This window comes from Rhizobium sophorae (genome assembly GCF_013087515.1).
In the GTDB taxonomy this organism is placed as follows: domain Bacteria; phylum Pseudomonadota; class Alphaproteobacteria; order Rhizobiales; family Rhizobiaceae; genus Rhizobium; species Rhizobium sophorae.
This window is the reverse complement of the sequence record NZ_JABFCN010000028.1, coordinates 167,461-221,725: the sequence shown is the minus strand read 5'-3', so window position 1 is coordinate 221,725 and position 54,265 is coordinate 167,461. Positions and strand designations below refer to the sequence as shown.

The following is a 54,265-nucleotide window of genomic DNA, read 5'->3' as shown; positions in this document are numbered from 1 at the left end:
TGCGGGCATCGATACGGCGGTCTTCTCAGGCAATTTCGCCAAATACTCCTTCGCGTTGAACAATGGCAGCCACATCCTGACGAGCGCCCTGGAGGGCAAGGATACGCTGACCGATGTTGAATTCGCCCGTTTTGCCGACGGCGTCTACGATTTCGCCAAGGGACAGTTCACGCCCGACGGCACCAACAGCGCGCCCACCAATATACAACTTTCGAAAACCTCCCTGTTGGAAAGTACCCCGATCTGGACCACGGTCGGCCTGCTCAGTGCAAGGGACGCCGAGGGCGATGCCCTCACCTATAAGCTGCTCGATGGCGCCAACGATCACTTCCGGATCAACGGCAACCGCATCGTCACCTCGAAGGCGCTGGACTACGAGACGGCGAAGTCGCACACGATCAAGGTGGCTGTCTCCGACGGTAAGGTCACGGTCGAAAAGGACATCACGATCAACGTCCTCGACGTCAACGAGACGCCGGTCAACAAGGCTCCGACCAACCTCGCCTTCTCGCGCAGCTCGGTCTCCGAGAATATCGCGATCGGCACCTCGGTCGGCCTGCTGACGGCCGTCGATCCGGAAGGCGGCGCCGTGAAATGGCGGCTGACGGACGATGCCGACGGCATCTTCAAACTCGTCGGCAACAAGATCCAGACCAAGGCCGCGATCGACTACGAAAGCACACATAGCCTGACCTTCACCGCGGAAGCCTATGACTCCGCCGGAAACGTCACCAGCCACGATTTCACGCTTGCCGTGAAGGACGTCTTCGAGCCGTCGTTTGCGCTGTCGCATGAGGCATTGATCTAGGCCATGGCTGGATTGCCTGCGACGCAGAGTTGCGTCGCCAATGGCTTTCAAAACGGGGGGCTCGCGGCCAGCAAGCCCCTGCGTCGATCAGGCGGAACAAGGTACCCCACCGAATCTCTTCTCCCCACTGGGTAGAAGAGGGAGTTCGGGCTGACCGCCCGGTCCAAATTGCCGCTCCACCTCAGCGCCCGATTCCGCTATGATTCACCGCTCATCGAGGAGAGCCCGCATGCGCCTGCCCACATTCATCCTCGCCCTCGCCGTGTCGGCAGTCGCAGCCTTGCCGGCATTGGCGCAGACCTACAAGACGCCGCAGGCGCTGCTCAAGGCGCTCTATAGCTACGACACCGACAACAGCGACGCCGAGGCGCCCTCGCCCTATTCGACTTTCTTCTCCGACCACCTGAATGAGCTCCTTCAGACCGATCTCGACAACACACCGGAGGGCGATGTCGGCGCGATCGACTTCGATCCCGTCATCGCGGGTCAGGACGGCGCGGCCAGCGACGTCAGGATCGGCCAACCGATCCTGCTGGATGACAAAGCCGAGGTGGAAGTGGAATTCGAAAACGGCGAAGAGGTGACACTCTTCTACACCCTGGTGCGCGAACACGGCGGCTGGAAGGTCGACGACATCGCGAACCAGAAGGGGGATAATCCGTGGAGTCTCGGCGCGTTGCTGGGTGATGCGCGGTAGGTAGGCGGCCCAGCCACCCGCCGTCGCGGTTCCCTGTGTTTGCCACCGATTTCACTGGATCAATTGCTCCGTTCCTCCCCCACCATGAAGACTGATCGGTGTGCCCTGCCGCCCGACCGGCCCCGAACAAATCCCTGCCCGACTATCGAATCCGCCTGTCATCCCGTTTCGGCACGGAATCCCGATATGGCACAGCCGTGCAAGAATCCGTTAACCCACCGTCAAGTATCTGAATCTTCGGCATTTCCCGGTATCGATGCGGGCGTGCCACAATAATCCCGCTTGCTTTTTGCCCGAAATGCTGGCACGAATTGACTTACTCGGGCATTTGCATGCCGGTGACTGGACTGATGTGGTAATCCCTTCCGTTTGGAAGGCGGCGCGGGACTACCCGCCTACGTAGACGTTCTTTCCCCGTACGTGACTTCTCCGACTGACCCTTCGTCCCAATCGATCGGGGCGAAAGCTAAAGCCGTCCGCTTCCTCTCGGGGGCGCGGATACTACACAGACTAAGGGAAAAGGACGATCCCAATGGCCACCAAGGGCACCGTAAAATTCTTCAACCAGGACAAGGGTTTTGGTTTCATCACGCCGGACGGCGGCGCAAAGGACGTTTTCGTCCATATCTCTGCGCTGCAGGCTTCTGGCATCCAGTCGCTGCGCGAAGGCCAGCAGGTTACCTTCGACACCGAGCCGGACCGCATGGGCAAGGGCCCGAAGGCCGTCAACATCTCGGCTTCGTAAGTCAGACGTCGCTTCGGCGGCATGAACGGCGCTCCGCAAGGGGCGCCGTTTCTGTTTGTGGTGATCGGCGGTCATTTGTCGATCGCATTGGCAAGTGTTATATGCGCGCTTTATGGATGCCCGCCCGATGCGGCGGTGACGGCGCCCGCGCTGCGGCCCCGGTAACAAGGAACAATGGAACGTCGATGACGCAGAAGAGGCCGATTTTTGCGGTCGCCCCTATGATCGACTGGACGGATCGGCATTGCCGCTATTTCCACCGGCAGATCAGCCGCGGGGCACTGCTCTATACCGAGATGGTGGTGGCCGATGCGATCATCCACGGCCCGCGCGACCGGCTGCTCGGTCATGACGCCGCCGAGCATCCCTTGGCGCTGCAGCTCGGCGGATCGGACCCGGCAAAACTTGTCGAGGCGGTAAAGATCGCCGAACCCTACCTCTATGACGAGTTCAACCTCAATGTCGGCTGCCCTTCCGACCGCGTGCAGTCAGGCACCTTCGGCGCTTGCCTGATGCTGACGCCGGAGACGGTGGCCGCATGCGTCGCGGCGATGAAGGCAGTCGCGACCGCGCCAGTGACGGTGAAATGCCGGATCGGCGTCGACGAGCAGGACCCGGAACAGGCACTGCCCGAGCTGATCACCCGCGTTCTCGATGCCGGCGCCGACGCGATCTGGATCCATGCCCGCAAGGCCTGGCTGAAGGGTCTGAGCCCCAAGGAGAACCGCGAGATCCCGCCGCTCGACTACGAGATCGTCTACCGGATGAAGCAGCGCTGGCCCGATGTCTTCATCGGGATCAATGGCGGCATCCGCACGCTCGACGAGGCAGCAACCCACCTCACCCATGTCGATGGCGTCATGCTTGGCCGGGCCGCCTATCAGAATGCCGCGATCCTTACTGACGTCGACCAGCGTTTCTTCGGCGCGCCTGCGAGCGAGCCGGACTGGGAGGCGCTGCGTGACCGGATGATGGCCTATGCCGAAAGCCACATCATGAGCGGCGGCCGGCTGCAGCACGTGGCCCGCCACATGGTCGGTCTCTTCACAGGCTTGCCCGGCGCAAGGCGCTACCGCCAGATCCTCTCCACCGATGCCGCGAAAAACGGCGCCGGGCCGGAGGTGCTGGCGGCAGCCTTTGCGGCGGTGGATTTTTCGGGGACCGAGCAGGAGGCCGTCAGCGCCTGACGTAAATGACGGCTTGTCATGACGCCGACGTGCGGCGTCAGGACCGGGCCATCGGCAGCAACATCTTCTTCTCGATCCGCCCCGCCACCGAGAACACCAGGATTTCCGTATCCCTGCCGATCCTGCTGCCATCCATCAATCGGACGATATCGTCGACGCCGCCGACCGGGCTGCCGTCGATGGCGAGGATATAATCGCCCTCCTGCAGCCCTCCCTTCGCCGCCGGCCCTTCCGGCTCGACGCGCCGGATGCGGACGGAGGTCGTCTGCACCGTGCCCGCCGCAAGCGCCACCCGGCGCGGCAGCACGATCGTATCGCCGGCGATACCGATGAAGGCGCGCCTGACCTGGCCATAGCGAAGAATCTCCGAAACCACGAAATTGGCCGTGTTCGACGCCACGGCAAAGGCGATGCTCTGCGCACCCTGAATGACGGCGGTATTGACGCCGATAACCTCGCCGCTGGAAGACACCAGCGGCCCGCCTGAATTGCCGGGATTGAGCGCCGCATCGGTCTGGATGACGTCCTCCATCAGCCGGCCGCTGGCAGCCCGCATCGACCGGCCGAGCGCCGAGACGATACCGGCGGTAACAGTCCATTCGAAGCCGAGCGGGTTTCCGATCGCGATGGCGATATGGCCCCTGCGCAAGCACTGGGAATCTCCGAGCTTCGCCCAGGCGCCAGTGCTGGTATTGGCGCGAATGAGGGCGATATCGGTATCCACATCCCGGCCGAGCACCCGACCCTCGGTGACGAAGCCATCAGGCGTGGTGATGCGAACGGCCTTGGCGTCGTCGACGACGTGGCTGTTGGTGATGATCAGGCCGTCAGGCGATATAGCGAAGCCCGAACCATGCCCCTGCCGGCCACCCACCCTCTCGATCCGGCTGACCGCCGGCCCGACGATATCGACTGCTGCTGCGATCGATTGCGAATAGGCATCGATCAGCGCCCCATCATTCTGAGGCGCTATGTCCTTATCCATGTAACCCATTATTTGATCCTCAGGCGGCAATAACGGCCGTCCCGCCGCCGGCGAAGCGGTCGCGATTGCGACGGTTCGCCATTGTGCTGTTGTGTGAGGATTAGATGGTTGGGCGTCGGCCCGCGTTCAAGTGAGCGCCAGCAGCAGTCTGCAATGCGCGCAACGCAGAGAATGCCAACACACCTAGCCGGACAGATATATTGAACTACCCGGACAGATATCTTGAACGAACGGCAGAAAATTGGCTCATTGCAGACATTCGCCCGTCAAATCAGCTGCCTTCGTTATGCCATGACGAACATGCCTGAGGTGTTCAACAGGCAGACATACCGGGGATCAAAAGATGTTCGCAGTACGAAGCAGCCAGATGAGGATCGCCAAATCCCCCGTCCCCATCATGCGAGATGGACCGGTGCTGCGGGCCCAACTCGCGAAACCATACAACCTTCTGTCATATCAATAGAATAGAAAGAGCCATTCAATAAGCGTATCAGCATAATTCGAGCCGGTTGATCCCATCAGGCGTGATCTTCTTGCCCCAAGCCTCCGGCGCAACCACGCTCGTGGCCCTTGCCAATTCTGCCGGCAACGGCGCAAACTTCTGATCGCATTGATCAACCAACCCCAACCAACGGAGCCAAAAGATGAGCACGGTTACCACCAAGGACGGCGTCGAGATCTTCTACAAGGATTGGGGGCCGAAGAACGCCCAGCCGATCATGTTCCATCACGGCTGGCCGCTATGCTCCGACGACTGGGACGCCCAGATGCTGTTCTTCCTTGAGAAGGGCTACCGCGTCGTCGCCCATGACCGGCGCGGTCACGGCCGCTCCACCCAGGTCGGCGACGGTCACGATATGGATCATTACGCCGCCGATGCCGCAGCCGTCGTCGAGCATCTCGATCTCAGGAACACCGTCCATATCGGCCACTCCACCGGCGGCGGCGAAGCGACCCATTATGTCGCCCGCCACGGCCAGCCGCAGGGCCGCGTCGCCAAGCTCGTCATCATCGGCGCCGTGCCGCCCATCATGGTCAAAACCGATGCCAATCCCGGCGGCCTGCCGATCGAAGTCTTCGACGATCTGCGCAAGCAGCTCGCCGCCAACCGCTCGCAATTCTATCGTGACCTGCCGGCCGGTCCGTTTTACAGCTTCAACCGGCCGGGCGCGAAAGTTTCGGAGCCGATCATCAACAATTGGTGGCGCCAGGGTATGATCGGCGGCGCCAAGGCGCATTACGACGGCATCAAGGCCTTTTCGGAAACCGACTTCACCGAAGACCTGAAGATCATCACCGTGCCGACCTTCGTCATGCACGGCGACGACGACCAGATCGTGCCGATCGCCGACTCCGCCCTGCTCTCGTCCAAGCTCCTGCAGAACGCTACGTTGAAGGTCTACGAGAAATTCCCCCACGGCATGTGCACCACCCATGCCGACATCATAAACCCCGATATCCTCGCCTTTATCAAAGGCTGATCCGTGATGTTGCCGGGCGCCGATCAGGCGCCCGGTTGCCACGATGGCTTGCCATCCTGCACGCCGGCGTTCTGGCCACGTCGATCGATTGACAGCCAGAGACTCATTTTCCCATGAAACCGTTTTCGCCGATTTGCGTTTAGCGGCCATGACAAGAGAACGTGAACCCTCATCAAAGGCTTACCGGCAGGATCGTTTCGAAAATACCGAGCGAGCCGCCAAGGAAACCATCGAGGCGGAGCAGCGGGCCCGCCGCGAAAAAACCAAGCGGCTGAAAGAGCTGCGCCTGGCGCAACAAAGCGCCAAGAACCCAGCACTCAAGTAGCACGCGCAAGCTATCCATCAGTCCGACAGGCCGATCGGTCTCATATCCACGCCCTGAAGCCTTGCCCGTCTTACCGTGCGAGGGCCGAATTGTTTTTGAATTTCGGACCTTCGCCCATCTTGCAGAGCAAAGATCGTGAAATTATCTTTTTTTCACGAAAGCGATTCACGGCATCCAAAAAGGGCAGATTGCGATGTCAGACAAGCTGTTCAGCACGCGTGACGAACCGCTCGCCTCCGAGGACCTCGATGTGTGCAGGCGTGTGCACGAGGCTCTGTGTAGCGGGCTAAAGATCGACCGATCCGGCAAAGAGGCCGACCGTCTGGGCGCCCTCATCATCGAGCTTTACCGCCAGGGTGTGCATGACGAAGGACAGCTCCGATTGCTGGCCGGCGGAAGGTGAGCCTGATAGCACGCCTTCAAGTTCAAAAGACCTTTCACCAAATCCCATTCGCTCGCCAATGCCTTAGCCATGGACGTGTCGCCGGCATACACGCAACGGCCGGCAACGACGCCGGGCCTGGAGCCGCGGGCAGTTGCACGGCGGCAGTGGGTCGACACAGCGCCATGTCGCCAACGACAAGCGGCATTGCCCCGTCGTCGGAGGGGCAATGAATTCGGCAAATCCCGAAGGTTCGTCAAGGAGGGTTACGGGTTCGTCGTCGTCTCGGTGCTTGTGGCAGAGGTCTCGGTTTCGTCAACACCTTGGGTGGCTTCAGTGGTGTCCGCTGTGCCTTCCATTCCGGTCCCAGAGGTTTCCTCAGCCGCGACCGGATCAGTTGTCGCGCTCCCCTCGGCCGTCTCGCCTGTCGCTGTCTCGGTCTCTGCTGCCGGGGTTTCCGGTGTCGGGGCGGCTGCCGCCAAGGCGTCTCTCATCTGGTCGATCGTCCCGATAGCTGTTCCAACACCGAGCGTCTCCTGTGCCCAGCCCAAAGCCTCCGGCGTGACCATGCCTGTCTTGGTTGCGGCGGCCAGCGCCGCAGTCAGGGCGGCATCGCCCAATACTGGATCGTCGGCCGGTGGCGCCACTCCGTTGGTGAGCTCATATTGAGCGTACGCCGTGCTGAACGCGGCAATTGCGGCCATCCGAGGATCGGACGTTTTCATGAGAGCATGGAAGTTGCGCTTCAGCGAATTGAGACCGGCAAGCTCTGCTGCTGGCTTTTTTGCAAGTTTTGTCGCAGGCGCTTTGGCGATGGTCGTCTTTTTGGACGTGCCCTTCGTACTGACAGTCTGCTTGGCCGATTTCGTCTTGGCCGCCTTGCCCGTGCTTCCGGTCCGGCCATTTTCTGTCTTCTCCCTCGAGCTGGCGCTGCCCTTTCCGCCGCCGCTGTTGCTGCTGCCGCCTCCATGACCTCCGCCGCTGTTTCCGCCGCCGTGGCCACCGCCACCGCCACCGCCGCCGTTGCCGCTGCCGTTGCCTCCACCATTGCCGCCGCCGTTGCCACCCTTGGCGAAAGCAGGCGATAAATCGGTGATGGTGATGTTGAGAGGTGCAATCGCCAAGCTCGTCGAGAGACAGAGAACGCCGAGAATTCTGGAGAGTCGCATGGTGATCCTTCCGACATGCATAAAAGTGCTGTTACATCTCGGTCATTGAAGCAGCCCATCCATAAAGATCTAATTGACTATCTACTTTCAATTCGAACTTGTTGTTGAATTTTCCAAAATGAAACCAATCCCCTTCCCCAGCGTTATGCCGTCGGTAGATCCGTTTACCCAAGGTGAGTGAAATGAACAGAGACACCGTAGGCTGTCACGCCGTCCAGCAAATCGCCTTGCCCCCTCTCGACCAGCTCTAATATTTTAGCAGATACGCACATACATCACTCCGCCCCATCCCAAAATGAAACTCAATCCCTTCCGCTGCGTTATCCCTTCGATACATCCGTTTACCCAAGGTGAGTGAAATGAACAGATTTGCCGTCATTGCGCTGTCGATAGCGACGGCCTTCTCCGGAATGCCGGCTTCGGCAGGCCCGATCTTCGTGCCGAGCCAGGCGCAATCGGCACAGCCGGCGCCTCAAAGCACCGATGCCCGGATCATGACTGTTGGCTGCAATAACTTCACCAACTGCCCGGGTCAGTTCCGCAATAATCGCAGGTGGTATCGCAACCGCCATCACTATCGCAACCGGGACTACTACCGCGACCGAGACTACTACCGAGACGACCGCTATGGCTGGGATCGTCGCTACGATCGCCGGTATCGCCGCCACGACAATACCGGTGCCATAATAGGCGGTCTGGCCGCCGGCGCCATCATCGGGGGCATCCTCGCTTCGCAGCCGCGCGCACGTGCCTATGGTTCGCATGCGGACTATTGCTACAGCCGATATCGGTCCTATCGCGCCTCCGACAATACCTACCAGCCCAACTACGGCCCACGCCGCCAGTGCCGTTAGCCGGTCCACCATTTAGCAGCAAGCCTCGCAACAAGATGCGGGGCTTTTTGATGCCTATGCCGAACCAACTCGCCCGCTTCCCACCGGCCATCAACCGTGCCTAACTTTCGGCTTCAGCCTCGCGAATCGACCCCTGAATTTCCTGCGGCCTGATACAGCATGGCTGATCGATGACATTTGCAGATACCGCAAAGCCCCCCGGGCCCGTCACGTTGCTGCCGCCGGATCTGGAAAACCTATCGGGCTTTGAAGCGGCACTCGCCGCTGGCTGGTCTCCCGATCCGCGCCGCGCAGGCGACGAAACCTATGTTCGCGGTGAGCTTCAGCGGCTGCGCCAGGACCGGGCGAACTTCCTCGACGATCTCATTCCTGATGGCAGACGGCACGCCGGGTCCGGATCGCCACTCACCACCCGTCTGTTCTGGATCTGGGACGGCGAATTCTGCGGCAGCATCAGCCTGCGCTTTCAGGCCGGCACCGAGGAGTTGCCGCCCGAGGTATCGGGCCATGTCGGATATTCCGTCGTGCCGTGGAAACAGCGCAACGGCCACGCGACCAATGCGTTGAGGCTGCTGTTGGCACTGGCGGCGAAGGAAGGCCTCGACCGCCTCGTCATCCTCTGTGACGAGGATAACGAGGCCTCGCGGCGGGTGATCGAGCGCAATGACGGCGAATTATTCATGCGCGGCCCGCATCCCTCCGACAGACCCGATCAGATCAAGCTGTACTTCTGGCTGCGGCCTGGCGTCGTCGTCTGACGTGAAGCGCGACGGATTTCCAGACGGACGGAGCACAAGCCTTGCCCGCCTTTGCTCCGTCCGTCCCGTCAGCCTGGGGCGGGCTGAGTGTTGATCGCGGCGGCTTGTCGGGCGCCGGCGCCGGTTTCTCTCAATAGGTCGCGGCCGGTTTTGGCTTCTTCTCGGTCCACTGCGGCGGCGCGCCGTATTTGGCGGCCACGGCGCCCATCAGTCCGGGCGGTCGGCCGAAGGCGTCGCAGGCGGCGTATTTCGGTTTGCCGCCGAGCCAGGATTTCATCCGCTGCCCGGACGGCAGCGAGATATCCAATCCCTTCGGCTCCTTGCCTTTGATCAGCATTCGGGAAAACTCGCTGCTGAATTTCGAAGCCAGGCTATAGGCATCGCCGACTTCGGAAACGCGGGGATTGTTCTGCAGCGAGTTTGCGCCGCGCGACCAGACGATCGCCGCCCGCTGCACGCCACCGCTGTCGACGGCTTCCGCCTCGACCGCCAGTCCGCCGAGGCCGGCCGGCAACCGCGGCACGCCGACGGGGAGCACGAAACCGGTGCCGACGGTCACGACGGTCGAAACACCAGCCATTGCCTTGTTGGTCGGCACGATGTCGGTGACGACGGAGCGGATCGTCAGGTCCGCCGGCTGACCGGCAGAGACCAGCTGGTATTTGTCGCTAAGCGAAATGCAGAGCGCCCGGTCCAGAGCATTCGCCACCATCACGCGGTCGGCGTCCGATTTGACGCGGGTCGCGGCGTTGAAGGCGAAGGTCGTCGGCACGATGCTGACCGTCTTAGCTGGGCTAAGGCGCGTCCCATCAACATAGACGCGCGATTTCGACAGCTTGCCCTTCGGCACGCCGAGATTGCCGTAGGAAGAAAGCGTGCCGGCCTCCTTCAGCGGTACCGAACTGCACCCGGCCACTGCCATGGCGAGCGCCACCCGCAGAGCGAGGGACAAACCTCTCGACGCCCATGGGAAGGAAAATGGGAATGGATTGCTGCGCACGCTGTCTGGCCTCCGTCGCCGATAGCGCATAACCCCAAAATCGAAATCGATTTTCAGAAAGGATTATGCGCAGGTTTAAAATGCTAGAGCGTCCTTGGCGCGTCCTGTCGGACGCGCGGCGCTCTAGTGTCGAGCGAAAGTGGCGGTCGAGAATTGCCGCAGCATTACATCGTTTTCGTGAACGGATGCCGCCGGAGCAGGCCGGCTTATCCGAGCTCAATCGTCACCCGCGTCCCGGTCGCACCGCTTTCGATGCCGACCTCGCCGCCGTGGTTTGCGGCGATCTGCTTGACGAGGCTGAGGCCGAGACCGGCGCCCTTGCTCTTCGGGGTGACGCGGTAGAACGGCTCGAAAACCAGCTCGCGATGCTCGGCCGGAATGCCCGGGCCTTCGTCGGCGACACTGATCCGGCCGCCGCCGAAAGGCGAACCCGACACCGAAACCGTGATCATGCCTCTGTTGCCGCCATGGTCGATGGCGTTGCGCACGAGGTTGCTCATAGCCCGCGGCAGGGCGGAAGGGCTGCCCTTGCGCTCCAGCCTCTCGATCTCGCTTTGAAACGAAATTTGGTAGCCGGCGCCGATTGCGAGTGGCGCGAGATCGGCCACTACGCCGCGGGCGATCTCGACGAGATCGACAGGTTCGTCGAGGTCAGCCGCCTGATCGTTGCGCTCGAAATCGAGCAACTGCTCGGCCGCCTGCCCAAGCCGCGCCACGTCGTCGAGCAGCCGCTGCCGCTCGCGCCCGTCGGGCATGCCGTCGATCCGCGTCTGCATGATGGCGATCGGCGTCCGCAGCTCATGCGCCGCATCGAGCAGGAAGCGCTGGCGTTTCTTAAACTCGTTCTCAAGCCGCTCAAGCGTTCCGTTAAAAGCAATCACCAACGGTGCGATTTCCGTGGGGATACCATCCACCGGCAATCGGGCTCCTTGCCGGCGGGGTTCGATTTCCGATGCCTTGCTCGCTATATCCTTCACGCCAGCCAAAGCGCGCGCTACGACGCGGGGGATCGTTAGAAAAACTCCGGGCAAAGCGATGGCCAAAAGTGGTGTGTAAATGAGGTAGGTTTTGCCGAGTATTGCCAGAAATGCGGAGCTTCTGCTGGCGTTTCCGCCGTACATCACTCTGTACTCGCCTTCTGCCGTGTCGACACGGTCGATAGAGGCGACCTCGGTCGTACCGGACGCCCCTCGTATGTCGGCGTCTTTGATGAGGTAGACGTACCGGGCTAGGTCCGCATAGGGCGCCGGTATTACGCCGTAGGAGGCCGTTTCTCCACTGGGTGTTGCGACGAAAAACCAGAGCCTGTTGTTCTCAGCCTTGAACGACTTGAGACGCGGGCTATCCGCTATGGCGATCCTGCCCTGCGAGTCACGCGTAAGAGCTTCCTCGAGGGCTGCAGTCAGCTGAACCTGCATTCCTTCATTGGGCGAGAGGATGCTAGTGGCGTAAATGCAAAGCCCGATGATCACCGTCGCAACAACCGCCACGAAAACGATGCTGAGCTGCCAGCTGAGCGTCCACCAGAGTGAAAGGTTCGACTTGGTCGCCCCGCGCATCATTCTTCCTTCATGAGATAGCCGACGCCGCGGATATTATGGATCGCGACGCCGGCGCCGGCATCGATCAGCCGCTTGCGCAACCGTGAAATATGCGCGTCGAGCGCATTCGACTGGATTTCCTCTTCGTAGTTATAAACCGCCGCCTCCAGTGTCGAGCGCAGCACGGTCTTCTCTCTGCGCCTTGCGAGTGCCGCCAACACCAGAAGTTCGCGCCGCGGCAGATCGAGCGGCACGGCATCGACGGTGACGCTGAGATGCAGCGGGTCGATCACCATTCGCCCGGCGGTGATTTTGAGTTCGGTCAGTTCAGGCGATCGCCGCAGCACGGCCCTGAGCCGCGCCATCAACTCCTCGATCAGGAACGGCTTGCCGAGGTAGTCGTCGGCGCCGAGATCGAGGCCTTCGATCCGCTCCTTCGGTTCGTTGTGGGCGGTCAGCACGATGATCGGCGTATCTTTCCCCGTCCGCCTGAGCTCCGGAATGAAGCTCAGGCCCTCTCCGTCAGGCAGGCGCCGGTCGAGCAGGATCGCATCGTAGATGTTCTGCCGCGTCAGTTCGACCGCATCGGCCAGATGCATCGTATGGTCCGCGACGATCCCATGTTTGCCGAGTGCGGCCGACAGCGCCTCAGCCAGCTCCCTCTCATCCTCTATCAACAGTATCCGCATCGCCCGTCCATTGTCTCGCTCTCCCCCTCTGTCCGCCACAAGGGTTGCGGCAGCATTGCGGAGCTTGCAAGGCAGCCGGTCATGCTGCTGCAATTGTTGAAGTCCAGCACAAAGAATATCTGCAGCCGCTGGAGATCAAGATGATCCGACCAATCCTTCGTCTCCTGACGAGACACTTCCTCTCCGCCTTCATCCTCGCCGCGCTGCTCGCAGCCCCGCTCGTCATTCTGCACACGCTTCACGAAAAGACGGCATTCGAGAACGGCCTGCTGATGGAGGTCCGATGATGCAGCCAGCGAACCTCAGGCGGTCTGACTGCCTCACATGCAATAGGCGGAGAATGCCTGAAGATAGGCCTGCACCCTGGAACGGTTCTCCGCTGCCTCGACGGCCTTGAACACCTCGGCCGGCTCCAGCTTCATCAGAGGAAGCCTGAGGAAAATATCGCCCGCGAACCGGTCGGTGATGGTCGCAAGAACGGTGCGAAGACCCGCCAGCATATCATCGCCTCGATGCGATGCATGCAGCAGGGCGATCGGCTTATGGACGATCTCATCTCCTGACACGAGCCAATCGATCGCATTCTTGAGGCCGCCGGGAATGGATCGGACATATTCCGGGCTCGCAATGATCAGGCCATCGCTCTCTGCGATGACAGCGATCAACTCCCGCACCGCCTCCGGTAGATTCTCCCCCTCGAGATCAGGCGAGAATACCGGCAATCGCCCCACGCCGTCGAAGATCGAAATCTCGATCTCACTTGGCGCAATGGCACAGACAGCCTGCAGCATGGCCATATTGGTGGAATTGTGCCGGACGCTGCCGGATATTGCGAGAATCTTCATGACCCCAACAGGAAATGTTTGATCATGGCTGTCAACGCAAAAGGCTCGGCTAGGCTCGATTGAGTAGCGCCCAAAAAGCGACTTTTGCTTGAACTGGCCGAGCCCCGCGTTAGCCTGGATGCTGCTGCCGAATCGGCTGGAACCACCCTCGAGGAAATACATATGACGGCTTTGATCGAGGCGCGGGACGTCAGCAAACGCTTCCGACAGCACAAGAGATTTCCGGGTCTGCTGGGTGCGCTGAAGACGTTGGTGACCAACGAATATACGGAAGTTCTGGCCGTTTCCGACATCGGTTTCGACATTGCGGCAGGCGAAGCCGTTGGCTATCTCGGCCCGAATGGCGCCGGCAAATCGACGATGATCAAGATGATGACCGGCATTTTGGTGCCGAGCGCCGGCGCGCTTTCGGTACTCGGCCGAACTCCCCATCTGAAGCGAATGGACAATGCCCGCGAGATCGGCGTCGTTTTCGGCCAGCGCAGCCAGCTGTGGTGGGACCTGCCACTGGTCGACAGTTTTACCTTGCACCAGCGCATCTACGACATCCCAGCCGCCCGTTATGCGGATAATCTCCGACGTTTCAGCGAGTTGCTGGACTTGACGCCCTTTCTCGACCGCCCGGTGCGCCAGCTCAGCCTCGGTCAGCGCATGCGCGCCGAGATCGTGATGTCGATGCTGCACGATCCCAAGATCCTCTTTCTGGACGAGCCGACCATCGGGCTTGATGTGGTCGCCAAGGATGCCGTGCGGCGTTTTCTCGCCGAGATCAACCGTGAGCGCGGCGTCACCATCATCCTCACCACCCATGATCTGCAGGACATCGAGACCATCTGCCCGCGGCTGATCATGGTCGATCACAGCAGGCTCATCTTCGACGGTGAGTTGAAGAGCCTGCGCGCGGCATTGGGCTCGGCTCGGCGGCTGACACTCGAATTTGCCAGCGACCCCGGACCGTTGTCGTTGCGCACCGCGACCCTCGTCAGCGACGAAGGCTTGCGCAAGAACTATCTCATCGAGCGTGAAGACGTATCGCTGGTCGCAATCCTGTCGGAGGTGGGCAGCGGGCGCGGCCTCAAGGATGTGGCGCTGCACGAGCCCGACATCGAAGAGGTCATCCGCACCTTCTACCAGCGCCGCAACGCCGACCATCGTAGCAATGCCAAGGCCCGGGCATCATGAGCGCCTATTTCGCCTTTGCGCGCAGTTCCTTTCATTCGCAACTCGCCTACCGCAATGAAGTATGGGCCAATTTTTTCGGCAAACTCGTACAGGTCTTCGCGCGTGTCGCCATCTGGCAGGCGGCCTATGCCGGCGTCGGCGCAATCGTGGTCGACGGGGTCTCCCTGCAGCAGATGGTGACCTATGCCCTGCTCGGCGGCGCTGTGATGGGCGCAACCCGCCCCGAAAGGATCATCGGCGAGATCGGCCGGTCGCTCAAAACAGGCGATGTCGCAGTCTGGCTGCTCAAGCCCTTGTCCTATCCGCTCTATCTCTTCGCCAACGAATGCGGCAGCTTTGCTTATCGCCTGATGACCCAGGTCATTCCGACCGTCGCCTTCACCGCGTTGTTCTACGGCATGCTGCCGCCGGCAAGCCTGTTCGATGGCCTGATGTTCATCGCCTTCTGGACGCTGTCCTTTACGCTGCTGTTCCTGATGTCGGCGCTCTTCGGCCTCGTCGCCTTCTGGCTGATGACGAGCTTCTCGCTGGACTGGATCCTGGGCGCCCTGCTGCAATTGTTCTCGGGCCTGCTGATACCGTTCTGGTTCTTCCCCGAGCCGCTGGCCACGATTGCCCGACACCTGCCCTTCGCCTGGGTGGTCTATTATCCCAATGCCGTCTATCTCGGCAGGCTTTCCACGGCCGATGTCTGGCTCCATCTCGGCCTCGGTCTCGGCTGGGCCGCGTTGTTCCTTGCCGGCGTCCTCTGGCTTTGGCGCTGCGCCTCCGGCCGCATCACCGTGCAGGGAGGTTGATCATGCTCATGCATCACCTGCGCGTCCTGCCGCTGCTGGTGCGGATGCATGTCCGCTCCCAGATGGAATATCGCGGCGCCTTCTGGCTCGACCGTCTTGCGCAGATCCTTTCCTATGGCAGCGTCTTCGCCACCATCGGCATCCTGCTCGCCCGCTTCGATACGCTCGGCGGCTGGACCTGGCCGGAGCTTGCCCTGCTGTTCAGCTTCCAGCTGCTGGCTTATTCGCTCGGCGCCGCGATGAGCTTCGTGCAATTGCGCGACCTCGAAGAACTGGTGCGGCTCGGCACTTTCGACACCCTGTTGGTCAAGCCCTTCAGCCCCTGGGCCTATCTGGTCTTTTCCGGCCTCAATATCGGCTATGCCGGTCACGTCATCCTGGCGGTGGTGCTGATGGGTTGGGCCGTTCTGTCCGTCGACTTCACCTGGTCGGTCTGGTCCGCGTCATTCTTCATTGCTGCGCTTACCAGCGCGACGCTGCTGACGGGTGCGCTTATCACCATGATCGGCGCCACGGCGCTGATCTGGGTGCGGTCCAACCACCTGTTCTCGATCTTCTTCGGCTTTTGGGAATTGACCCGCTACCCGCTCAATATTTTTCCGGGCGGCATCCAGACCATTCTCATCACCGCGGTCCCGTTGGCTCTCACCAGTTCGGTCCCCGTCGGCGCCCTGCTCGGTAAGCCCATCCCGATCCTCGGGGACTGGGCGGGGCCGGTGTCTCTTGTCGGTGGGCCGATCTGGGTCTTGCTGGCAATCGCTCACTGGCGGTATGCCACCGGCAAATATCAGGGCGCCGGCGGCTGATCGGGCCAGCCGGCTTCAGGACGCCTGCGATCTCGCGCGGACCTCGAGGAACGCAGCTGTTAGCTTCGCCAGCACCGGTGAGGTGCAGGTGCCGTTGGCGCCACGGATCGGGTCGGCGATGTGGATCTGCCGGAGATCCTCCATGAACTCGTCCCACAGCGGCGGCCCGCCTTCTTCGAGAAGCTGCGCTCGAATGCTCAACTCCTCGCTTACAGGCAAATGGCGTCGTCCCCAGGCACCGATCATGGCAAAGACGGGCACGAGCTGGATCGCTGGCTCCGCAAGGCTGTAGATCGCTTTCTGGCTGTGGCTCGGGTCGTCCCGCTTGCTGATGAATCCGAGCGAGAGCAGACGCTTCAGCCTGGCGGCCAGAATATTGGAGGCAATTCCCTCCTCCGAATGGGTCAGGAGATCGCGGAAATGGCGGCGGTTGCCGAACATGATGTCCCTGATGATGATGAGGCTCCACCGATCGCCCAGCACTTCCATCGTCAGGTTGATCGGGCAGCCCGACCTCAGTTCAATATCCACGAATTCTCTCCTTAAAACTGGTTGCAATATAGGATCGCTTATGCGACAACGCAACTAGTTTCGGTCCGCAATCAGATGGAGGAGAGCAGCATGTCCAAGGTGCGTGTCGCAGCATTTTCCCTTTCCGTGGATGGTTTCGGCGCCGGGCCGGAGCAAAGCATGAACGATCCGCTGGGCAAGCGGGGAACGGAGATGTTCGAATGGTTTTTCCGTACCCGCACCTTCCGTGCGATGATCGGAAAGGACGGCGGTTCTGAAGGCGTCGACGAGGGTTATGCGGCCCGCGGCATGGCGAATTTCGGCGCCTTCATTCTCGGACGCAACATGTTCGGCCCTATCCGCGGCGATTGGCCGGATGATGCCTGGAAGGGCTGGTGGGGACCGAATCCACCCTATCACGCACCGACCTATATTCTGACGCATTATCCCCGCGAACCTATCGTCATGGAGGGCGGCACGACGTTTTACTTCATCACCGGCGGCGTCGAGGAAGCGCTTGACAAGGCGAAGGCCGCGGCCGGCGGCAAGGATGTGAAAATCGGCGGCGGCGTCAGCACCGTCCGCCAATATCTGCAGGCCGGCCTGATCGACGAACTGCATTTCGCCATCTCCCCCGTCGTCCTCGGCAAGGGCGAAGCAATGTTCACAGGCATCGACCTCCCGGCCCTCGGCTTCCGCGTCGCCGAGCATGTCGCAACCGAACACGCAACGCATATCGTGCTGGCGAAATAAACGAGTTCAGTCGGTATCCTAGGCGCTTCCCGATGGAATACCTCGGCCGCATCGCAGGCGTCCGCATCATCAAGACGGAAAATCCCGATGCAGAAGATCCAGCAATCCTGGCAGGCACCGCTCTGACGGCCGCCTGTCGGGATCGTTCGGCTGTCACCAAACCGTGTCAAGATGGCCGTGGTATTGCTGTGGAATGAGCGTAGAGTAAACGCCATCGGATCATCGACACGACCGCTTGAGAGACCATAGGTGCTCTTGCCGCTTCATGGAGGGTACGAAGATGCTCCTGTCGCTCATCTCACTCAATGATGATGAAATAACCATCGTCACCGATGCCGTTCGGCAATGGTGCTGCGACAGGAAGTTCGACATCGACAGCGTCCAAGGACGCCACGCCATCACCGTCGCCGTCGATCTCGTCCAGATGAACACCGACCGCGACAGGCTTTTTGCCGAGTTGTCGAAGCAGATGGATCACCAGTAGGACCCCACTCCATCCATCGAAGCGCCACGGCATCCTGCGATGATAGACGTTGGGATGCCGCGCTTTCGCTTGCCACTTCCGTTGCGCCAGCGCCCCGCCGCCCCTGCTCGATGACTATTCGAGCAGGCTGATGCGGCGACGACCCCTGGAATGTCGGGCCAATGCCGACCTCTGCTCGGAATATCTCGCCCGCGGCCCGCTACCTCTCGACGCCATTTGAAGAGGATACCGAGCTGTCGATACGGACCTGATGATGCCAGACCGTCGCCCGCCCCAACTCATAGCGACGGGCGACAGCCCGTTTCATCGGCGCATCTTCATCTCGGAACCGCGCCGTAGCGCAGCCCGTCGACCAGCAGGGAAACCATGCGCCGGGCATGTTCGGACCCTTGGGCGTAGGCGTGCATGCTGAGGCTTGCGGCCGCATTCAGAAGATCCTCGGCAGCGATATCGGTGCGGACCTCGCCGGCGGCAGCGGCGGCGTCGAGAAGCGAGCGAAGGGCCGGCTGCAGCCGCTGCTGGAAGTAGGCGGGCAAGGGATCGAAGGCCGGGTTGCCGGAGTGCAGGGCCGCCGCAAGCCCGCGCTTTGCCGCGATGAAATCCACGAAACGCTGCATCCATCTGGCCAGCGCCTCGCCCGGCGCATGTTCGGCGGCAAGGATCGGCGCGGCGTCGGCGCAGGCGTCGATTTCGCGGCGGAAGACGGCGACGACGAGGTCGGAACGCTCGGGAAAATGCCGGTAGACGGTGCCGATGCCGACGCCGGCCTTCTCCGCGATCTCACGCACCGGGGCATCGACGCCGGAGGTCGCAAACACGGTCAATGCTGCCTGAAGCAGCCCGTCGAGATTGCGCTTGGCGTCGGCGCGCACGCGCCTGTCCGCCCTTTCCCCGGGTTTCAGGCCGTCCTCATGCTCTTTTCTCTCGTCGCCCATCATCCACTCGCTTGCAAAACGGAACATTGTTCCGTATATAAGCGGAATACGGTTCCGTTTATGCAAATTAGCACAGCGAGACGGTGTTGGCCACATCGATGCGCACGAAGTTCACCTCCCAATAAAAGGAACAGACCATGCAATACCGCACGCTTGGAAGAACCGGCATCAAGGTCAGCCCCTATTGCCTCGGCGCGATGATGTTTGGCGCCGCTGGCAATCCTGACCACGAGGATTCGATCCGGATCATCCACAAGGCTCTCGATGCCGGTATCAACTTCATCGATACCGCCGATATCTACAGCCGCGGCGAATCCGAGGAGATCGTCGGCAAGGCACTCAAGGGCCGGCGCGACGACGTCGTGCTCGCCACCAAGGCGCATCTGCCGATGGGCGACGACCCAAACCGACAGGGCAATTCGCGCCGCTGGCTGATCCGCGCAGTCGAGGATTCGCTCCGTCGCCTGCAGACAGACCATATCGATCTCTACCTGATCCACCGGCCGGCGCCCGATACCGATATCGAGGAGACGCTATCGACCCTCACCGACCTGATACGGACGGGCAAGGTGCGCGCCGTGGGATCGTCGACCTTCCCCGTCTCGGAGATTATCGAAGCGCAATGGGTTTCCGAGCGCCGTGGGCTGGCACGTTTCCGCGCCGAGCAGCCGCCCTATTCGATCCTCAACCGCGGCATCGAGCGCGAGGTTCTGCCCGCCTGCGAGCGTCACGGAATGGGCGCGATGGTGTGGAGCCCGCTGGCGATGGGCATGCTCACAGGCAAATATCGCAAGGGCGCACCGCAACCCGACAGCGCTCGCGCCAAACGCTTCCCCAGGCAGATGAACGACGAGCGCCGGCTGGACGCGGTCGAACGGCTCATCCCGCTCGCGCAGCAGGCAGGTCTTTCGCTGGCGCACATGGCGATGGCTTTCACCATCGCCCATCCCGCCGTCACCTCGGCGATCATCGGCCCGCGCACGATGGAGCACTTCGACGATCTGCTTGCCGGCGCCGGGGTGAGCCTGACGGACGAAATCCTCGACCGGATCGACGCGATCGTCCCGCCCGGCACCGACACCGGCCCGCTGGAGGCTGCCTATAACCCGCCTGCAATGACACAGCCGAACCTGCGCCGCCGCCCGATAGCGGAGCGCTTCGCCGCCTGACCGGCAGGGGTGAGGCCCGGTTCTGCAAAGCAGGAGCGATCGATCCAGTGAATCGATCGCAGGGCCGAACGCCCTGAGCCCTGCGAAGGGCGGGACAGCGGCGCCGCCTCCCCCGCCTTCATTTCTGTGCTTGTCACAGGAATCCAGCCACGGCGCGTCCGCGCCCTGAATAACTAAGCAACAAACTCTCCCGCGCCCAAGGACTTGGGCGCACTGGATTCCTGTGACGAGCACAGGAATAACGAAGGAGAAGTGTGTAGCGGCCCAAAGCGAGCTTCGCTTAAAGGCGCTTCTCAAAGAACGTGTCCGGGTATGGGTCGTCATTGAAACGGTCGATCTCGCTCCAGCCGGTTCCGCGATAAAGTTGTGTTGCCTCGGGCAGCGCGCTATTCGTATCCAGACGCAGGAGCTTGATGGATAGTTCGCGGGCGATGTTCTCGGCAGCTGACATAAGGCGCCTTGCGAGGCCAAGGCCACGCGCGGATGGGGCGACCCAGAGCCTTTTGATCTCCGCGACCTCGCCGCCATTGCCCTTCAGCCCGACACAGCCGATCGGCAGCCCATCCGACATGGCCACCAGGAACGCACCGCGCGGACGGATCATATCCTTGGCGTCTGGATCGCGAGAAAGCGATACATCGAAACCCTTCTCGAAGCGGCGTGCGAGTTCGCCGTAGTATTCGCGCAGACAATAGCTGGCGTCCTCGTGTCGCGGGTCTTTCTCCTCGAGCACGATCTGCTCACGTCTCAGCGAAGAAGCGACGATATCCATGGCGCGCAGCAATTCGTCCGGGCGACGATGGCGCGCCAGAAACGATTTCGCTTGCGCATTGGAAAGCGCTTCATAAGCCTGAAACTCGCAACGGCCGGTTTCGGTCAGCCTGGCAACGCGGCGACGCGCGTCCTGAGGGTTCGGCACCGTCTCGATGAGACCCTCCTCTTCCAGACTGCGCAGCAGGCGACTCATCAAGCCAGAGTCGAGACCGAGATAATCGCGGATCACCGCAACATCCGATTGCCCGCGGCCGATCGAATTGAGGACGCGGGCGGCACCCAGCGGACGGCCGCGTCCGAGGAAAGACGTATCGAGAGCACCGACTTCGGAGGTGACGGCACGGTTAAAGCGACGGACGCGAGAGACAGGATCGTAGGTCATATTATCTGACTTTAGTCAGATAATTGATCCTGTCAATTCAAGGCACTTCAGGGGACGCGCAAATGAGCCGCGCACTCCACCATCCGCCTTGCGCGCCACCATCCCCTCGCTTATGGGAATGGCAACGTCCCCAAGGCCTTCCCGTGTTCCGTTTTGCTCTCCACGCCCTGATCGTTCTCGTTCTGACGTTGCTGACGCAGATCGGCGGCATCGCCTATCTCGTGGCGCTGGCCGCCTCACGCGCCTGGGGCTTACGGCGATTTCTGCCCAAGCTTGCGATCTTCCTGCTTTGCTATGCTAGCGCCACCTTTACCGCGACCTTCGCCGCGCCGATCTTCGGGCGGGTTCCCCTCTCCTGCCTCGCCGACGCCGCGGACCGGCTCGTGGTCCGCTCCCCGATCTATTGCCTGCTGAACCGCAACTACGTCACACCCGAGGTGCACGATCTGGCAAAGGCGCTTGCCGCCCACATGGACAGGGAATTTCCTGGAACCGTCACCGTCGCGCTGGATGCGAATTTTCCCTTCGTGAGAGGCTTTCCGCTGCTGCCGCATCTGTCGCATGCCGACGGAAAAAAGCTGGACTTCGCCTATTATTACAGGGATGTGGACGGCGCCTTCCTGAATGGCGCCACCCGCTCCCCGATCGGCTATTTCGCCTTCGAGCAACCCGCCCCCGGCGACGAACTGCCATGCGAAGGGCGCAACGACTGGCTCACAACCCGCTGGGATTTCAATGTGCTGCAGCCTCTGTTTCCGGCCTATCGCATCGAGGAGCAGCGCACATCGGCCGCGATCGGCTGGTTGACGAGCGAAGGCGTTGCGCGCTTCGGCCTGCAGAAGATCTTCATCGAGCCGCATCTGAAGAACGCGCTCGGCATCACCGACGGCCATATCCGCTTTCAAGGCTGTCGCGCCGCCCGCCACGACGACCATATTCATATCCAGGTCGAGTAACCCTCTCGCCGGCCCTCTGGCCCAGACCCTCAGGATCGGAGGTTTGTCCGCCAAACGCGGATGCAACCATTACCGCCATTACAAAAAGTTTGGGGAGGGCGCTTCCCACTCTCAGCGGATCGCACCTTGGGATGAGGCTCATTTCAACGCTGGTGCGGCATCACCAACGTATCTATTGGAAGTGCGGCATCCTACAACGTCCCTTATCCTTGTACGCGCAGCCCGAAGGGCGAAGCCTCGAAGGACACGCCGCAGCACTGCATCCTGAATCCATCAAACGCCGGAACACCTGCCACGCAGGGTGGCAGGGAGGGCAAGTGGCGCTGCATGCTGATATCGCCGGATGAGACGCCGGTGGCCGGCCCCGTCCTTCGAGGCCCCTCTGGGGCACCTCAGGACGAGGCCGGAGGGATGGTCGTACGACCCCACAAACCACGCTCGATTACATCACCCATGCCGCGATGATCCTGCTCCTGGTCACCGGCCTCGTCTGGCTGGCAAGGAACCGGAACACCTCTCCCTTGGGATAGGGATCGAGCACGACGCCTATCGCAACGGCAGTTCGTAACTCCGCTTCAGCGTTTCCATCGGCACGTCGGTCTTGACGCTGAGGACGCTCGGGATGCGCGTCAGGTGATCGGCCTGGAAACGCCAGTAGCTATGCAGATCGGCGGTGACGATCCGAAGCACGGCGTCGCATTCCCCTGTCGTCAGGTAGCATTCCATCACCTCGGGGAACCGCCTGACGGCTTCTCCGAAGCGGAGCGTGACCTCGGCGTCCTGCGTCTTGAACCACACGCGGGCAAAGACCGTCAGCCCCGCCCCGACTTTTGCAGGGTCCAGCACGGCGACGTAGCGATCGATGATCCCGGCCTCTTCCAGCAGCCGCACGCGACGCAGGCACGGCGATGGCGACAGGCCTACCTCTCTCGCCAGATCGACGTTTGAAACACGCCCGTCACGCTGAAGCACGCGCAGGATATGGCGATCGATCGCATCCAAGGTGACTGGCATTTTATAGCTCCAACCCGTGCTGCAATGGCATGATATGCCCAACTTTCGCAATTTTACGGATGCTTCGCAAGCTCATTGCGTAGGACTTGGCCTACCGTTCCAGCATCGAGATGGAGATGGGTTGATGACGAAGATAGAGAAGATTGTGCTTTCCTATTCGGGCGGGCTGGAATACCTCGATCATGCTCAAATGGTTGCAGGAGACCTACGGATGCGAGGTCGTGACGTTCACCGCCGATCTCGGCCAGGGCGAGGAGCTCGAGCCGGCGCGCGCCAAGGCGGAGATGTCAGGGGTCAAGGACATCCGTATCGTCGATCTGCGCGGGGAGTTCGTCAGCGATTTCGTCTTTCCGATGCTACGGGCGAACGCGCTCTATGAGGGGCAATATCTGCTGGGCAGTTCCATCGCACGGCCGCTGATCGCCAAGCATCTGGTCGGCATAGCCCGGGAGGTTGGCGCGGATGCCATTGCCCACGGCGCGACAGGCAAGGGCAATGACCAGATCCGGTTCGAGCTGGCCATCAATGCGCTCGATCCGTCGCTTAAGGTCATCGCTCCCTGGCGCCAATGGAACATCCGCTCCCGTACGCAGCTTCTGGAATATGCCGAGAAGCATCATATCCCAGTGCCAAGCGACAAGCGCGGCGAGGCGCCGTTCTCGATCGACGCCAACCTGCTGCACACCTCGACCGAAGGCAAGATCCTCGAAAATCCGGCGGAGGTCGCGCCCGATTATGTCTATCAGCGCACGGTTGATCCGCTCGATGCTCCTGAGGCCCCCGAGATCATCACCATCGGTTTCGAGGCAGGTGACCCGGTTTCCCTGAACGGCAAGGCAATGACACCGGCCGCATTGCTGAGCGAACTCAATGGACTGGGCGGCCGGCATGGTGTCGGACGCCTCGATCTGGTCGAAAACCGCTTCATCGGCATGAAGTCGAGGGGAATATATGAGACGCCCGGAGGCACGATCCTCCTCGCCGCGCATCGCGGCATTGAATCGATCACGCTCGATCGCGCCGCAGCGCATCTGAAGGATGAGATCATGCCCCGTTACGCCGAGCTCATCTACAACGGCTTCTGGTTCGCGCCCGAGCGGGAAATGCTGCAAGCCCTGATCGACCACAGCCAGGCTTTCGTCAGCGGCGAAGTGACGCTCAGGCTCTACAAGGGAAGCGCCTCGGTCATCTCCCGCGCCTCCCCCTGCTCACTCTACTCCGCCGACCTCGTCACCTTCGAAGAAAGCACCATCGCCTTCGATCATCACGACGCGGAAGGTTTCATCAGGCTTAACGGACTACGGTTCAGGAGCTGGGCCGCCCGCAACGGCAGATGACCGCCCTATCTTACGTCAGCCAGCGCACCTAACGCTCACGACGCTCCAAACGCCTTCCCCTCCACACTTCGACCTGGGGGAACCGGACGAAACGGGCAGGTTCGGATCCCATAAGCTGCGAGGGTCAATGGCTGGATGGGTCAATGCCACATTGACGGCATCGTCCTGGCGGCTGGCCGAAGCAGTCAGGTTCCATGGAGAAGCCCCGAATCCAGTTTCAAACGATTTTTAAAATGGCCACTCCGAAAGCTAATCGATTTTAATTTTATGGTTAAAATTTTCTTGTTGCAGCGCAAAAGGATTTAGACATTAATTTGTGCGGATGCTCAGTTTATTCGTTGGAGAACTCGCATGACTGTGACATTTCCGCTAACCGAAAAGCGCGACGCCGAGACATTGCTGAAACACTTGACGTTGCACAATCTCAGCGTTCCGGGAAACTGCGTCGTGTCGCTCAAGGCGCACGTCGCCCAGGTCTCATCCTCTCATACGACCGCGCTCGGCACCGCCCGTACCGCCTGGTAGTCCCCGAGACGTCGAATTGCGGCAATCAAACTCGCCTCAGCCGTCGTAGACGACAGCAATCTTGTTTCCGGCGGGGTCGCGCACGTAAGCGGAATACCAGTTCGGCCCGTAGTGCGGGCGTAGACCGGGTGCGCCCTCGTCCGTTCCGCCATTGGTCATCGCAGCGTCGTAAAAAGCGTCTACCTCGGAGCGGGACTTGGCCATGAAAGCAACCATCGAGCCATTTCCGGCGCTCGCCGGTTCGCCGTTGAACGGCTTGCAAACCCATAGAACGAAACCTTCACCCTTCCCACCTTCGGAATAGGCGCTCCATCCGGGAAATTCCCGATGTTTGCTCCATCCGATCGTTGCCAAGCTCGCATCATAAAACCCATTCGATTTGACGGAATCGATTGCGCCGACGGTTGCATAGACACTCATGATCTTCCCCTCCCTGCTCCAAGATCGGAAGAATCCATATCGCAAGCACGTGAACACAACAAGAACATATAGCGGCATTTTCCGCGGAAGGTCGGCGACCAATCGCAGCGAATGATTATTGCCGTGTCTGCAAAAGTTCCTATTCTGGGCGGCGCCTATGGCGACAGCACCTGAGGCTTCACGGCTATTTGTGACAGGAAATTTGGATCATCATGACGACTCTGAGCCGCCCCGATCTCAGCGATATCCAGCGTGGCGACTGGGTGGATCGCCGGCTGCCGGCTGCATGGCGGCCATATACGCGGTTGGCGCGGCTGGATCGCCCGGTCGGAATATGGTTGACGCTATTCCCGTGCTGGGCCGCGCTTATCCAGGCATCTCACGGCCTCCCGGACCTCAGGCAAATGGCGATCTTCTCTCTCGGCGCTCTTCTGATGAGAAGCGCCGGTTCCACGGTCAACGACATCGCCGATCGGAAGTTTGACGGCCATGTCGAGCGGACCCGCTTTCGGCCCTTGGCAAGCGGAGAGATCGCCACACTGCCGGCCTTTCTCTTCCTCGCCGTTCAGCTTGCGCTTGCGGCTTCGCTTCTGTTTTTCCTGACGCCTTACACCCGCCTCATCGCGATATGTGTGCTGCCACTCGTTTTTGTCTATCCGCTCTGCAAGCGCTTCACCCACTGGCCGCAGGCCGTCCTGGGCGCGGCGTTCAATTGGGGGATGCTGATGGCATGGGCCGAGGCTGCCGGACATATCCCGGTCGGCGCCGTGCTGATGTGGGCCGGGGCCATCGCCTGGCAGATCGGCTATGATACGATCTATGCCTATGTCGATCTGAAGGACGACACCCGTCTCGGCCTGAAATCGACGGCAATCCTGTTCGGCCGGCACGGCAAGACCTTGATCGGCCTGTTCTATGCTCTGGCGGTCGGCGCGTGGTCGCTCGGGGGCTGGCTGTTGGAGATGTCGCCGCCTTATGCGATCGGAATGCTGATGATCGCCGGCCATCTTGCCTGGCAAACCCGGCGGATCGATCTTGCCCGCCCGGACATCAATTATCGCCTGTTCCTCGCGATATCCTGACGGGGGTGCTGCTTGCCTGCGCGGCTTTGTCAGGCACATGGTAAGCAGCTCAAGGATGTGGCACCGATGACCTATCTCAAACACGGCATACTCGCCGTCGCCATCATGCTGGCAGCAACGATGACATCCTTGCATCAAGAGCATGCTGAACAATGCGAACAGCAAAGCTTCGAAGAGGCGAAATACGTCGTCTGCACGCTGGAGCCGGGCAAAGCCGACCTGCGATTATTCTGGAAGAATGCCGACGGCGCGCCATACCGCGCTTTTTCAAGCCTTGCCGAAGCCGTTCGCGCCGAGGGGCGAACACTGACATTAGCTGTTAACGCCGGGATGTATCGTGCCGATTTTTCGCCGATGGGACTCTATGTCGAGAACGGCAGGGAATTAAAACCCGCCAATACGACAGAGGCCGAAAGCTCCGCCGGTCAGGTACCGAATTTCTATAAGAAACCGAACGGCGTGTTCTTTCTGGGTGAAGCAAGCGCCGGCATACTCCCGACGGATGAATTTCTTAAGCATCGGCCCAAAGTGCGGTTCGCCACGCAATCCGGTCCGATCCTTGTCATCGCCAACAAGCTGAACCCGATCTTCATCGTCGGCTCGACCGACCGAACCCGCCGCAGCGGTGTCGGCGTCTGCGAGCGCGGCGCGGTTCGTTTCGCGATGAGCGAAGACGGGGTGAATTTCCACGATTTCGCACGGCTCTTCCGCGACCATCTGAAATGCCCGGATGCCTTGTTTCTCGATGGCGGACGGGGTGTCGGACTTTACAACCCCGAAATGGGCCGCAACGACCGGTCTTGGCACGGCGGTTACGGCCCTATCTTCGGGCTCGTCGAATAGCGCACTCGCATCAGGTCGCAGGCGAGGCCGAGAAGAGTTCGTCGATATCTTCGGGAATGAAGCCGCCGGTCTGGCGTTTCCATAGGCGCGCGAACAAGCCGTCTTGTTCGACCAGTTCGTCCGGCCTGCCCTCCTCCACGATGCGCCCGTGGTCGAGCACGACGATCCGGTCCATCCTGGCGATGGTCGACAGGCGGTGGGCGATGGCGATCACCGTCTTTCCCTCCATGACGAAGTTCAGCCTTTCCTGGATGGCGGCTTCGGATTCGCTGTCGAGGGCGGAGGTCGCTTCGTCCAGCACCAGGATCGGCGCGTCTTTCAGGAGAACGCGGGCGATGGCCACGCGCTGGCGCTGGCCGCCGGAGAGCTTGATGCCGCGGTCGCCGACGAAGGCGTCGTAGCCCCTGCGGCCCTCGCCGTCCGCGAGATCGGCAATGAAGCCATCGGCGCTTGCCATCTTTGCCACCGCTTCGATCTCGTCCTTCGTCGCCTCCGGCCGGCCGTAACGGATATTGTCGCCGACTGAACGGTGCAGCAGCGCGACGTCCTGCGCGATGACCCCGATGGCACGGCGAAGACTTGCCTGCGTCACCTCGCGAATGTCCTGACCGTCGATCAGGATCGCGCCGTCGCGAATGTCGTAGAAACGTAAAAGCAGGTTTGCGAGCGTCGTCTTGCCAGCCCCGGAGAGACCGACCAGCCCGACCTTTTCGCCGGGCCGGACCGTCAGCGATAGTCTGTCGATGACAGGTTTGCCTGACTTGTAGGCGAAGTCGACGTTTTCGAAACGGATCTCTCCGCGGCTGACCATCAGGCTTTTCGCATCAGGCCGGTCGGTAATGGTGGGCGGCGTCGTTAGGACGGGCATGGCGTCCTTGATCGTGCCGATCGCCTGAAAGATCTGCTGGCCCATCTGCAGAAAAGTGAAGGTGTGCGAAGACAACCGCTGGAGGATATAGACCGCGCCCACGAACTCGCCGACCGTCAGAAAGCCCTTGACGAGGCCCGAAAAGCCGATCGAAAGCATGGCGAGCCACAGCACCATGTTGAGCGCCACGACGATCAATTCCGACGTGCGGTAGATACGTTGCTCACTATGTTGCGTCTGCACGGATTTCTGAATGACGCGGCGTATTGCGCCCGCCTCGCTGTCTTCGGCCGCAAACTGTTTGATCATCTGCATGTTGGTGTAGAGATCAGTGATGGCGCCTGCGACAAGACTGCGCTGCTTGGCGGTACGGCGCGAGCGTTCGGCAAAGGTCGGCGCCATCCTGATGGCGAGCGCCACATTAAGCGCGATCCAGACGATAACAGGCAAGGCAAGCTGCCAGGACAGGCTCATGAGCAGGATCACCGAGCCGATCATCTGCAGCAGGAAACGCGGACCGGTCTGGAAGGCAATAATGATCTGCTGCTGGACGGAGGACACCACCTGTGACAGGCGTGAGGCGACCTGCCCGGCAAAAAGGTCGTGAAAGAAGGCGAGATCCTGCCGCTCCACCGCCTTGTGGCCCTGCCACTGGATGGCGGCTGGCATGCCGACGCCGAGCGTATGCGAGTTGAACGTGTTGAGTAGGAACGAGGCGATCGGCATACCCGGAAAGATCAGCAGCCCGAGGAAGGCAAGCAGTGGCCATTCGCTGTGTAGGAAAGCTGGCGCGCCCTTTTGCGTCACCCCGTCGACGATGACCGAAAGCCCCCAGATGATCGTCAGATTGATGGCCTCGATCGCCATGGAGGCAAGCGCGAGCGCAATCAGAACGCCTCGAAACATCGAGATGAAATGCAAAAGGACGGCCACCGGCCCCTTGGCCGGCAGCGGTCGGTAAGGGAGGTCGAGCGGCCGGATCAAGGTTTCGAAGGGACGATAGATCGCATCTGAAATCGACATGGGCCACTCGGATCAAAAATCGGGAGGAGGCGTGGACTCAGCTACGCTAGGTCGCAGAAAATCATCTTCCGGCCACCATCTCAATCAGAAATTTCAGAGAATCTCCCAACAGGCGTTTATCGTGAAAGGCTGACCCGCAGCATTCCCATTAAGGGCGATCACCTCAATCCGGACTGACATCATTCGCCTCGGGCCAGGGCTGCGGCCTGTTCCAGCGAGATCTTCCCAACCAGGGGGTCGGCATGACGATGGGCGAGCCGCCAGTCCGATCCATGCCGGCGATAGACCTGCGTGACGCGCAGCGACCAGTTCTGGTCCGGCAGGCCGCCAACCTCGCCATGCTGGCGCTCGATCATCACCAGTACGATCAGATCCCTGCAGACGTAGGACTTTTCCACCTCCAGGGTTCCACCGCCGTTGCGGAAGTATCGAGCGAGTTCGGCCAGATGCTCGGGACCGTCGTCGAAGCCATGGCTGGCCGGGCCACCGAATGGCTGCATCAGGGTGAAATCGTCATCGAGCTGGATCAGGCTCGCCCACCTTGTCATGTCGCCGGCCATGAAAGCCGCTGCCTGTTGTTCTGTGCGGCGGATGATGCCTGGCAACGTCTCATCGGATGCCGGGGCGGCAAGCGCGACGCGCCCTGTTGCAGCGATCGCCATCGTCAGGGCGGCTCGCCGGGACACGGTTGTGGCCTCGTGCACGGGTTGGTCGCCGCGCGCCGTTTTGTTTTTGAAAGAGGACATTGGATCTTCCTATTGGTGGCCGGCAATATCGGAATGATGGTTATTTCCCACTTTCACAATGATGAATCCAATGATACGATTTCAGCAATATGCTGAACCAAATTGATCTCTCCAGAATCGATCTCAACCTGCTCGTGCTGTTCGAGACTGTCATTGAGGAACGCCATGTCGGGCGTTCGGCGCAGCGGTTAAACCTCTCGCCTTCGGCCATCAGTCACGGTCTTGGTCGGCTGCGCATACTGCTGGGTGACCCGCTGTTTCTCAAAACACCGAAAGGTGTCGTTCCGACCGATCGGGCCGAGGAACTTGCCGCACCCATCGCCGATATATTGGCCCGTGTTCGCAGCGTGGTAGCGACAGCGGAACCATTCGATCCAGCCCGCTCCCAGCGACGATTTACGATCGGCGCGCCCGATGGCGTTTCGTCTGTGTTTTTGCCGCCATTGCTCGATCTATTGGCCAAGTCTGCTCCCGGCATCGCAATCAGCGTCCGGCAATTGCTGCCCAGGCAGGGCGAGCCATCGCCTGATCTGGCTTGGCGCGATGCGTTGGCCGCGTTGGAAGCCCGCGACATGGACATCGCCATCATTCCTCAGGCCGAGTTTCCGGTCCGCTTTGCAAGCCTACTGCTCTACGAGGAGGATTTTGTCATCGCTGCGCGTCAGGGCCACCCTTTGCTGACAGATCAGACGCTGGCCACCTACTGCGCCATGCAGCACCTCGTGGTCTCGCATATGGGCGATACACATGGCTTTGTCGACAATGTGCTGGCCAGCCATGGATGCTCCAGGCAAGTGGCCCTGACGGTCCCGAACTTCATGTTCGCACTCGCCGTGCTTGCGGAAACCGACTTTATCTCGGCCTTGCCGCGCCGCTTCGTCGAGATGCATGCCGCGCGGTTCGGCGTCGTCAGCGTCAACCCTCCCCTGCCCCTCGGACGCTTCGCCATCAACGCGGCTGCACCGAAGGCGGCAATGGGTGACGAGGGCGTGGCCTGGCTCGTAAGGCTCCTGCAGGCATCCATGGATAACACGATAGATAAAACCGCCGCTCACAGCGGAAATCGTCCGGCTCCCATAAAGGCGGACACCTGAGCCGCCGATAGCCAAGACCTGGCACTGGATCGCCCAATTGCGGTCATCGCGCGATTGAGGCAGGATGCCGTCCTTGAATAGAAAGCAGGATCGAACCGACGCTCATGCTGACGGGCTCATGTCATTGCGGCAAGGCAAGCTGGAAACTCGAAGGTGATCCGGGCTCGATTACCGCCTGCAACTGCACGCTCTGCCGACGCTACGGCACGCTGTGGGCCTATGACTACGAAGGGGAGCGCATCGCTCTCACCGGTGAGACCTCCTCCTACACCCGCGCCGACAGGGACGAGCCGTCTCTCGAAATATTGTTCTGCCCCTCCTGCGCCTGTGTCTTGAGTTGGCGCGGCTTGCGGCTTCGAAAGGATGGCCGCCGGCGCATGGCTGTCAACATCCGGCTTGCGCCGCCAGATCTCATTCAGGATCTGGCTGTCGATCATTTCGATGGCCTGGATACGTTTGAAGACCTTCCGTCCAAGGGGCGTTGCGTACGCGATCTCTGGTTCTGAGCTGACCGCGAAGACGCCACCGGGCCGGATCGCACCAGATGCGAGCCCTAGTAAAAGATCGTTCTGCGCGAAGCTACCTCAGCCGCGCCGTGCGGCCTCGATCACCGCGACGTCGATCTTCCTCATGGTCATCATCGCGTCAAATGCACGCTTTGCCTGACCGCCACCCGCCGCCAGCGCTTCGGAGAGGATGCGCGGCGTAATCTGCCAGGACACACCCCACTTGTCCTTGCACCAGCCGCACTCACTTTCCTGGCCGCCATTGCCAACGATGGCGTTCCAGTAACGATCGGTTTCTTCCTGATCGTCGGTTGCGATCTGAAAGGAGAAGGCTTCGTTGTGTTTGAACACAGGACCGCCGTTCAGGCCGATGCAGGGAATACCCGCAACGGTGAATTCCACGACCAGGACGTCTCCCTGTTTCCCATCGGGATAATCCCCCGGCGCACGAATGACGGCGCCGACGGCGCTGTCGGGAAACGTCGCGGCATAAAAGTGGGCAGCAGCCTCGGCGTCCTTGTCGTACCATACGCAGATCGTGTTTTTTGCCATTGCATGATCCTCTCGCTCTTCGCTTGGCATTTCCGTTCTGAAATAAGAGGCAAACCCTCTTTCTCCAGCCCGGCCCGAGCGATTTCACGCATGTACTTGCCGGGCGCTGAATTGGTGGAGGCGCCGCTACATCTCTCCTCCCTCACCCCTGCGCTCGTCACAGGGATCCAGTGCGCCGAAGTCCTTGGGCGCAGAGATACCAAGTGGGTATGCAGGCGGCGGCGGAACCGCGGGTTACAATTTCGCAAATGCGGTCAGCATCGTTGCTACCCGCTTTGCCGGCGCGACGCGGCTCTAAAACATATCCCGCGCGTCGCTGCGCGGGTCGCCGTCAACGCGATGCGGCTCATAGAGGCCGCCCAGAGCTTTGCGCCGCCACGGCCGGGCAATATCCGCGGGATTGTCGTCGATATCGGCAAGCGATATCGCGGCCGTTCCATCTGTAGCGCATTGCGCCGCCCACCGGCCACCGGGAGCGACGATCCCGGAAGGCACGGGATCAGCTAGGCCGGGATGTGCGAGTATCGAGAAACTCACCCAGTACCTGTTGCTCGCCGCGTACCCCTGCACCTCGGCGGCGAAGGAGGTATCATTGGCCGGCGTCCCTCCAGTGGACGAAAACAGCACGCAGTGAACGTCGAGCCGCTCGTATTCAGTGAAAATTTGCGGAAAGTTGCACTCCATACCGAGCGAGCAGCCGAAGCGGATGCCGTCCACCTCGAAGGTGACAGGGATCGAACCCGGCGTATACATGAAGGAGATCTTGGTGTTGGACAACATTCGCTCGTCATAGCGCGTCACCAGGTCTCCGCGGTCGGAGACGACATAAAGGCTGTTGTGCGGCCGGTGCGGCGGCGTCAGCGGATGCACCGAGCCGATGACCGTCCAGAGCCCGAGTTCGCGCGCCAGCCTGCGCGTTGAATCCAACTCCTCGCGAAGCACGGCCCATTCGAACCGTCGCCAATCGGAGGGCCCGATCTCCCTCGGCCCGATTTCCGACATGATGCGCTTGTTCGGCGATGATGTCGTCCCTTCGGGAAAGTGGACGAGCCGCGCGCGCGCCTCTCGCGCCTGCCTCATCAGCAGCCGCATCTCCTCGCCACTCCGGCGAAGCTTGTCGATATCGCGGGGATCGTCCGCATGGGTGGTCTGCGCCACGGCGAGACGCAGGCGTTTCACCTCGGGCGCTGCGTCATTCGTCGATTCGGGGAGAATATGCATGCGGGCGGTCGTGTAGGATTCGCCCGTCTTGGCGGCGCGCGCACGCACCCGCCGTTTGAAATTTCCGTTCTCAGTCATATCATGGCCTCTCACGTTCCGGACGGTGTTCCCCAGCAACAGGCCCGAAACATCAGGACCAAGGACCACGACCCGAGACGAAAGTCCCTTTGCCTCCGTTTGAAGACCCTGCTGGGGAGGGTCTAGAGAGGTTCGGCGTTAGGCTACGCCGACCCAAAGATGCCGAGGCGGCCGCGATTCGTCAATTCGGAGAATGGTCGGGATCGGCCGGCGCCAAGGACCTACTTCGGGCGGTCCACCTTATCCACTCGCCATGGCGGATCGGTGCGGTTCGATCCGGCGAAATAAAGGATGATGCGGTTGCCGCCGGGATCGAACAGCTCGGCTTCACGCCAGAGCCAACTCTTGTCTTCGGGTCCGCTCACGAAATGAAGACCAGCCTCGCTGAGGCTGCCGACCGTCTCGTCCAGGTTCTCGCACTCGAAATACACGGTGGTTCCGCCACCGCCACTTTCGCCCTGATGCAGGGAGAAGGTGCTGTCCCCGTCCGGGCAGACGAAGCGTGCATACCTGGGACGAGCGTCGACGATGGGCCTGAGACCGAGAGCGCAGTAGAAGTTCCAGCCCGCATCGAGGTCAGGCATCGTAACGGTTACCTGGTTCAGGCGCATGATCTACCCCCTCGGCTGAACTCGACCAAATATGCAGCGTTTTGGCACCACGACACTCATAAAAACAAAGAGCTAAAGCCGTCGCATGAATCAAATTCTAAACGATGCGCTTTTTGTGTCCTCGACACAAAACTCGTGTCAGACTGAGCTAGCTGCACATACGCCTGCACGATGATCGAAAGGCCCGAAGCCATGCACAAGTTCACCGTCACCATTACCCGGGAGATCGAGGCCGACACCGCCGAGGAAGCCGCCCTGCTTCTGTATCAGGAACTATCAAGGGGACCGGTCCCTGACCGCTACGCGGTCACCGACGAGACGAAGGCGACCACGGAGGTGAAGCTGGACCGGGAGAAGGCCGATGAATTCGCCAGCATCGACCACACCGCCGACCCTGGCAACTGGTAAGCTTCAGGCCACCCGGTGGAGGAGCACATCCCATCGATAGCCGTCTTTGAGAAAACCTGATGGAATATAATCCGCATTACCCGACAATCTTGCCGGAGTTCATCGCGCTTTCGCTCGTCTTCGTTTTGAACATCCTGATACCTGTTTCAGCTATTTTCGCTGCGCGAAGGCTCAAGCGGCGCAGATGGCTGCCACACACAACGGCATTTCTATGGGTGTTCTTCTCGCCGTTGACGCTCGCCATATTGACGACGCCAACGATGGCGCCAGACGAAGTTGGCGGACCTGGCGATGGCTTCATCGTACTTCCGATCTTGTGGGAAACGCCATTGGTACTCGTTGTTTATGCTATCGTTTTGCTTGGTCTGCATGCAAAACGCCAAAACGTCTCCGCACCACACCTGTCCTCCTGAATTAGGAAAGACCGTGATCTCACCAATCAAAATAGCCGTCGCCGGCGCGAACGGGCGCATGGGTCGCGCCATCCTGCCACTGCTGGCGGCCGATCCGGATCTTGTGCTCGTCGGTGGCATCGGTCGTGACGGCTCCGGGGGCACCGGGCTGATCGACCGTTCGGCCGCGATCGCTGCGGCCGACGTAATCCTGGATTTCACGACGGGACGCGCTGCCGCCGAACTTGCCGGCTTGTGCGCTTCGGCCGGCGGACCGGCCGTGGTGATCGGGGCAACCGGTTTCGAGCCGGATGAACTCGAACGGATCGCAGAGGCCGCCCGCGGGATTCCGATCCTACGCTCCGGCAATTTCTCCATTGGCGTCAACATGCTGGTCGGCCTCGTCGCCCAGGCCGCGCGCACCCTTCCCGCGCATGGCTGGGATATCGAAATCCTCGAAGCCCATCACAACAAAAAGATCGACGCGCCGTCCGGCACGGCGCTGATGCTCGGCGAGGCAGCCGCCGAGGGCCGCGGCGTTTCCCTCGCATCCGTCGAGCGGCGCGGGCGCGACGGCATTACCAGCGAGCGCCCGCCCGGCGAAATCGGGTTTGCCGTGTTGCGGGCCGGCGGGATCGTTGGAGAACACAGCGTCCTGTTTGCCGCCGCCGAGGAAGTCGTGACGCTCTCTCACTCGGCTCTCGACCGCCGCATGTTCGCCCGCGGCGCGCTTGCCGCCGCCCGCTGGATCGCGGGGCGCGCACCCGGCGAATACGCCATGAGAGATGTGCTGGGTCTGCCGTGAGTAAGCGAAACAGACTCACAGCATATCAAGGATTGCCGAGGCGACGACGACCTCGGTTCCAGCCAACCCGACGGAGCAAAACAGCGTCGTATCGCCAGGCGATCCTCTCCCGGCCGCCTTCCCGGCAATGATATCGGCAAGGTCTGCCATGCGATGCTCATTGCCGGAGCCGGCCAGGAAAAACGGCGAAGCATAGGCGCGCGTCTGTTCGGAAGAGTCCGTCGCAATCACGGCTGCGACATTGGCGATATCCAGGCCGAGTTCGTATCCCTCACACGTTTTCGGGCCGACGGTGTTGACGTGCACGCCGGGCTTCAAATCCCTGGCACGAATGACGGGCGTTCGGCTCGTCGTCGCGCAGATGACGATGTCGGCGTCATCGACGGCTTCTGAGGCGCTGCCGGCAGGCTCCACTTCAATACCCAAGGCCTGCTGCATCTCAGCTGCAAAGGCGGCGCGATTTTTCTCGTCGCGGCTATAGACGCGGGCGCGATCCAGATTCCGAACGGCGGCAGCCGCGGCGAGTTGGGTTCGCGCTTGGGCTCCGCTGCCGAGTATCCCCACGGTCCTGGCATCTGGCGCGCTGAGATGGCGGATGGCGAGACCTCCGATCGCACCGGTCCTGAGGTTGCCGAGGCGCTCTCCAAGAACAATGCCCTTGAGCTTGGCGTCATCGTTCGACCATACCGCGACGATCTGCGAATGCTCCGCCCCATCGAATGTTTCATAGACCCGGAAGCCCGCGAGCGGTTTCTCGCCGAGGATGCCGCCGACGGTGAAGACGAGATCGCCGCGATCGGGAAACGAGACATGGTGCCGGGGCGGAGAGATCAGTCGATTGTCGGCTCTCGCGAGAAAAGCGGTCTCGAGAGCATCGATCGCGATCATCATCAGCGCGCTGCCGACCAGATCCTCGTCTTTCAGAATTTTCGTCACCGCCAAACCTCCAGCCCATGCCGGCATGCTGCAACCCCAACCCCGCTTGAGGTCAATAGGTCGCGCAAGCCGATATGCGTTGAGCCATCCGCGTGAGACCTAACCGACCAAACGGCGAGCCATCATGACGTCGTCGATCTCCCTGCCCTCCTCCAGAACCCCGCCGGGAATCCTGCCGATCTCGGAGAAAGCCTTCCCGCTGATAGAAGCGTATTGCCGCCGGGTTCTCCGCGCTGACGAAGAGTTCCAACTGCAGGATGCCGATATCGCGCGCGTGATCGGTCACCGCGCTGAGCAGCTTGCCGGCAAGGCCCGTTCCGCGCATGCTCCTTCTCACGTAAACCATGATGATCGTCGCGCGATGGGCCATCTTGCTCGACCGCTGCCGAACCAGGCCGGTTATGCCAACGGGTTCGTCACCCTGAAAAGCGATGAAAACCGGCTCATTCAGGCGATTGCGCCACTCCTCGAGAGAAAGAGCCTCCCAGTCCTCGTAGCGGCTTGCAAAGAGGGACGGTTCGGTACGAAGCGCTTCCAGACGGATGCGCCGGAAAGCCTCCACTTCGTCTGCCTGGATATGCCTGATCGTCGTGCCGCTTCCATCCATCGGGACCTCCTGCAAGATGAGAAGTACTCTCAATACAGATGGTCCCAGCCGTCAACCAGGGAAGCTTCATAGTTCAGCATATGCTCGAAGTTACGAAATCGAACGGAAATCCGTCATCTCAGGCGCCGGTCACTGCGCCGGACTCCCCAGACGGCCACCCTTCCGGACGACCGGTTCGCCGGTCGGACTAACCACCGATTGATCGGGCGGCCCCGTAGCCGGTTCGCCGGTTGGCCCGACCACCGGTTCACGGGCTGGCCCGTCGACCGGCTGGCCGGTGGATCGGACAACCAAGGGATCGGCTGGCTGGACGGCGGATTGATCTGTTGTTCGCCTGGGCACCGGCTCGCCGGTTGGTCGGACCGACTGCTCGGTTGGCCCGCCAGCTGGCTCATCAGTTGAGCCGACCACCGATTGATCGGTTGGCTTGTCGATCGTGAACGGTACAACTTCATGGATAATGAAGAGAAGAACTATCCCGACCAACGTGCATGTCAGCGCGTAGAGAAGGAAATATTTCAGTGCATATCCCTCGCTGATTGGCAGCACCAACTTGACAATGGCGCAAATGATATTTCCGCAACATTGAACGATACTTGCAGCGAAGGCAATCATTTTCAACAAGAGCCACGAAATTTCAAAAATGCACAGAAGGGGATAAGGTAGTTATTGTAGATATTTAGGAAGCGCCTCCCCGAGGCTCAATTTATCTTGAGGTCTCGGCAAGCCCAAGGAAGGCCCTGGAACCCAGATCCGAGATCTGCCAAGCGAAGACAGCCTCGGCGATATGGGCTAGATTGTGGGTGCCGGCAGCCTGCTTTCGAGGGTGTGCCCCTCGAGGATCGGTGGCGGCAGGGGGATCCGCATGACGGCAATCGCATCTCTGTTTCAGGAAGCCGCCCGGCTTGCGGCCGAGTTCCGGCAGGCAGCGCCCGCCCGCCATGTGCCCACCCACGACTATGCAGCCTCGCTTGCCTGTTTCGAAGAGCCGCTGCCGGCGGCCGGTTCCGATATGCTTGATGTCATCAGGCGTCTCTCGCACGGCGCCGAACCCGGGCTGCATGCAACCACCGGACCGCGCTTCTTCGGCTGGGTCATCGGCGGCTCCCATCCGGTCGGCGTCGCGGCCGATTTCCTCACCAGCGCCTGGGGCCAGAATGCCGGAAACCATGCCGCCGCCCCGGCCGCGGCCGCAGTCGAGACCGTCGCGGCGAGATGGCTTCTCGATCTTCTAAAGCTGCCGGCCGAAAGCTCGGTCGGCTTCGTCACCGGCGCGACGGTGGCGAACTTCACCTGCCTTGCCGCCGCCCGCGGCGAGGTGCTGCGCCAGGTGGGCTGGGATGCCGATGCAAAGGGCCTGTTCGGGGCGCCTGAGATTACCGTTCTGATCGGCGACGATGCCCACACGACGGTCTTCTCCGCGCTGCAATTCCTCGGTCTCGGCCATGATCGCGTGTTGCGCGTGCGCACCGATCCGGTAGGCCGGATAGACCGCGCCGCGCTGGCGGGCACGCTCGATGCGGTCTCTGGACCGGTCATCGCCATTCTCCAGGCGGGGCAGATCAATACTGGCGCCTTCGACGATTTCGCCGCCATCATCCCGCTGTTGAAGGCGAAGCGCGCCTGGGTGCATGTCGACGGAGCCTTTGGTCTCTGGGCGCAGGCTTCAGCGAAGATCAGCAACCTCAGCCGCGGCATCGAAGCGGCCGACAGCTGGGCGACAGACGGCCACAAGTGGCTGCAGACGCCCTATGATTGCGGCTATGCGATCGTCCGCAACGAGCTCGCCCATCGCCGCGCCATGACGATCGCCGCGAGTTACCTGCCGCTCGCCGGCAAAGGCGAACGCGATCCTTCCCACTACGTGCCCGAGCTTTCGAGAAGGGCGCGGGGCTTTGCGACCTGGGCGATGCTGAAACATCTCGGCCGCGACGGCATCGCCGCCTTGATCGACCAGTGCTGCGCCTCAGCGCGGCTGGTGGCCGATCTTCTGTCGCAACAACCGGGCATCGCCATTCTGAACGAGGTGACGCTGAACCAGCTTATCATCCGCTTCGGAGCGGACCTGCCCTCCGAAGAAGGCGACGCGCTGACCCGAAAGACGATCGCAAAGATTCAGGCGGACGGCCTGATCTTCGCCGGCGGCGCCAAATGGCGCGGCTGCGACGTCCTGCGCCTCTCCGTCACCAATTTCCAGACGACATCGGATGAGGCCCAGCTCGCCGCCCAAAGCATCATCGCCGCGTTCAAGAATGTGAGCGGCGGCTGACGCAACAACTCCTTTGGTTCGCTGGGACACGGAATTGTGCTATCGCCGGCCCGGTTCACTTGACGAGAGATCGAAACGTGAAAAACGTCCTGTTCGTCTGCAGTCAGAATAAGCTTCGCAGCCCGACGGCCGAACAGGTCTTCGCAAACTGGCCGGAGATCGAGGTCTCCTCGGCCGGCACCAACAACGATGCCGAAAATCCAGTATCGAACGAACTGATCGAATGGGCCGATATCGTCTTCGTCATGGAGAAGGCTCACCGTGCGAAAGTCCAGGGCAAATACCGGTCAGCTCTCAAAGGCAAGCGGCTGATATGCCTGGATATTCCTGACGAGTACGAATTCATGGACCCCGTCCTCGTGCAACTACTGAAGGGAAAGGTCCCCCGGCATCTCTAAGCCCGGTCATGCGACCGCAAAATCGCTGCCGCGCGAGGCGGGTCCGCCTCCGCCTCGATCCACGCCATCATCTTGCCGCCGATGCCTTGACCGCGGAGAGCGCTGTCTACCACGACGTTGCCCGCCTCGACATACTTGCCGCACCACAACTGAGTGCCGGTCCAGAAACCCGACGCACCCACCATCCGTTCGTCGATATATGCTGCTATGCAGCGGTGGTTGCTCTGTGCAAACATGGCTGAAAGTCTTTGGCAAACCACGGCCTCACTCAGGCGACTAACCTGGCTGTACAGCGGGAAAATTGTCATCATCTGATCGAGGCCGACCAGTTCGCGGATGATCACTTCGTCGGACAAAGCAGCCCCTATCCTCTCGATCGCATGATAGTGCACGCTGGTCATGATCCATAGGCGTGAAGCGCTTACAGTGGACTGCCTGTCTTCCCATTGTCACCCGCACCGCCTATAGCTCCCCGCCCATCCCGATCGAGCAAGGAGCAGAGCCATGAACGCCAATGATGTCGCCGCCCATTGGGAGAGCAATGCCGAGACCTGGACGATCTATAGCCGCGCGGGTTACGACAAGTATCGCGACGCGCTGAACACGCCGGCCTTTCTGAAGATGCTGCCGCCGGTCGCGGGCCTTGCCGGGCTTGATCTCGGCTGCGGGGAAGGTTCCAACACCCGCGCCGTCGCCCGCCTCGGCGCCCGCATGATCGGCCTCGACATCGCCCCGACCTTCATTCGTTATGCCCGCGAGACCGAGACGCAAGCGCCACTCGGCATCGATTACGTGCTCGGCGACGGCCAGAGCATCGATTTCCCGGAGGCGAGCTTCGATTTCGTCACCGCCTTCATGTCGATGATGGACATGGCCGACCAGCGCGAGGTGCTGAAGGGCATCCACCGGGTCCTGAAGCCGGGCGGCTTCCTGCAGTTTTCGATCCTGCACCCCTGTTTTGTGCCGCCGACGCGCCGCAATATCCGCAATCAGGCCGGCGAGCCTGTCGCGGTTGAGATCGCAGATTACTTCGACGAAAGCGACGGCCGGATCGATCGCTGGATCTTCTCCTCCATCCCCGAGGCCGAACGGGCGACGCTGACGCCGTTTGCCGTCCCGCGCTTTCACCGGACGCTGGCGACCTGGGTGTCGATGATCGTCGAAGCGGGGCTGACGATCGAAGCTTTCGGCGAGCCCATGGCGTCAATCGAGGTGGCGCTTGCCGAGCCAATAGTCGCCGATACCCGCATCGCGCCGATCTTCCTCCACATCAGGGCGCGCAAGGCGTAAGGCCTGTTTCCCGCCAAGCCTCGCTCTCCATTCGGCGTCATCCTCGGCCTTGTGCCGAGGATCTGCTGCACCGGTTGCAGATGCTCGGGACAAGCCCGAGCATGACGACAGAGGTGTTGGCCGACTTTGTCAGGAGAGGTTCTCACCCGACATCATCGTCGCACCGCGACGACCGAACTGGCGCGATATCTGGACAGTTGGACCCGGTTGGATTGGTTGCCGCCGAACAGGTAGACGTACTGCCGGCGCTGGTCGATGTGATCGAACAGACTGACATGAAAGCGCCGGCCGGTGCGGATCACCACGACATCCCCTCGCCTGGCGGAGCGGACGCCGACCGGCTTGCCGAACTTCCTCCAGGACGCCGCCATGTTGGGGTTGGGCGGCGGTTGCCGCGAAGATCGCTTGGCGACAAAGGCCAGAAACGCCCCGCACCAGGATACCCTGCGCGGATTGATGCTGAGGAAGGAGATGGAGCGTTCGTGCATGCTTTTGTATCGGGACGCCGTCGCGAGCATGTCTGCCTCACAGGGCACGGCAAGCGCCGTGAGGACGATGACGAGAATAACCTTCATAGTTACCCACCATTGTTTGTATAATGTTGAAATTCCGAAATGTGGCGAAGAATAAAACAGGCGCGGCAACGTAGATGCGAATTATGGCGTGATTTAGAAACAACTAATACTGGCATTTTGGCGGCAGAAATTTGTCCGAAGCGAGGCGCGGGAGCTCCGTAGGCGAGCCTGCCTTTTGGCCGGACACGACCATCGCAAACCCCGCAAAACATATGTTTTGTTGGGCCGAAGGCTGGAAGTTTCGCCATCCAACCAGGTCTATTCAGACGAGATGGACTGCGTCCGCAATGCTTGAGCAGCAAAACCATTCGCCAAGAGTTGACGATAGTGCGCGGAATTAGCTCCTCACCTATACGAGCTATATTTCCGATGGTCGTTAATAATACTTAAACGCGATGGGAAATACATCGCTCTCGCCCAATTCACCAGCGAAAGCCGGAGGTTGCCCCTCCGGTTGAGGACGTGAAAGAGCTTACGACAAAGGTGGCCGGCGTGGCGTGTCAACCGTGTGGTTGCGCCGGTTCGGGTTGGCCTGTGACCGGGGCAGGGTCAGCGGCAAGTGCCCTGGTGACCAGCAGTGCTGCGGCGAGAACAGGCATGACCGCCCAGTACGAAAAGCGGATGCCGAAGTGTTCGGCAACGAAACCGAGCAGTGGCGGCCCGGCGAAAAACACAAGGAACGTCGTCTGCCCGAGCGCTGCAACGTTGACGGGTGCGGGTCGATCTGTGCGTCGGGCCGCAGCCGAGATGGCAAGCGGATAGACCGAAGAACAGCCGATACCCGTCAGGCCAAAGCCTGCGAGCGCGACAACAGGATGTGTCGCGGTCGCAACCAAGACAAGACCGACGGCCGCGATCCCGAGGAGGGTTATTGCGACGGGGCGTGGATTGAAGCGGTCGATCACAGAGTCCATGCCGAGCCGTCCGATGGCGATGAACGAGGAGAAAATGGCCACGCTGAGCCCGCCGACAAATGGTTCGACCGCGAACACGTCGCGCATATAGATCGCCGACCAATCGACGCTCGCGCCTTCGGCGAGAAGCGGAGCTGCGCCGATGAGGCAAAGGGGAAGCAGCCCGATCGTGGGAAAAGCGACGAGCGGAGCATCGCCGGGGTGAGCGTCATGCCGCCGGGGCGCATTCTCGATCCCGGAGAAAACGATCGATCCGGCAATCAAGACCGTCACGAGGACGATGAAAGTATGCAGTTCGATGGAGACGGCGGCCTGCCGCATGGCGGCGGCAACAAGGGCGGTGATGCAGAAGCCGAGGCTCCACATGCCGTGAGCCCGGCTCATGATGCGATAGCCGAGTAGCGCCTCATGGCGATCGGTTTCGATATTGGCGTTGATCTCGAATGCGCCGGCGAAAATCCCGGCAATAAAGAACAATGGCATCGCCAGGGGAACTGAAGGCATCCAGGGGATCAGTGCGTAAAACAACGCCGCACCGAAGACGGTGATGAAGGCCGTTGTGCGCGCACCAAGCCTCTCGATGAACCTCGCCGAGAACGTCAACCCGCAGAGAACCCCGAGCGACATGATAGCGAGCAAAAGTCCCAGCTCTCCTTCGGTCAGGCCATATTTGATCTGAATGTCAGGCAGCCGCGAAAGAAACGCACCCACGGAAAGGGCCACAGCAAACTGAATGAAGAAAATGCGATGGTGCGGCTTCATCTCGGGGACTCTGCTCCGATTGGCGGGATTGAAGTCCAACTATCCCCAGTGGGATAGCTGGACATTCCGACGAAATGGCGACTGGCTTGGAAACCCACGGTTCCCGCATTGTCGACCACCATGCTGACAGCCCCTGTCAGCATGGTGGCGCCACTGCCGATTGAAGGAGGACGTGTCGCTTCTTGCCGACGGTCAGCCGGATGACACCATCCTGAACGTCGGAGTGACCAAGCTGCGTTGCTTCGTTATTTACACTGTCGCCGTTCACCCGCACACCGCCGCCGACGATCAATCGACGTGCTTCGCTTTTCGACTTGGCAAGCCCGGCAACGACCATGGCGTCAACGAGCGGAAAGGCACCGCGAAGGATATCCGGGAGCCTGATCGTCGGGAGACCGGCCGACACCTCGCCTTCTTCGAAGGTGCGCCGGGCGGTTTCGGAGGCTTGCGCTGCCGCATCTGTTCCGTGGCACAGGCTGGTGATCTGGTCGGCAAGTATCTTTTTTGCTTCGTTGATCTCGGAATCCCGAAGCACCTCAAGGCGGGCAATTTCACTTAAGGGCAACTCGGTGAACAGCCTGAGAAAACGCCCCACATCGGCATCCCCGGTATTTCTCCAGAATTGCCAGAACTCATACGGCGACAACCGGTCGGCGTTCAGCCAAACCGCCCCCGAAACGCTCTTGCCCATCTTCGCGCCCGACGATGTCGTCAGCAGCGGAGCAGTCAATCCAAGCAGAGCGCGTCCACCGATCCGGCGCCCAAATTCAACGCCACTGACGATGTTGCCCCATTGGTCTGCCCCACCAAGCTGAAGCAGGCAGCCGCGGTTTTCTGCGAGCATATGAAAGTCGTAGGCTTGCATGACCATGTAGTTGAATTCCAGCAATGACAGCGATTGCTCTCGTGCCAACCGGTGGCGCACACTCTCCGATGTGAGCATCCGGTTGACTGAAAAATGCGGTCCGACATCGCGCAGGAAGTCGAGGTAGTTGAGCCCACCCAACCAATCGGCATTGTTGACGATCACCGCATCGGCCGGGCCATCCCCGAAAGCGAGGAACCGCTCGAAGACGCGCCGGATGCTGATCAGGTTTTTCATGATCTGCTCTTGGCTGAGAAAAGGGCGTGACGTGTCGCGCAAGCTCGGATCGCCCAGGCGGCTTGTCGCACCGCCCAGTAAGGCGATGGGTTTGTTACCGGTCTTCTGGAACCACCGCAGCATCATGATCGGAATAAGGTGCCCGACATGCAGGCTGTCGGCGGTGAGATCGAACCCGTTATAGGCTGTGGCGGCTCCCGAACAAAGCCAGCTGTCGAGTGCTCCCAAGTCGGTGCATTGGTGCAGGAATCCGCGCTCGGTCAGAGTGCGGAGAAAGTCGGACCTGGGTCCGGTGGGCTGAGAGGATCGTGTCACGAGGGTCTCCATTGGGGCCGATGAGGCCGGAGACCTTCTGTTGACACACGTGCCGCCGACCATGCGGCGTCTCGAGTGTCAGGAATATGACCTTGCGCCGCTCTCTATGGGAGCAGCGTATAGTAGAAGCTCGAAAGGTTCATGGCGCAGGTCATGGATCCTTATTACCATGCGACAGCGCGATCGCAAGTGGATGCGAACGAGGTTTGAACGGATCGCAACGCCACCCTTCCCGCGCCCGCCGCCTCCACCCCTCACAAAAAATTAGCACCCGCATCAATTTGCTTGCCGTTCTGCAATGCGGCATATCTTTGTGCTCATAGGCAAATGGCATGAGCGGGGAACCATGACGTCGACGCATATGGATAAGACGGGGGATGGCGCCGGCCGGAAGGGTTTTGTCGGATTGGTCATCGGCGCGGTCGGCGTCGTCTATGGCGATATCGGCACCAGCCCGCTCTATGCCCTTCGCGAGGCGCTGAGGCCCTTTGCCGCCGATGGCGTACACGAAGCCGAGGTCATCGGCCTGATTTCGCTGATGGTCTGGACGCTGACGATCATCGTGACCTTCAAATATGTGCTCTTCCTTCTCAGGGCGGACAATGACGGCGAAGGCGGCACGCTTTCGCTTCTCGCCCTCCTGATGAAGAAGATGGGACGAAACGTGCCGGTGCTCTTCTTCGCCGGTCTGATCGGCGCCGCCCTCTTCATCGGCGATGCGATGATCACGCCGGCCCTGTCCGTCATGTCGGCGCTCGAAGGCCTGAAGCTGGTCACGCCGGCCTTTGCCGATTACGTCCCGTTGGCGTCAGCTGCGCTCATGATCGTTCTCTTTGCCGTCCAGTCCAAGGGAACCGCCGCCGTCTCGATCTTTTTCGGGCCGATAACGGTGTTGTGGTTTCTGGCCATGGCCGCGGGCGGGCTGATCCATATCGGCGACGACTGGAGGATTCTGGAGGCGCTCAATCCGATCAATGCATTCCTGTTCCTCACCCATGCCGGCAGCGTCGGCCTCATCGTGCTCGGCGCCGTCTTTCTGACGGTCACGGGCGCCGAGGCGCTCTATGCCGATCTCGGGCATTTCGGGCGCCGGCCGATCCAGATGGCATGGTTCGTGCTCGTTTTTCCCGCACTGCTCCTGAACTATCTCGGCCAAGGCGCGCTCGTTCTCGCCCATCCGGAAGCCGCCACCAATCCGTTCTTTCTGATGTATCCCGACTGGGCCTTGCTGCCGGTGGTTATTCTGGCGACGATGGCAACGATCATCGCTAGCCAGGCGGTGATCACAGGCGCATTTTCGCTGGCCCGCTCGGCGGTTCACCTTGGCTTCCTGCCGAGGCTCAGGATCAAGTTCACGTCGGAAACCAACACCGGCCAGATCTACGTGCCGAGCGTCAACCTTCTCCTGCTGGTCGGCGTCTTGATGCTGATCTTTTCCTTCGGCGACTCCGAGTCTCTGGCGACGGCCTATGGCATCTCGGTGACCGGAACCATGGTCATCTCGACCCTGCTGGTCTTCCAGTTTCTTCGAGCCGTCTGGGGCTACTCCCTCGTGCTCGCCGCCGTCCTGCTGCTGCCGCTCTTCTTCATCGAAGTCCTGTTCCTGGCGGCGAACCTCTTGAAGATCCACGATGGCGGCTGGGTTCCGGTCGCCCTTGCGCTGGCGATCATGATCCTGATGTGGACATGGACGCGAGGACAGGCCTATCTGAAGAGACTGCGCGCCAACAACGAGATCCCGCTCGATTCCTTCATCAGATCGATCGAGCGAAAGTCGGAGCATTCGCCGGTCACTGTTCCGGGAACGGCAGTCTTCCTGACCAGCGTCCCGGATCGCACGCCGAATGTTCTGCTCCACAATCTCAAGCACAACCACGTGCTCCACGAACAGAACGTCATCCTGACCGTCTGGACCGAGGACGAACCTTATGTTCCCGACAGCCGCCGCATCAAGATCAGCCAGCTCTCGCCGCGTTTCGTGCGCCTCGACATCACCTTCGGATTCATGGACGACCCCGATGTCACCCGGGCGCTGGCTCTCTGCCGGGAGGGCGGCTTCAAGTTCGAGATCATGAGGACCTCCTTCTATCTCGGCCGCCGAAACCTCGTCAGGACGCCGAACACCGGGCTGCCCGCCTGGCAGGAGCGCATATTCATGGCGCTGGAAGGCTTGGCCATCGATCCCTCCGATTACTTCAACCTGCCGTCCAACCGCGTCGTCGAACTCGGCGAGCAGATTGCCATTTAGAACATGATGACGCAGCCCTCACGCCTTGGCCGAGATCGCGCTTAGCTCCTCGAGATCGAGATCCCGTTCCAACTCGTCCAACGTTTCGTCGTCGATGTCGCCGGCGCGATGGAGGCGAATGAGTTCCCGGCGTCCCGTTGCAACCGCTTCGAGAATGACGTCGAAATGGGCATGCAGCACCGGTATGTAGTGCTCGGTTCTCTCGGCATAGTCGACGATCACTGTCGCCCGGCGCTGGTAGCGCTCCAGCAATTGCGGATGGATGAGTTTCCCCTCCGCGTCATATGCCAGGCTCTGAACGGTCCCGAACTGCGCCTGTGCCATGGCGGCTTCGGCCTGGCTCATCGTCAGGCGCGCTCTTTCCGTCTCCGTCTCCACCAGCCGCGCCCAGGCAATCATCCGCCCCAATGTCGTGCCCTGCACGAGCACGGTTCCGAGAATGACGGCGAAGGATGTGGCGAGGATGAAATCACGGCCCGGGAACCCCTCCGGCAGGCTGAGCGCCAGGGCGAGCGTGATCACCCCGCGTACGCCTGCCCAACTGAGAACCGTCGCGCCGCCGACGCCGAGCGGCTGAGCTCGCGTCACCCCCAGGGCTGCACAGAACCTGATGACGAGATCGGAGGCGAAAACCCATGCAAAGCGCGCGACCACGAGTGTGACGAGGATCGCCAGCATCGGCAGTCCCATCGTCGCGATCACGGTGGTCAAGCCGCCGCCGCGTTCGACGACATCCCGCAGCGAGAGGCCGATCAAGGTGAAAACCGAAGCTTCCATCAGGAAGATCATCACGGTCCAGAACGACGTGCCGCGCATGCGCGTTGCTGCCGAAAATACGGTGTGCTGGTGCCAGGACGCGATCAGGCCGGTGGTGACGGTGGCGATGACGCCGGAAACATGCAGCAGCTCTCCGAGCAGATAGGAAATCCAGCCGAGCAGCACCGTGGCTGCGATGATCAGATATTCGTCACCGAGACGCCGAACGAGCTTGACCCATGCCGTTCCCACAACGACGCCGACGACGGCGCCGCCGAGCGCCAGCACGAGGAAGCTGCCGATCGCCTCCCCCGCGCTGAAGGCTCCTGTTGCGGCGGCGGCAACGGCAAAACGGAAAAGAACCAGGCCGCTCGCATCGTTAAGCAGGCTCTCGCCTTCCAAGAGGATCTGCAGCCGCCGCGGCAGCCTGACTCGCTCGAGCACGGCGCGCGCCGAGACCGCGTCCGGGGGTGCAACGATCGCGCCAAGGGCCGCGCAGGCTGCCCAGGGAAGCGATGGAAAGATAAGATGGGCCACGACGGCCACCACGGCGCAGGTGAACAACACAGCGCCGACGGCCAGCGAGGCGATACCGATCATATGGCGCCGCAACCGCGCCAGCGCGATGGCCCAGGCGCCGTCCATCAGGAGCGGCGGCAGGAAGATGACGAGCACCAGCTCCGGATCGACTGATATCGCCGGCAACCCCGGCACAAACGCCAGCAAGGCGCCACCCGTCAGCAGCGCGACGGACGGCGGCAGTCCGAGCCCGTGGGCGGCATAGTGCAGCGCGATGATCGCAAGAAACATTGCGATGACGAGCTCGAATAAGTGGGTTGGTTCCATATGACTCTGCCCTGGCTCGGAAATGAATCTTGATGCCTACTGCATAGCTAAAAGCGGAATCGATGCAAGATAGAACTATCAGGCAATTCAATGCTTTACAGCATCTTTTACACGACAGGAACCCAATGGGCGCCTCGGAGCAACCGTCCATTTGCAAACATCGGCAGAATACGCTTTCCCGTCAATCCGGCTGCAAACAGGAGTGGCCGTTCGGGACCCACCTGCCGTCTCTACGGCATTAGATGCAGATGATCTCGTTGCCGTCGATCATTGCGTGGATTTAATTGGAATTTTCTGCGCATCCTCCTTAAATCCTGCGTCTTGAGGCAAAGGAAGACAGATGAAGAGGCGCACACTGGTGATTGGAGGTGCGGCCATTGTCGCATCATCCGTGGCTGCGGTGGCGGTCTGGCCACGGCGGCATGTCGTTGTTGCGGCCAAAACTTTCGACTGGAAGGGAACGGATTTCCTGAGCGGCGGCACAAAGTCGATCGCATTGGAAAAGCTGCCCGAGCCGCTCTTCCGCAGCAGTCCGAATTGCGTCGTGACCGTCGCCCAGACTATCGGCCCGTGCCATGTCAACAATGTCCCGGCTCGTCAGGACGTCTCAGAAGGAAAGGCCGGGCTGCCTTTGCGGTTGGCCGTCCGGATCGTCCACGCAGCCGATTGCCGGCCGATCGAAAATGCCGATATCGAAATCTGGCATACCGATCATCGCGGCATCTATTCCGGCCGGGAGGCTGCTGAGATGTGCACCTTCGGCGATGCCGAGGCGATCAGCGGGCTCGCCTTCCGCGGCCGCCAGCCGACGAATACCAAGGGGCAGGCAAGCTTTTTGACGGCCTATCCCGGATGGTACAAGGGCCGCACGCCGCATGTTCATTGCCGCATCCTCGTCGAGGGCAAGGAGCTTCTCGTCAGCCAGATCTATTTCGACGATGTGCTGAGCGACATCATCTACGGCGAGCATCCCGACTATCTCGGGCGCCCTGCCCGCGATACGCGCAACGACGAGGACGGCCTCATCCCGGAGGATGCGGCCGACCACATGTTCGATTTCGAAAAGCTCGATAGCGGTGTGCTGTCCGCCACCATTACGATCGGCCTCGCGGCCTGAGCGAAGGAGCGGCGGGGCTTCCCGCACCCTCGTCGGTGGGGCACCCCGCCTATATGCCCGCATACCACTCATAACCGCGATCCTCCCAGAAGCCGCCATTGCCGCCGTAGAGCTGGCCGAGATCGGCGACGGCTTCGATGCCGGTCAGGTATTTTGCCTGCTTGTAGCCGAGCTGCCGCTCGACCCGGAGCCGGAGCGGCGCGCCATGGGCAACTTCGAGATCGCGACCATTCATGGTATGGGCAAGGATCGTCTGGGGGTGGAACGCATCGACGAGATCGATGCTTTCGTAGTACCAACCGCTGCCGTCGAGCGTCTTTTCATATTCGTCGGCGCAGTGGAAAACAATGTAGCGGGCTTCGGGTTTCAGGCCCGCCGCCTGCAGCAGCGCGCCGAGCGGCACGCCAGTCCATTTGCCGATCGCGCTCCAGCCCTCGACGCAGTCATGCCTTGTGATCTGGGTGCGGGCCGGCAGGGCTTTCAGCTCCGCCAGGGACAACTGCATCGGCTTGTCGACCAGCCCGCCGACCTCGAGTTTCCAGCCCGAAAACCGCTGGTTCATCCAGTCGATATAGCGGGCATTGTCGGGCATGCTCGTGCCATTGGCGCGGAAGGTCGGCGAGATATCGGCTTCGGTGAATTCGCGGGCGAGCGCGTCGTCACCGAGCAGGAAGCGCTGCGTCTTCATGCTGAGGCCTTCGGCGATCTTCAACACCGATTTCGTCCGATCATTTTCGACGAGGGCATCGCAGCCGGCGAGCCCCAGCGCCGATGCCGTCATGGTCGCGCCGATCAGGAAGCGACGCCTGGTGATGATGCGGCTCATGACTTTCCTCCCTGCCCGATGTCGTAATAGCCGGTGACCATCGAACGCAAATTGTTGAACACGCCCGAGACCACCACCATCGCCACATGCACGGCGACGAAGGCGACGAGCGAGAAGGCGGTCAGGAAATGCAGCGTGCGGGCCGATTGCCGGCCGCCAAACAGATCGAGCAGCCAGGGCGCGACCGCGTTGAAGCCCGGCGACATGGTAAGCCCTGTCCCGATCATCAGCGGCAACAGCACGAAGATCACGGCGACATAGGCGAGTTTCTGCAGCGTATTGTAGTGGCGGGCCTCGGCCCCCTTGGGAAAGCGCAACCGGGCGTGGCTGACGATCTCATGGCCGAGATGCGAAGGCTTCAGCTCTTCGGCCGCCGGCAGCAGATCACGGCGGAAATGCCGGCTGACGAAACCGTAGGCGAGATAGATGAAGCCATTGATGACGAACAGCCAGGCAAAGAAGAAATGCCAGCGCCGGCCCGATGCCAGATCCTGGTAGCTCGGCAAGGTCAGCCAGTTCGGAAAACCGCGCACCGCAGCCTCGCCGTCGACATTCGAAACCCCGAGAATGCCCGTCGTATCGAAGCTCAATCCGCCCAAGTGCGTCACGCCCTTCAGCGCATCGCCTTCCTGTTCCGCCTCCATGGAAATGAAGGACGGATCGTTGTCGGCGCCGTACTGGCCCCAATAGAGCGCCGGATGGGCGTTGAATATCTGCAGGCCACTGTACAGCAGCACTGTCATGCACAGCACGTTTACCCAGTGCGACAGGCGCACCAGCAGGCCATGGCGGTAGAAGAGCGTGCGTCCGCTCGCCATGCCGGCATCGGTCGGGGCCATTGTAGTTCCTCCGGATCGAAAGGTCTTCGTGAGAAAGGACGCGGCCGCTGGCCAAATAGTTTCAGCGGCCGCGGCTAAAGCTTATTTCATCGCGTCGCAGGCCTTCATCATCGTGTCCTTCTTCATCGTGTCCTTCTCCATGCCGGCATTGTGCATGCAGTCGGCCTTCGTGCTGCCGGTCGCCATTGCGTCCTTCGACATCGCATCCTTGGACATCGCATCCTTCGACATCGTGTCGGTCTTCATGCTGTCTTTCTTCATGGCATCGCTGCTTTGGGCGCTGGCGGCGCCGGCAAGCGACAGGCCGATGACGAAGGTGCAGGCGGCGAGGCTGGAAAGGATCTTGCTCATGAGGGTCTCCTCGGAACGATTGACATGTCCGCCGGCACCCGCCGACGGCTCACAGTCCTGAATTCGATCCCTTTGCGAAGGCGGTTACAGCCTCACGCTTATGTGATAGCGCTACAGCGCCGCGCGGCTTTTGGAGACGCGCAAGTGACGCTGTACACTTTGAATTGCCGCCGGAAGATTTTTGAACCCGCCTGTAACCAAAGCGTCATCCACCCGAATAATATTGCAGACGACATGACGAGCGCCCATTCGGAACAAGCACTGAAGATGCTGATGCTTCTTTCCCTCGACGGGGACGAGGCAGCCTATCGGCGTCTGCTCGTGACGTTGCGAACCCTGCTCGTCGGTTATTATGGCGGGCGGATCGGCGCCACGGCGAAATCCGACACGGAAGATCTCGTGCAGGAGACCTTGCTGGCGCTGCATGCGCGCCGAGCGACCTATGACAGGGAGCGGCCGTTCACCGCGTGGTTCTTCTCGATTGCCCGCTACAAGCTGATCGACCACCACCGAAAGCATGGCGGCCGGTATAAGGCGGAAATGGAACTGGACGAGGAGATCGAAGACGACTTCAGGGAGGATGCGATTGCAGCGCGCATGGATGTCGAACGGCTGTTGAACGGTCTGCCGCAGCACCAGCAGGAGCTTATCCGTCAGGTCAAGCTCGAGGGGCAGTCGGTGGCCGACACGGCAAGCCGCACCGGACAGTCGGAATCGGCGGTCAAGGTCGGCGTTCACAGGGGCATCAAGGCGCTGGCGGCAAGATTGCGAGGTGGGATGTGAGAGAGACTGAGGACGTGATCGACAGCCTTGTTCGGGATCTGAAACCGGTGCCGAGGCATGCGCTCGAACGCCGCTTCGCGCTCGCCATCCTGCCAGCTCTGGCAGTCTCGCTGCTGCTGATGCTTATCGTCCTCGGCCTTCGCACCGACATGGCGCAGGCGCTGATGCTGCCGGTCTTCTGGATCAAGTCCGCCTACAATGGCTTGCTTGCAATCGCCGCCTTCGCAGCCGTTTACCGCCTGTCCCGGCCGGATGGCTCGGAGGAGCGCTTTTTTGGGATTGCCGCGGCCATCATGCTCGCCCTCGCCGTCATGGCGGTCATTCAGCTCGCTTTGTCGCCGGCCGCAAGCTACCCCGCGCTTGTGCTCGGCTCCTCCGCCCTGCATTGCCCGCTGCTGATCTTTGCCTTTGCCATGCCGATCCTGATCGCAAATACCTGGGTGCTGCGCGGCGGCGCGCCAAGCAACCTCGGGGTGACCGGCTTCATCGCCGGCATTGCCGCCGGCGCGTCCGGCGCCTGGGTCTATTCCTGGTTCTGCACGGAAAACGGCCTGCCCTTCGTCACCCTCTGGTATTCGCTCGGCATCCTCCTGACCGGCGCCATCGGCGCGCTGCTCGGGCCCCGCCTGCTGCGCTGGTAGCACCGGCTGTTTGCAGCGTAGCGCCGACAATCCTTCATCCGGCATGAAACCAGATGCGGCATTCCTGCGTACTACTCCGGGGATGAGTCCTGCGTACCCCCTGGATAGGAAAACACAGGCAGCGAGGAATGATGGCATGGTCAGGAAAGAAGGCGTAGCCCATATCACCCGGCAAGTCGCGGAACAAGGCCTGGCCAGGCTGATGATGAGGCTGCCTGCGACGCGGGCAACGATCAGAGCGGCCGCGGCGAGCCAGCCCCATTTTTACGAATTGTGCGGCACCTATGGCGAAGCCTGCGCCGTCCTCGATCGCATGCGCCGGGATAGATCGGCCGATCCCGCAATCATCACCGAATACGAGATAATCTGCGCGGAAATCGAAGTCGACGTCATCAAGATCCTGCTCGGCGATCAATGACTTCGCAAGTGCTGGGCGGAAGGCCCGCGATGATGCAACGCCATTTGCTGCCGGCATCCCTGTCAGCTCAGCAGGTCATCCATATGGATGGAGATGCTCAGCGTATCCGTGTCGAAATGCAGTGAAGTCCCATCGGAAATCTTGTAGTGGAAGGTGTCGCTCACGTCTCCGCTGAGTCCGGCGAGCTTTGCCGCGTCGGCCGTGTAGGTGTAATCGCCGTCACTGTCGACATGGATGGAGCCGTATTGGCCGGTTAGCGTCACGCCGTCCTTGTCGACGAATTCGCCCTCGAAGCGGCGAAGCAGCAGGGTTCCATTGGCCGAGCTGTCGTTTTCGAGGAGATTGCCGTAATGGGCGCCATCCAGATCGGAGGAAATTTTCAGGCTGTCATGGGTTGCGACAAGCGCAGGCGCCGTGTCCGTGTGCGTCGTATCGCCGACGGCGAGACTATCGCTGTTCGCAAGCATCGTCGCCTGGGCCTCGTCGAGCGTCGTGTTGTTGCTGACGGGAAAGGTGTTCGCGGCGATGATGGC

General features: G+C 61.1%; 60 protein-coding genes and 3 pseudogenes (2 of these 63 running past the window's edge). 35 read left to right on the top strand and 28 right to left on the bottom strand.

The genetic code is table 11. The annotated features are described in order from the left end of the window. From G9X64_RS16835 to dusA, 4 genes are all read left to right on the top strand, one after another. A protein-coding gene (locus G9X64_RS16835; protein ID WP_168311671.1) for a metal-binding protein crosses the window boundary here: on the top strand, positions 1-808 show its final stretch. 1,979 nt of this gene lie to the left of the window's left edge; 808 of the gene's 2,787 nt are visible here — the last part of the coding sequence; its start codon lies off the left edge, out of view; its stop codon occupies positions 806-808. Between the two features lie 229 nt (positions 809-1,037). Continuing rightward, positions 1,038-1,505, top strand: coding sequence for a DUF3828 domain-containing protein (locus G9X64_RS16830; protein WP_168311672.1), 468 nt, complete (start codon positions 1,038-1,040; stop codon positions 1,503-1,505). Positions 1,506-2,037: 532 nt separating this feature from the next. Then, on the top strand, positions 2,038-2,250 hold the full coding sequence (locus G9X64_RS16825) for a cold-shock protein (RefSeq protein ID WP_003540801.1): 213 nt from the start codon (positions 2,038-2,040) through the stop codon (positions 2,248-2,250). A gap of 185 nt (positions 2,251-2,435) precedes the next feature. Then, the gene (dusA, locus tag G9X64_RS16820; RefSeq protein ID WP_171376993.1) at positions 2,436-3,437 is read left to right on the top strand and encodes a tRNA dihydrouridine(20/20a) synthase DusA; all 1,002 of its coding nucleotides are present in this window, start codon (positions 2,436-2,438) and stop codon (positions 3,435-3,437) included. 37 nt (positions 3,438-3,474) lie between these two features. Here the strand turns inward: dusA and G9X64_RS16815 are convergent, their stop codons facing one another. Continuing rightward, entirely contained in the window at positions 3,475-4,431 is a 957-nt protein-coding gene (locus G9X64_RS16815; RefSeq protein ID WP_168311674.1) for a S1C family serine protease, read from the bottom strand. A gap of 635 nt (positions 4,432-5,066) precedes the next feature. Between G9X64_RS16815 and G9X64_RS16810 the strand changes: the two genes are divergently transcribed. The 3 genes from G9X64_RS16810 to G9X64_RS36600 all read left to right on the top strand — a co-directional run bounded on the left by G9X64_RS16810 (position 5,067) and on the right by G9X64_RS36600 (position 6,631). Beyond that, the gene (locus G9X64_RS16810; protein ID WP_168313299.1) at positions 5,067-5,903 is read left to right on the top strand and encodes an alpha/beta fold hydrolase; all 837 of its coding nucleotides are present in this window, start codon (positions 5,067-5,069) and stop codon (positions 5,901-5,903) included. A gap of 43 nt (positions 5,904-5,946) precedes the next feature. Next, positions 5,947-6,228, top strand: coding sequence for a hypothetical protein (locus tag G9X64_RS16805; protein ID WP_168313298.1), 282 nt, complete (start codon positions 5,947-5,949; stop codon positions 6,226-6,228). A 193-nt stretch (positions 6,229-6,421) separates the two neighbouring features. Next, positions 6,422-6,631 (top strand): hypothetical protein, encoded by a 210-nt coding sequence (locus tag G9X64_RS36600; RefSeq protein ID WP_168313297.1) that lies wholly within the window; start codon positions 6,422-6,424, stop codon positions 6,629-6,631. 245 nt (positions 6,632-6,876) lie between these two features. Here the strand turns inward: G9X64_RS36600 and G9X64_RS16795 are convergent, their stop codons facing one another. Further along, positions 6,877-7,779 (bottom strand): hypothetical protein, encoded by a 903-nt coding sequence (locus tag G9X64_RS16795; protein WP_168313296.1) that lies wholly within the window; start codon positions 7,777-7,779, stop codon positions 6,877-6,879. Between the two features lie 359 nt (positions 7,780-8,138). On the opposite strand from G9X64_RS16795, the gene G9X64_RS16790 reads away from it, so the two are divergent. Together G9X64_RS16790 and G9X64_RS16785 are read left to right on the top strand one after the other, a co-directional pair. Beyond that, the gene (locus G9X64_RS16790) at positions 8,139-8,633 is read left to right on the top strand and encodes a BA14K family protein (protein WP_168313295.1); all 495 of its coding nucleotides are present in this window, start codon (positions 8,139-8,141) and stop codon (positions 8,631-8,633) included. A gap of 170 nt (positions 8,634-8,803) precedes the next feature. Continuing rightward, positions 8,804-9,391 carry a GNAT family N-acetyltransferase gene (locus G9X64_RS16785; protein WP_171376991.1) on the top strand — a complete coding sequence of 196 codons (588 nt, stop codon included), beginning with the start codon at positions 8,804-8,806 and terminating at the stop codon, positions 9,389-9,391. A 130-nt stretch (positions 9,392-9,521) separates the two neighbouring features. Here the strand turns inward: G9X64_RS16785 and G9X64_RS16780 are convergent, their stop codons facing one another. The 3 genes from G9X64_RS16780 to G9X64_RS16770 all read right to left on the bottom strand — a co-directional run bounded on the left by G9X64_RS16780 (position 9,522) and on the right by G9X64_RS16770 (position 12,621). Next, on the bottom strand, positions 9,522-10,421 hold the full coding sequence (locus tag G9X64_RS16780; protein ID WP_171376990.1) for a DUF3313 domain-containing protein: 900 nt from the start codon (positions 10,419-10,421) through the stop codon (positions 9,522-9,524). A gap of 176 nt (positions 10,422-10,597) precedes the next feature. Next, on the bottom strand, positions 10,598-11,950 hold the full coding sequence (locus G9X64_RS16775; RefSeq protein ID WP_171376989.1) for a sensor histidine kinase: 1,353 nt from the start codon (positions 11,948-11,950) through the stop codon (positions 10,598-10,600). Further along, positions 11,950-12,621, bottom strand: a complete 672-nt coding sequence (locus G9X64_RS16770; protein WP_168313293.1) for a response regulator transcription factor — start codon at positions 12,619-12,621, stop codon at positions 11,950-11,952. The genes G9X64_RS16775 and G9X64_RS16770 overlap by 1 nt, the downstream gene beginning before the upstream one ends. 140 nt (positions 12,622-12,761) lie before the next feature. On the opposite strand from G9X64_RS16770, the gene G9X64_RS16765 reads away from it, so the two are divergent. Then, the gene (locus tag G9X64_RS16765) at positions 12,762-12,908 is read left to right on the top strand and encodes a hypothetical protein (protein ID WP_165503865.1); all 147 of its coding nucleotides are present in this window, start codon (positions 12,762-12,764) and stop codon (positions 12,906-12,908) included. Between the two features lie 33 nt (positions 12,909-12,941). On the opposite strand, the gene G9X64_RS16760 is transcribed toward G9X64_RS16765, so the two are convergent. Beyond that, on the bottom strand, positions 12,942-13,466 hold the full coding sequence (locus G9X64_RS16760) for an NADPH-dependent FMN reductase (RefSeq protein WP_168313291.1): 525 nt from the start codon (positions 13,464-13,466) through the stop codon (positions 12,942-12,944). Positions 13,467-13,628: 162 nt separating this feature from the next. Between G9X64_RS16760 and G9X64_RS16755 the strand changes: the two genes are divergently transcribed. Genes G9X64_RS16755 through G9X64_RS16745 form a run of 3 tightly spaced genes read left to right on the top strand, consistent with a single transcriptional unit; the run spans position 13,629 to position 16,251 of the window. Continuing rightward, entirely contained in the window at positions 13,629-14,648 is a 1,020-nt protein-coding gene (locus tag G9X64_RS16755) for an ABC transporter ATP-binding protein (protein ID WP_171376988.1), read from the top strand. Further along, positions 14,645-15,445, top strand: coding sequence for an ABC transporter permease (locus G9X64_RS16750; RefSeq protein ID WP_171376987.1), 801 nt, complete (start codon positions 14,645-14,647; stop codon positions 15,443-15,445). Before G9X64_RS16755 ends, G9X64_RS16750 begins: the two co-directional genes overlap by 4 nt. 2 nt (positions 15,446-15,447) lie before the next feature. Beyond that, positions 15,448-16,251 carry an ABC transporter permease gene (locus tag G9X64_RS16745; protein ID WP_168313288.1) on the top strand — a complete coding sequence of 268 codons (804 nt, stop codon included), beginning with the start codon at positions 15,448-15,450 and terminating at the stop codon, positions 16,249-16,251. A gap of 15 nt (positions 16,252-16,266) precedes the next feature. Here G9X64_RS16745 and G9X64_RS16740 read toward each other — a convergent pair whose 3' ends face one another. After that, positions 16,267-16,782, bottom strand: a complete 516-nt coding sequence (locus tag G9X64_RS16740; protein ID WP_168313863.1) for a winged helix-turn-helix transcriptional regulator — start codon at positions 16,780-16,782, stop codon at positions 16,267-16,269. A gap of 90 nt (positions 16,783-16,872) precedes the next feature. On the opposite strand from G9X64_RS16740, the gene G9X64_RS16735 reads away from it, so the two are divergent. The 3 genes from G9X64_RS16735 (at position 16,873) to G9X64_RS16725 (ending at position 17,998) form a co-directional block, all read left to right on the top strand. Further along, on the top strand, positions 16,873-17,514 hold the full coding sequence (locus G9X64_RS16735) for a dihydrofolate reductase family protein (protein ID WP_171376986.1): 642 nt from the start codon (positions 16,873-16,875) through the stop codon (positions 17,512-17,514). A gap of 32 nt (positions 17,515-17,546) precedes the next feature. Further along, positions 17,547-17,711, top strand: coding sequence for a hypothetical protein (locus tag G9X64_RS16730; protein ID WP_171376985.1), 165 nt, complete (start codon positions 17,547-17,549; stop codon positions 17,709-17,711). Between the two features lie 83 nt (positions 17,712-17,794). Continuing rightward, positions 17,795-17,998, top strand: coding sequence for a hypothetical protein (locus G9X64_RS16725; RefSeq protein WP_168313284.1), 204 nt, complete (start codon positions 17,795-17,797; stop codon positions 17,996-17,998). 317 nt (positions 17,999-18,315) lie between these two features. Here the strand turns inward: G9X64_RS16725 and G9X64_RS16720 are convergent, their stop codons facing one another. Continuing rightward, entirely contained in the window at positions 18,316-18,936 is a 621-nt protein-coding gene (locus G9X64_RS16720) for a TetR/AcrR family transcriptional regulator (protein ID WP_171377006.1), read from the bottom strand. Positions 18,937-19,070: 134 nt separating this feature from the next. On the opposite strand from G9X64_RS16720, the gene G9X64_RS16715 reads away from it, so the two are divergent. Further along, the gene (locus G9X64_RS16715; RefSeq protein ID WP_171376984.1) at positions 19,071-20,102 is read left to right on the top strand and encodes an aldo/keto reductase; all 1,032 of its coding nucleotides are present in this window, start codon (positions 19,071-19,073) and stop codon (positions 20,100-20,102) included. 280 nt (positions 20,103-20,382) lie between these two features. Here the strand turns inward: G9X64_RS16715 and G9X64_RS16710 are convergent, their stop codons facing one another. Continuing rightward, the gene (locus G9X64_RS16710; RefSeq protein WP_168313282.1) at positions 20,383-21,258 is read right to left on the bottom strand and encodes a bifunctional helix-turn-helix transcriptional regulator/GNAT family N-acetyltransferase; all 876 of its coding nucleotides are present in this window, start codon (positions 21,256-21,258) and stop codon (positions 20,383-20,385) included. A 62-nt stretch (positions 21,259-21,320) separates the two neighbouring features. Here G9X64_RS16710 and G9X64_RS16705 point away from each other — a divergent pair, with 62 nt between their 5' ends. Further along, positions 21,321-22,214 carry a hypothetical protein gene (locus G9X64_RS16705; protein ID WP_168313867.1) on the top strand — a complete coding sequence of 298 codons (894 nt, stop codon included), beginning with the start codon at positions 21,321-21,323 and terminating at the stop codon, positions 22,212-22,214. A 546-nt stretch (positions 22,215-22,760) separates the two neighbouring features. On the opposite strand, the gene G9X64_RS16700 is transcribed toward G9X64_RS16705, so the two are convergent. Continuing rightward, entirely contained in the window at positions 22,761-23,228 is a 468-nt protein-coding gene (locus tag G9X64_RS16700; protein WP_168313280.1) for an Lrp/AsnC family transcriptional regulator, read from the bottom strand. Positions 23,229-23,352: 124 nt separating this feature from the next. Between G9X64_RS16700 and G9X64_RS16695 the strand changes: the two are divergent. Continuing rightward, positions 23,353-24,565: pseudogene (locus G9X64_RS16695) on the top strand (argininosuccinate synthase). Positions 24,566-24,916: 351 nt separating this feature from the next. After that, a complete protein-coding gene (locus G9X64_RS16690; RefSeq protein WP_168313278.1) occupies positions 24,917-25,090 on the top strand; it encodes a hypothetical protein in 174 nt (57 codons plus the stop codon). Between the two features lie 36 nt (positions 25,091-25,126). Here G9X64_RS16690 and G9X64_RS16685 read toward each other — a convergent pair whose 3' ends face one another. Next, entirely contained in the window at positions 25,127-25,510 is a 384-nt protein-coding gene (locus G9X64_RS16685) for a VOC family protein (RefSeq protein ID WP_205919953.1), read from the bottom strand. Between the two features lie 212 nt (positions 25,511-25,722). On the opposite strand from G9X64_RS16685, the pseudogene ubiA reads away from it, so the two are divergent. After that, positions 25,723-26,636, top strand: a pseudogene (gene ubiA / locus G9X64_RS16680) (4-hydroxybenzoate octaprenyltransferase). Positions 26,637-26,658: 22 nt separating this feature from the next. Further along, positions 26,659-27,435: a phosphodiester glycosidase family protein gene (locus tag G9X64_RS16675; RefSeq protein WP_171376983.1), complete on the top strand. Its 777-nt coding sequence runs from the start codon at positions 26,659-26,661 to the stop codon at positions 27,433-27,435. Positions 27,436-27,445: 10 nt separating this feature from the next. Here G9X64_RS16675 and G9X64_RS16670 read toward each other — a convergent pair whose 3' ends face one another. Together G9X64_RS16670 and G9X64_RS16665 are read right to left on the bottom strand one after the other, a co-directional pair. Continuing rightward, the gene (locus tag G9X64_RS16670) at positions 27,446-29,326 is read right to left on the bottom strand and encodes an ABC transporter ATP-binding protein (protein WP_168313870.1); all 1,881 of its coding nucleotides are present in this window, start codon (positions 29,324-29,326) and stop codon (positions 27,446-27,448) included. 179 nt (positions 29,327-29,505) lie between these two features. Beyond that, entirely contained in the window at positions 29,506-30,072 is a 567-nt protein-coding gene (locus tag G9X64_RS16665; protein WP_171376982.1) for a YybH family protein, read from the bottom strand. An 89-nt stretch (positions 30,073-30,161) separates the two neighbouring features. Here G9X64_RS16665 and G9X64_RS16660 point away from each other — a divergent pair, with 89 nt between their 5' ends. Continuing rightward, on the top strand, positions 30,162-31,166 hold the full coding sequence (locus tag G9X64_RS16660; protein WP_168313872.1) for a LysR family transcriptional regulator: 1,005 nt from the start codon (positions 30,162-30,164) through the stop codon (positions 31,164-31,166). Between the two features lie 104 nt (positions 31,167-31,270). Beyond that, positions 31,271-31,672, top strand: a complete 402-nt coding sequence (locus G9X64_RS16655) for a GFA family protein (RefSeq protein ID WP_168313272.1) — start codon at positions 31,271-31,273, stop codon at positions 31,670-31,672. Positions 31,673-31,750: 78 nt separating this feature from the next. On the opposite strand, the gene G9X64_RS16650 is transcribed toward G9X64_RS16655, so the two are convergent. The 3 genes from G9X64_RS16650 to G9X64_RS16640 form a co-directional block, all read right to left on the bottom strand. After that, positions 31,751-32,224, bottom strand: a complete 474-nt coding sequence (locus G9X64_RS16650; RefSeq protein WP_171376981.1) for a VOC family protein — start codon at positions 32,222-32,224, stop codon at positions 31,751-31,753. 294 nt (positions 32,225-32,518) lie between these two features. Beyond that, positions 32,519-33,523 (bottom strand): carbon-nitrogen hydrolase family protein, encoded by a 1,005-nt coding sequence (locus G9X64_RS16645; protein ID WP_171376980.1) that lies wholly within the window; start codon positions 33,521-33,523, stop codon positions 32,519-32,521. Positions 33,524-33,744: 221 nt separating this feature from the next. Continuing rightward, positions 33,745-34,134 (bottom strand): VOC family protein, encoded by a 390-nt coding sequence (locus G9X64_RS16640; protein ID WP_168313875.1) that lies wholly within the window; start codon positions 34,132-34,134, stop codon positions 33,745-33,747. A gap of 192 nt (positions 34,135-34,326) precedes the next feature. Between G9X64_RS16640 and G9X64_RS16635 the strand changes: the two genes are divergently transcribed. The 3 genes from G9X64_RS16635 to dapB are packed head-to-tail and all read left to right on the top strand — an operon-like array spanning position 34,327 to position 35,739. Further along, positions 34,327-34,542 carry a hypothetical protein gene (locus tag G9X64_RS16635; RefSeq protein ID WP_168313302.1) on the top strand — a complete coding sequence of 72 codons (216 nt, stop codon included), beginning with the start codon at positions 34,327-34,329 and terminating at the stop codon, positions 34,540-34,542. Positions 34,543-34,601: 59 nt separating this feature from the next. Then, complete coding sequence (locus tag G9X64_RS16630) at positions 34,602-34,955, top strand: hypothetical protein (protein WP_168313876.1); 354 nt, start codon at positions 34,602-34,604, stop codon at positions 34,953-34,955. Positions 34,956-34,968: 13 nt separating this feature from the next. Further along, positions 34,969-35,739 (top strand): 4-hydroxy-tetrahydrodipicolinate reductase, encoded by a 771-nt coding sequence (gene dapB, locus G9X64_RS16625; RefSeq protein WP_168313877.1) that lies wholly within the window; start codon positions 34,969-34,971, stop codon positions 35,737-35,739. A 15-nt stretch (positions 35,740-35,754) separates the two neighbouring features. On the opposite strand, the gene G9X64_RS16620 is transcribed toward dapB, so the two are convergent. The 3 genes and pseudogenes from G9X64_RS16620 to G9X64_RS16610 all read right to left on the bottom strand — a co-directional run bounded on the left by G9X64_RS16620 (position 35,755) and on the right by G9X64_RS16610 (position 37,834). Beyond that, entirely contained in the window at positions 35,755-36,675 is a 921-nt protein-coding gene (locus tag G9X64_RS16620; RefSeq protein ID WP_168313878.1) for an ornithine cyclodeaminase family protein, read from the bottom strand. A gap of 99 nt (positions 36,676-36,774) precedes the next feature. Further along, positions 36,775-37,282, bottom strand: a pseudogene (locus tag G9X64_RS16615) (GNAT family N-acetyltransferase). Positions 37,283-37,411: 129 nt separating this feature from the next. Beyond that, positions 37,412-37,834, bottom strand: coding sequence for a hypothetical protein (locus G9X64_RS16610; protein WP_168314362.1), 423 nt, complete (start codon positions 37,832-37,834; stop codon positions 37,412-37,414). Between the two features lie 313 nt (positions 37,835-38,147). Here G9X64_RS16610 and G9X64_RS16605 point away from each other — a divergent pair, with 313 nt between their 5' ends. After that, positions 38,148-39,551 carry a pyridoxal phosphate-dependent decarboxylase family protein gene (locus tag G9X64_RS16605; RefSeq protein ID WP_168313880.1) on the top strand — a complete coding sequence of 468 codons (1,404 nt, stop codon included), beginning with the start codon at positions 38,148-38,150 and terminating at the stop codon, positions 39,549-39,551. Between the two features lie 77 nt (positions 39,552-39,628). Beyond that, a complete protein-coding gene (locus tag G9X64_RS16600; protein ID WP_171376979.1) occupies positions 39,629-39,949 on the top strand; it encodes a low molecular weight protein tyrosine phosphatase family protein in 321 nt (106 codons plus the stop codon). On the opposite strand, the gene G9X64_RS16595 is transcribed toward G9X64_RS16600, so the two are convergent. Further along, entirely contained in the window at positions 39,946-40,350 is a 405-nt protein-coding gene (locus tag G9X64_RS16595) for a GNAT family N-acetyltransferase (protein WP_246270971.1), read from the bottom strand. The genes G9X64_RS16600 and G9X64_RS16595 overlap by 4 nt on opposite strands. A 103-nt stretch (positions 40,351-40,453) precedes the next feature. On the opposite strand from G9X64_RS16595, the gene G9X64_RS16590 reads away from it, so the two are divergent. Further along, positions 40,454-41,239 (top strand): class I SAM-dependent methyltransferase, encoded by a 786-nt coding sequence (locus G9X64_RS16590; RefSeq protein WP_171376978.1) that lies wholly within the window; start codon positions 40,454-40,456, stop codon positions 41,237-41,239. A 152-nt stretch (positions 41,240-41,391) separates the two neighbouring features. Here G9X64_RS16590 and G9X64_RS16585 read toward each other — a convergent pair whose 3' ends face one another. From G9X64_RS16585 to tyrS, 3 genes are all read right to left on the bottom strand, one after another. After that, the gene (locus G9X64_RS16585; RefSeq protein ID WP_171376977.1) at positions 41,392-41,814 is read right to left on the bottom strand and encodes a TIGR02594 family protein; all 423 of its coding nucleotides are present in this window, start codon (positions 41,812-41,814) and stop codon (positions 41,392-41,394) included. Positions 41,815-42,314: 500 nt separating this feature from the next. Next, on the bottom strand, positions 42,315-43,490 hold the full coding sequence (locus tag G9X64_RS16580) for an MFS transporter (protein WP_171376976.1): 1,176 nt from the start codon (positions 43,488-43,490) through the stop codon (positions 42,315-42,317). Between the two features lie 136 nt (positions 43,491-43,626). Beyond that, positions 43,627-44,907 carry a tyrosine--tRNA ligase gene (tyrS, locus tag G9X64_RS16575; protein WP_171376975.1) on the bottom strand — a complete coding sequence of 427 codons (1,281 nt, stop codon included), beginning with the start codon at positions 44,905-44,907 and terminating at the stop codon, positions 43,627-43,629. A 346-nt stretch (positions 44,908-45,253) separates the two neighbouring features. On the opposite strand from tyrS, the gene G9X64_RS16570 reads away from it, so the two are divergent. Next, complete coding sequence (locus tag G9X64_RS16570; RefSeq protein ID WP_171376974.1) at positions 45,254-47,155, top strand: potassium transporter Kup; 1,902 nt, start codon at positions 45,254-45,256, stop codon at positions 47,153-47,155. An 18-nt stretch (positions 47,156-47,173) separates the two neighbouring features. Here G9X64_RS16570 and G9X64_RS16565 read toward each other — a convergent pair whose 3' ends face one another. Further along, complete coding sequence (locus G9X64_RS16565; RefSeq protein WP_171376973.1) at positions 47,174-48,757, bottom strand: Na+/H+ antiporter; 1,584 nt, start codon at positions 48,755-48,757, stop codon at positions 47,174-47,176. Positions 48,758-49,097: 340 nt separating this feature from the next. Between G9X64_RS16565 and G9X64_RS16560 the strand changes: the two genes are divergently transcribed. Further along, positions 49,098-49,874: a dioxygenase family protein gene (locus tag G9X64_RS16560; protein WP_168313111.1), complete on the top strand. Its 777-nt coding sequence runs from the start codon at positions 49,098-49,100 to the stop codon at positions 49,872-49,874. A gap of 49 nt (positions 49,875-49,923) precedes the next feature. On the opposite strand, the gene G9X64_RS16555 is transcribed toward G9X64_RS16560, so the two are convergent. From G9X64_RS16555 to G9X64_RS16545, 3 genes are all read right to left on the bottom strand, one after another. Then, complete coding sequence (locus G9X64_RS16555; RefSeq protein ID WP_011652532.1) at positions 49,924-50,700, bottom strand: molybdopterin-binding protein; 777 nt, start codon at positions 50,698-50,700, stop codon at positions 49,924-49,926. Continuing rightward, positions 50,697-51,539 carry a cytochrome b/b6 domain-containing protein gene (locus G9X64_RS16550; RefSeq protein ID WP_168313887.1) on the bottom strand — a complete coding sequence of 281 codons (843 nt, stop codon included), beginning with the start codon at positions 51,537-51,539 and terminating at the stop codon, positions 50,697-50,699. Before G9X64_RS16550 ends, G9X64_RS16555 begins: the two co-directional genes overlap by 4 nt. Before the next feature lie 81 nt (positions 51,540-51,620). After that, entirely contained in the window at positions 51,621-51,890 is a 270-nt protein-coding gene (locus G9X64_RS16545; protein ID WP_168313113.1) for a pentapeptide MXKDX repeat protein, read from the bottom strand. Positions 51,891-52,124: 234 nt separating this feature from the next. Here G9X64_RS16545 and G9X64_RS16540 point away from each other — a divergent pair, with 234 nt between their 5' ends. The 3 genes from G9X64_RS16540 (at position 52,125) to G9X64_RS16530 (ending at position 53,732) form a co-directional block, all read left to right on the top strand. Further along, the gene (locus tag G9X64_RS16540; protein WP_168313114.1) at positions 52,125-52,673 is read left to right on the top strand and encodes a sigma-70 family RNA polymerase sigma factor; all 549 of its coding nucleotides are present in this window, start codon (positions 52,125-52,127) and stop codon (positions 52,671-52,673) included. After that, positions 52,670-53,314, top strand: coding sequence for an NrsF family protein (locus tag G9X64_RS16535; protein ID WP_171376972.1), 645 nt, complete (start codon positions 52,670-52,672; stop codon positions 53,312-53,314). Before G9X64_RS16540 ends, G9X64_RS16535 begins: the two co-directional genes overlap by 4 nt. 136 nt (positions 53,315-53,450) lie before the next feature. Next, a complete protein-coding gene (locus tag G9X64_RS16530; RefSeq protein WP_171376971.1) occupies positions 53,451-53,732 on the top strand; it encodes a nodulation protein in 282 nt (93 codons plus the stop codon). A gap of 62 nt (positions 53,733-53,794) precedes the next feature. Here G9X64_RS16530 and G9X64_RS16525 read toward each other — a convergent pair whose 3' ends face one another. Continuing rightward, positions 53,795-54,265, bottom strand: partial view of a right-handed parallel beta-helix repeat-containing protein gene (locus tag G9X64_RS16525; protein ID WP_171376970.1) — the 3' end only. 1,023 nt of this gene lie beyond the right edge of the window; 471 of the gene's 1,494 nt are visible here — the last part of the coding sequence; its start codon lies off the right edge, out of view; it ends in the stop codon at positions 53,795-53,797.

Excerpts from the sequence above, each read along its gene's own strand:
- G9X64_RS16830 (WP_168311672.1), top strand. The coding sequence starts at position 1,038 with ATGCGCCTGCCCACATTCATCCTCGCCCTCGCCGTGTCGGCAGTCGCA.
- G9X64_RS16825 (WP_003540801.1), top strand. The coding sequence starts at position 2,038 with ATGGCCACCAAGGGCACCGTAAAATTCTTCAACCAGGACAAGGGTTTT.
- dusA (WP_171376993.1), top strand. The coding sequence starts at position 2,436 with ATGACGCAGAAGAGGCCGATTTTTGCGGTCGCCCCTATGATCGACTGG.
- G9X64_RS16815 (WP_168311674.1), bottom strand. The coding sequence starts at position 4,431 with ATGGGTTACATGGATAAGGACATAGCGCCTCAGAATGATGGGGCGCTG.
- G9X64_RS16810 (WP_168313299.1), top strand. The coding sequence starts at position 5,067 with ATGAGCACGGTTACCACCAAGGACGGCGTCGAGATCTTCTACAAGGAT.
- G9X64_RS16805 (WP_168313298.1), top strand. The coding sequence starts at position 5,947 with ATGGCTTGCCATCCTGCACGCCGGCGTTCTGGCCACGTCGATCGATTG.
- G9X64_RS36600 (WP_168313297.1), top strand. The coding sequence starts at position 6,422 with ATGTCAGACAAGCTGTTCAGCACGCGTGACGAACCGCTCGCCTCCGAG.
- G9X64_RS16795 (WP_168313296.1), bottom strand. The coding sequence starts at position 7,779 with ATGCGACTCTCCAGAATTCTCGGCGTTCTCTGTCTCTCGACGAGCTTG.
- G9X64_RS16790 (WP_168313295.1), top strand. The coding sequence starts at position 8,139 with ATGAACAGATTTGCCGTCATTGCGCTGTCGATAGCGACGGCCTTCTCC.
- G9X64_RS16785 (WP_171376991.1), top strand. The coding sequence starts at position 8,804 with ATGACATTTGCAGATACCGCAAAGCCCCCCGGGCCCGTCACGTTGCTG.
- G9X64_RS16780 (WP_171376990.1), bottom strand. The coding sequence starts at position 10,421 with ATGCGCTATCGGCGACGGAGGCCAGACAGCGTGCGCAGCAATCCATTC.
- G9X64_RS16775 (WP_171376989.1), bottom strand. The coding sequence starts at position 11,950 with ATGCGCGGGGCGACCAAGTCGAACCTTTCACTCTGGTGGACGCTCAGC.
- G9X64_RS16770 (WP_168313293.1), bottom strand. The coding sequence starts at position 12,621 with ATGCGGATACTGTTGATAGAGGATGAGAGGGAGCTGGCTGAGGCGCTG.
- G9X64_RS16765 (WP_165503865.1), top strand. The coding sequence starts at position 12,762 with ATGATCCGACCAATCCTTCGTCTCCTGACGAGACACTTCCTCTCCGCC.
- G9X64_RS16760 (WP_168313291.1), bottom strand. The coding sequence starts at position 13,466 with ATGAAGATTCTCGCAATATCCGGCAGCGTCCGGCACAATTCCACCAAT.
- G9X64_RS16755 (WP_171376988.1), top strand. The coding sequence starts at position 13,629 with ATGACGGCTTTGATCGAGGCGCGGGACGTCAGCAAACGCTTCCGACAG.
- G9X64_RS16750 (WP_171376987.1), top strand. The coding sequence starts at position 14,645 with ATGAGCGCCTATTTCGCCTTTGCGCGCAGTTCCTTTCATTCGCAACTC.
- G9X64_RS16745 (WP_168313288.1), top strand. The coding sequence starts at position 15,448 with ATGCTCATGCATCACCTGCGCGTCCTGCCGCTGCTGGTGCGGATGCAT.
- G9X64_RS16735 (WP_171376986.1), top strand. The coding sequence starts at position 16,873 with ATGTCCAAGGTGCGTGTCGCAGCATTTTCCCTTTCCGTGGATGGTTTC.
- G9X64_RS16730 (WP_171376985.1), top strand. The coding sequence starts at position 17,547 with ATGGAATACCTCGGCCGCATCGCAGGCGTCCGCATCATCAAGACGGAA.
- G9X64_RS16725 (WP_168313284.1), top strand. The coding sequence starts at position 17,795 with ATGCTCCTGTCGCTCATCTCACTCAATGATGATGAAATAACCATCGTC.
- G9X64_RS16720 (WP_171377006.1), bottom strand. The coding sequence starts at position 18,936 with ATGATGGGCGACGAGAGAAAAGAGCATGAGGACGGCCTGAAACCCGGG.
- G9X64_RS16715 (WP_171376984.1), top strand. The coding sequence starts at position 19,071 with ATGCAATACCGCACGCTTGGAAGAACCGGCATCAAGGTCAGCCCCTAT.
- G9X64_RS16710 (WP_168313282.1), bottom strand. The coding sequence starts at position 21,258 with ATGACCTACGATCCTGTCTCTCGCGTCCGTCGCTTTAACCGTGCCGTC.
- G9X64_RS16705 (WP_168313867.1), top strand. The coding sequence starts at position 21,321 with ATGAGCCGCGCACTCCACCATCCGCCTTGCGCGCCACCATCCCCTCGC.
- G9X64_RS16700 (WP_168313280.1), bottom strand. The coding sequence starts at position 23,228 with ATGCCAGTCACCTTGGATGCGATCGATCGCCATATCCTGCGCGTGCTT.
- G9X64_RS16690 (WP_168313278.1), top strand. The coding sequence starts at position 24,917 with ATGACTGTGACATTTCCGCTAACCGAAAAGCGCGACGCCGAGACATTG.
- G9X64_RS16685 (WP_205919953.1), bottom strand. The coding sequence starts at position 25,510 with ATGAGTGTCTATGCAACCGTCGGCGCAATCGATTCCGTCAAATCGAAT.
- G9X64_RS16675 (WP_171376983.1), top strand. The coding sequence starts at position 26,659 with ATGACCTATCTCAAACACGGCATACTCGCCGTCGCCATCATGCTGGCA.
- G9X64_RS16670 (WP_168313870.1), bottom strand. The coding sequence starts at position 29,326 with ATGTCGATTTCAGATGCGATCTATCGTCCCTTCGAAACCTTGATCCGG.
- G9X64_RS16665 (WP_171376982.1), bottom strand. The coding sequence starts at position 30,072 with ATGTCCTCTTTCAAAAACAAAACGGCGCGCGGCGACCAACCCGTGCAC.
- G9X64_RS16660 (WP_168313872.1), top strand. The coding sequence starts at position 30,162 with ATGCTGAACCAAATTGATCTCTCCAGAATCGATCTCAACCTGCTCGTG.
- G9X64_RS16655 (WP_168313272.1), top strand. The coding sequence starts at position 31,271 with ATGCTGACGGGCTCATGTCATTGCGGCAAGGCAAGCTGGAAACTCGAA.
- G9X64_RS16650 (WP_171376981.1), bottom strand. The coding sequence starts at position 32,224 with ATGGCAAAAAACACGATCTGCGTATGGTACGACAAGGACGCCGAGGCT.
- G9X64_RS16645 (WP_171376980.1), bottom strand. The coding sequence starts at position 33,523 with ATGACTGAGAACGGAAATTTCAAACGGCGGGTGCGTGCGCGCGCCGCC.
- G9X64_RS16640 (WP_168313875.1), bottom strand. The coding sequence starts at position 34,134 with ATGCGCCTGAACCAGGTAACCGTTACGATGCCTGACCTCGATGCGGGC.
- G9X64_RS16635 (WP_168313302.1), top strand. The coding sequence starts at position 34,327 with ATGCACAAGTTCACCGTCACCATTACCCGGGAGATCGAGGCCGACACC.
- G9X64_RS16630 (WP_168313876.1), top strand. The coding sequence starts at position 34,602 with ATGGAATATAATCCGCATTACCCGACAATCTTGCCGGAGTTCATCGCG.
- G9X64_RS16605 (WP_168313880.1), top strand. The coding sequence starts at position 38,148 with ATGACGGCAATCGCATCTCTGTTTCAGGAAGCCGCCCGGCTTGCGGCC.
- G9X64_RS16595 (WP_246270971.1), bottom strand. The coding sequence starts at position 40,350 with ATGACCAGCGTGCACTATCATGCGATCGAGAGGATAGGGGCTGCTTTG.
- G9X64_RS16590 (WP_171376978.1), top strand. The coding sequence starts at position 40,454 with ATGAACGCCAATGATGTCGCCGCCCATTGGGAGAGCAATGCCGAGACC.
- G9X64_RS16585 (WP_171376977.1), bottom strand. The coding sequence starts at position 41,814 with ATGAAGGTTATTCTCGTCATCGTCCTCACGGCGCTTGCCGTGCCCTGT.
- G9X64_RS16580 (WP_171376976.1), bottom strand. The coding sequence starts at position 43,490 with ATGAAGCCGCACCATCGCATTTTCTTCATTCAGTTTGCTGTGGCCCTT.
- G9X64_RS16570 (WP_171376974.1), top strand. The coding sequence starts at position 45,254 with ATGACGTCGACGCATATGGATAAGACGGGGGATGGCGCCGGCCGGAAG.
- G9X64_RS16565 (WP_171376973.1), bottom strand. The coding sequence starts at position 48,757 with ATGGAACCAACCCACTTATTCGAGCTCGTCATCGCAATGTTTCTTGCG.
- G9X64_RS16560 (WP_168313111.1), top strand. The coding sequence starts at position 49,098 with ATGAAGAGGCGCACACTGGTGATTGGAGGTGCGGCCATTGTCGCATCA.
- G9X64_RS16555 (WP_011652532.1), bottom strand. The coding sequence starts at position 50,700 with ATGAGCCGCATCATCACCAGGCGTCGCTTCCTGATCGGCGCGACCATG.
- G9X64_RS16550 (WP_168313887.1), bottom strand. The coding sequence starts at position 51,539 with ATGGCCCCGACCGATGCCGGCATGGCGAGCGGACGCACGCTCTTCTAC.
- G9X64_RS16545 (WP_168313113.1), bottom strand. The coding sequence starts at position 51,890 with ATGAGCAAGATCCTTTCCAGCCTCGCCGCCTGCACCTTCGTCATCGGC.
- G9X64_RS16540 (WP_168313114.1), top strand. The coding sequence starts at position 52,125 with ATGACGAGCGCCCATTCGGAACAAGCACTGAAGATGCTGATGCTTCTT.
- G9X64_RS16530 (WP_171376971.1), top strand. The coding sequence starts at position 53,451 with ATGGTCAGGAAAGAAGGCGTAGCCCATATCACCCGGCAAGTCGCGGAA.